Source organism: Nocardioides sp. NPDC101246, assembly GCF_044767415.1.
Classification (GTDB): Bacteria; Actinomycetota; Actinomycetes; order Propionibacteriales; family Nocardioidaceae; genus Nocardioides.
In genome coordinates this window covers 128,853-184,388 of the sequence record NZ_JBIWNX010000004.1, presented here as the reverse complement: position 1 = coordinate 184,388, position 55,536 = coordinate 128,853, and the positions used below count along the sequence as shown (strand labels likewise).

57 protein-coding genes and 1 tRNA gene (2 of these 58 running past the window's edge) are annotated in these 55,536 nt (G+C 69.3%); 14 read left to right on the top strand and 44 right to left on the bottom strand.

The window, feature by feature from the left end; genetic code table 11:
- Window positions 1-382, top strand: partial view of a pyridoxal phosphate-dependent decarboxylase family protein gene (locus ACIRON_RS08700; RefSeq protein ID WP_402991638.1) — the 3' end only. The gene continues 995 nt to the left of window position 1, outside the view; 382 of the gene's 1,377 nt are visible here — the last part of the coding sequence; its start codon lies beyond the left edge, outside the window; it ends in the stop codon at window positions 380-382.
- A gap of 18 nt (window positions 383-400) precedes the next feature.
- Here the strand turns inward: ACIRON_RS08700 and ACIRON_RS08695 are convergent, their stop codons facing one another.
- The 4 genes from ACIRON_RS08695 to ACIRON_RS08680 all read right to left on the bottom strand — a co-directional run bounded on the left by ACIRON_RS08695 (window position 401) and on the right by ACIRON_RS08680 (window position 5,642).
- Entirely contained in the window at window positions 401-2,092 is a 1,692-nt protein-coding gene (locus ACIRON_RS08695) for an FAD-dependent oxidoreductase (RefSeq protein WP_402991635.1), read from the bottom strand.
- A gap of 26 nt (window positions 2,093-2,118) precedes the next feature.
- A complete protein-coding gene (locus tag ACIRON_RS08690; protein WP_402991632.1) occupies window positions 2,119-2,907 on the bottom strand; it encodes an alpha/beta fold hydrolase in 789 nt (262 codons plus the stop codon).
- Between the two features lie 17 nt (window positions 2,908-2,924).
- On the bottom strand, window positions 2,925-3,713 hold the full coding sequence (locus ACIRON_RS08685) for a hypothetical protein (protein ID WP_402991629.1): 789 nt from the start codon (window positions 3,711-3,713) through the stop codon (window positions 2,925-2,927).
- Between the two features lie 150 nt (window positions 3,714-3,863).
- Window positions 3,864-5,642, bottom strand: a complete 1,779-nt coding sequence (locus tag ACIRON_RS08680; RefSeq protein ID WP_402991626.1) for a 3-hydroxyacyl-CoA dehydrogenase family protein — start codon at window positions 5,640-5,642, stop codon at window positions 3,864-3,866.
- Window positions 5,643-5,704: 62 nt separating this feature from the next.
- Between ACIRON_RS08680 and ACIRON_RS08675 the strand changes: the two genes are divergently transcribed.
- On the top strand, window positions 5,705-6,211 hold the full coding sequence (locus tag ACIRON_RS08675; protein ID WP_402991623.1) for a polyketide cyclase: 507 nt from the start codon (window positions 5,705-5,707) through the stop codon (window positions 6,209-6,211).
- Window positions 6,212-6,335: 124 nt separating this feature from the next.
- Here ACIRON_RS08675 and ACIRON_RS08670 read toward each other — a convergent pair whose 3' ends face one another.
- Window positions 6,336-7,502 carry a 3-hydroxyacyl-CoA dehydrogenase NAD-binding domain-containing protein gene (locus ACIRON_RS08670; protein WP_402991620.1) on the bottom strand — a complete coding sequence of 389 codons (1,167 nt, stop codon included), beginning with the start codon at window positions 7,500-7,502 and terminating at the stop codon, window positions 6,336-6,338.
- An 88-nt stretch (window positions 7,503-7,590) separates the two neighbouring features.
- Here ACIRON_RS08670 and nucS point away from each other — a divergent pair, with 88 nt between their 5' ends.
- Together nucS and ACIRON_RS08660 are read left to right on the top strand one after the other, a co-directional pair.
- A complete protein-coding gene (nucS, locus tag ACIRON_RS08665) occupies window positions 7,591-8,265 on the top strand; it encodes an endonuclease NucS (protein WP_176883977.1) in 675 nt (224 codons plus the stop codon).
- 134 nt (window positions 8,266-8,399) lie between these two features.
- Entirely contained in the window at window positions 8,400-8,603 is a 204-nt protein-coding gene (locus ACIRON_RS08660; protein WP_091047822.1) for a hypothetical protein, read from the top strand.
- 102 nt (window positions 8,604-8,705) lie between these two features.
- Here ACIRON_RS08660 and ACIRON_RS08655 read toward each other — a convergent pair whose 3' ends face one another.
- From ACIRON_RS08655 to ACIRON_RS08625, 7 genes are all read right to left on the bottom strand, one after another.
- A complete protein-coding gene (locus tag ACIRON_RS08655; protein ID WP_402991615.1) occupies window positions 8,706-10,547 on the bottom strand; it encodes a bifunctional metallophosphatase/5'-nucleotidase in 1,842 nt (613 codons plus the stop codon).
- A gap of 82 nt (window positions 10,548-10,629) precedes the next feature.
- The gene (locus tag ACIRON_RS08650) at window positions 10,630-10,806 is read right to left on the bottom strand and encodes a hypothetical protein (RefSeq protein ID WP_008362162.1); all 177 of its coding nucleotides are present in this window, start codon (window positions 10,804-10,806) and stop codon (window positions 10,630-10,632) included.
- A gap of 32 nt (window positions 10,807-10,838) precedes the next feature.
- Entirely contained in the window at window positions 10,839-12,428 is a 1,590-nt protein-coding gene (locus ACIRON_RS08645; RefSeq protein WP_402991612.1) for a phosphodiester glycosidase family protein, read from the bottom strand.
- Window positions 12,429-12,476: 48 nt separating this feature from the next.
- On the bottom strand, window positions 12,477-13,376 hold the full coding sequence (locus ACIRON_RS08640; protein WP_402991609.1) for an NAD(P)/FAD-dependent oxidoreductase: 900 nt from the start codon (window positions 13,374-13,376) through the stop codon (window positions 12,477-12,479).
- Window positions 13,377-13,386: 10 nt separating this feature from the next.
- A complete protein-coding gene (locus ACIRON_RS08635; protein ID WP_402991606.1) occupies window positions 13,387-13,818 on the bottom strand; it encodes a DUF6069 family protein in 432 nt (143 codons plus the stop codon).
- A gap of 123 nt (window positions 13,819-13,941) precedes the next feature.
- Window positions 13,942-15,969 (bottom strand): protein meaA, encoded by a 2,028-nt coding sequence (locus ACIRON_RS08630; protein ID WP_402991603.1) that lies wholly within the window; start codon window positions 15,967-15,969, stop codon window positions 13,942-13,944.
- Window positions 15,970-16,060: 91 nt separating this feature from the next.
- On the bottom strand, window positions 16,061-16,369 hold the full coding sequence (locus tag ACIRON_RS08625) for an STAS domain-containing protein (protein ID WP_091047808.1): 309 nt from the start codon (window positions 16,367-16,369) through the stop codon (window positions 16,061-16,063).
- A 197-nt stretch (window positions 16,370-16,566) separates the two neighbouring features.
- On the opposite strand from ACIRON_RS08625, the gene ACIRON_RS08620 reads away from it, so the two are divergent.
- Window positions 16,567-17,139, top strand: coding sequence for a cob(I)yrinic acid a,c-diamide adenosyltransferase (locus ACIRON_RS08620; RefSeq protein WP_402991600.1), 573 nt, complete (start codon window positions 16,567-16,569; stop codon window positions 17,137-17,139).
- Between the two features lie 12 nt (window positions 17,140-17,151).
- Here the strand turns inward: ACIRON_RS08620 and ACIRON_RS08615 are convergent, their stop codons facing one another.
- Complete coding sequence (locus ACIRON_RS08615) at window positions 17,152-18,132, bottom strand: helix-turn-helix domain-containing protein (RefSeq protein WP_378731300.1); 981 nt, start codon at window positions 18,130-18,132, stop codon at window positions 17,152-17,154.
- A gap of 376 nt (window positions 18,133-18,508) precedes the next feature.
- Between ACIRON_RS08615 and ACIRON_RS08610 the strand changes: the two genes are divergently transcribed.
- Window positions 18,509-21,679 carry an SNF2-related protein gene (locus tag ACIRON_RS08610; protein ID WP_402991595.1) on the top strand — a complete coding sequence of 1,057 codons (3,171 nt, stop codon included), beginning with the start codon at window positions 18,509-18,511 and terminating at the stop codon, window positions 21,677-21,679.
- Between the two features lie 248 nt (window positions 21,680-21,927).
- Here ACIRON_RS08610 and ACIRON_RS08605 read toward each other — a convergent pair whose 3' ends face one another.
- The 15 genes from ACIRON_RS08605 to prmC all read right to left on the bottom strand — a co-directional run bounded on the left by ACIRON_RS08605 (window position 21,928) and on the right by prmC (window position 34,881).
- Entirely contained in the window at window positions 21,928-23,088 is a 1,161-nt protein-coding gene (locus ACIRON_RS08605) for an MFS transporter (protein WP_402991592.1), read from the bottom strand.
- Between the two features lie 207 nt (window positions 23,089-23,295).
- The gene (locus tag ACIRON_RS08600) at window positions 23,296-23,910 is read right to left on the bottom strand and encodes a DUF1707 and DUF4870 domain-containing protein (RefSeq protein WP_402991589.1); all 615 of its coding nucleotides are present in this window, start codon (window positions 23,908-23,910) and stop codon (window positions 23,296-23,298) included.
- A gap of 117 nt (window positions 23,911-24,027) precedes the next feature.
- Window positions 24,028-24,444 carry a DUF2550 domain-containing protein gene (locus ACIRON_RS08595; protein ID WP_256328622.1) on the bottom strand — a complete coding sequence of 139 codons (417 nt, stop codon included), beginning with the start codon at window positions 24,442-24,444 and terminating at the stop codon, window positions 24,028-24,030.
- Between the two features lie 51 nt (window positions 24,445-24,495).
- Window positions 24,496-24,888, bottom strand: a complete 393-nt coding sequence (locus ACIRON_RS08590) for a F0F1 ATP synthase subunit epsilon (RefSeq protein WP_045547377.1) — start codon at window positions 24,886-24,888, stop codon at window positions 24,496-24,498.
- Window positions 24,888-26,324 carry a F0F1 ATP synthase subunit beta gene (gene atpD / locus ACIRON_RS08585; RefSeq protein ID WP_402991584.1) on the bottom strand — a complete coding sequence of 479 codons (1,437 nt, stop codon included), beginning with the start codon at window positions 26,322-26,324 and terminating at the stop codon, window positions 24,888-24,890. The genes ACIRON_RS08590 and atpD overlap by 1 nt, the downstream gene beginning before the upstream one ends.
- A gap of 26 nt (window positions 26,325-26,350) precedes the next feature.
- Window positions 26,351-27,277 (bottom strand): F0F1 ATP synthase subunit gamma, encoded by a 927-nt coding sequence (locus tag ACIRON_RS08580; protein WP_402991581.1) that lies wholly within the window; start codon window positions 27,275-27,277, stop codon window positions 26,351-26,353.
- A 3-nt stretch (window positions 27,278-27,280) separates the two neighbouring features.
- Window positions 27,281-28,921, bottom strand: a complete 1,641-nt coding sequence (gene atpA, locus ACIRON_RS08575) for a F0F1 ATP synthase subunit alpha (protein WP_402991578.1) — start codon at window positions 28,919-28,921, stop codon at window positions 27,281-27,283.
- Between the two features lie 79 nt (window positions 28,922-29,000).
- Window positions 29,001-29,813 (bottom strand): F0F1 ATP synthase subunit delta, encoded by an 813-nt coding sequence (locus tag ACIRON_RS08570; protein ID WP_091047789.1) that lies wholly within the window; start codon window positions 29,811-29,813, stop codon window positions 29,001-29,003.
- A complete protein-coding gene (locus tag ACIRON_RS08565) occupies window positions 29,813-30,349 on the bottom strand; it encodes a F0F1 ATP synthase subunit B (RefSeq protein WP_091047787.1) in 537 nt (178 codons plus the stop codon). The genes ACIRON_RS08570 and ACIRON_RS08565 overlap by 1 nt, the downstream gene beginning before the upstream one ends.
- 26 nt (window positions 30,350-30,375) lie before the next feature.
- The gene (locus tag ACIRON_RS08560; protein ID WP_141795487.1) at window positions 30,376-30,588 is read right to left on the bottom strand and encodes an ATP synthase F0 subunit C; all 213 of its coding nucleotides are present in this window, start codon (window positions 30,586-30,588) and stop codon (window positions 30,376-30,378) included.
- 71 nt (window positions 30,589-30,659) lie between these two features.
- Window positions 30,660-31,466, bottom strand: a complete 807-nt coding sequence (gene atpB, locus ACIRON_RS08555) for a F0F1 ATP synthase subunit A (RefSeq protein ID WP_402991573.1) — start codon at window positions 31,464-31,466, stop codon at window positions 30,660-30,662.
- A gap of 114 nt (window positions 31,467-31,580) precedes the next feature.
- Window positions 31,581-31,997, bottom strand: a complete 417-nt coding sequence (locus ACIRON_RS08550; RefSeq protein WP_402991570.1) for a hypothetical protein — start codon at window positions 31,995-31,997, stop codon at window positions 31,581-31,583.
- A gap of 114 nt (window positions 31,998-32,111) precedes the next feature.
- Window positions 32,112-33,287 (bottom strand): glycosyltransferase family 4 protein, encoded by a 1,176-nt coding sequence (locus tag ACIRON_RS08545; protein ID WP_091047778.1) that lies wholly within the window; start codon window positions 33,285-33,287, stop codon window positions 32,112-32,114.
- Window positions 33,287-34,027: an L-threonylcarbamoyladenylate synthase gene (locus ACIRON_RS08540; protein ID WP_402991566.1), complete on the bottom strand. Its 741-nt coding sequence runs from the start codon at window positions 34,025-34,027 to the stop codon at window positions 33,287-33,289. Before ACIRON_RS08540 ends, ACIRON_RS08545 begins: the two co-directional genes overlap by 1 nt.
- Window positions 34,024-34,881 carry a peptide chain release factor N(5)-glutamine methyltransferase gene (prmC, locus tag ACIRON_RS08535; RefSeq protein ID WP_402991564.1) on the bottom strand — a complete coding sequence of 286 codons (858 nt, stop codon included), beginning with the start codon at window positions 34,879-34,881 and terminating at the stop codon, window positions 34,024-34,026. Before prmC ends, ACIRON_RS08540 begins: the two co-directional genes overlap by 4 nt.
- A 177-nt stretch (window positions 34,882-35,058) precedes the next feature.
- On the opposite strand from prmC, the gene ACIRON_RS08530 reads away from it, so the two are divergent.
- Complete coding sequence (locus ACIRON_RS08530; protein WP_402991561.1) at window positions 35,059-35,742, top strand: hypothetical protein; 684 nt, start codon at window positions 35,059-35,061, stop codon at window positions 35,740-35,742.
- A 67-nt stretch (window positions 35,743-35,809) separates the two neighbouring features.
- Here ACIRON_RS08530 and prfA read toward each other — a convergent pair whose 3' ends face one another.
- The 8 genes from prfA to ACIRON_RS08490 form a co-directional block, all read right to left on the bottom strand.
- Complete coding sequence (prfA, locus tag ACIRON_RS08525; RefSeq protein ID WP_402991558.1) at window positions 35,810-36,889, bottom strand: peptide chain release factor 1; 1,080 nt, start codon at window positions 36,887-36,889, stop codon at window positions 35,810-35,812.
- Between the two features lie 86 nt (window positions 36,890-36,975).
- On the bottom strand, window positions 36,976-37,188 hold the full coding sequence (gene rpmE / locus ACIRON_RS08520) for a 50S ribosomal protein L31 (RefSeq protein ID WP_350832694.1): 213 nt from the start codon (window positions 37,186-37,188) through the stop codon (window positions 36,976-36,978).
- A 133-nt stretch (window positions 37,189-37,321) separates the two neighbouring features.
- The gene (rho, locus tag ACIRON_RS08515) at window positions 37,322-39,127 is read right to left on the bottom strand and encodes a transcription termination factor Rho (RefSeq protein ID WP_402991553.1); all 1,806 of its coding nucleotides are present in this window, start codon (window positions 39,125-39,127) and stop codon (window positions 37,322-37,324) included.
- 213 nt (window positions 39,128-39,340) lie between these two features.
- Window positions 39,341-40,243 carry a homoserine kinase gene (gene thrB / locus ACIRON_RS08510; protein ID WP_402991550.1) on the bottom strand — a complete coding sequence of 301 codons (903 nt, stop codon included), beginning with the start codon at window positions 40,241-40,243 and terminating at the stop codon, window positions 39,341-39,343.
- 3 nt (window positions 40,244-40,246) lie between these two features.
- Entirely contained in the window at window positions 40,247-41,314 is a 1,068-nt protein-coding gene (thrC, locus tag ACIRON_RS08505; protein WP_402991547.1) for a threonine synthase, read from the bottom strand.
- Window positions 41,314-42,627 carry a homoserine dehydrogenase gene (locus ACIRON_RS08500; RefSeq protein WP_402991544.1) on the bottom strand — a complete coding sequence of 438 codons (1,314 nt, stop codon included), beginning with the start codon at window positions 42,625-42,627 and terminating at the stop codon, window positions 41,314-41,316. The genes thrC and ACIRON_RS08500 overlap by 1 nt, the downstream gene beginning before the upstream one ends.
- Before the next feature lie 107 nt (window positions 42,628-42,734).
- The gene (locus ACIRON_RS08495) at window positions 42,735-43,694 is read right to left on the bottom strand and encodes an alcohol dehydrogenase catalytic domain-containing protein (protein ID WP_402991541.1); all 960 of its coding nucleotides are present in this window, start codon (window positions 43,692-43,694) and stop codon (window positions 42,735-42,737) included.
- Window positions 43,695-43,764: 70 nt separating this feature from the next.
- Window positions 43,765-44,427, bottom strand: coding sequence for a hypothetical protein (locus tag ACIRON_RS08490; RefSeq protein ID WP_402991538.1), 663 nt, complete (start codon window positions 44,425-44,427; stop codon window positions 43,765-43,767).
- Between the two features lie 81 nt (window positions 44,428-44,508).
- On the opposite strand from ACIRON_RS08490, the gene ACIRON_RS08485 reads away from it, so the two are divergent.
- Window positions 44,509-45,084, top strand: a complete 576-nt coding sequence (locus tag ACIRON_RS08485; protein WP_402991535.1) for a hypothetical protein — start codon at window positions 44,509-44,511, stop codon at window positions 45,082-45,084.
- A gap of 109 nt (window positions 45,085-45,193) precedes the next feature.
- On the opposite strand, the gene lysA is transcribed toward ACIRON_RS08485, so the two are convergent.
- Both lysA and argS read right to left on the bottom strand, forming a co-directional pair.
- Window positions 45,194-46,582, bottom strand: a complete 1,389-nt coding sequence (gene lysA, locus ACIRON_RS08480; RefSeq protein WP_402991532.1) for a diaminopimelate decarboxylase — start codon at window positions 46,580-46,582, stop codon at window positions 45,194-45,196.
- Window positions 46,579-48,243, bottom strand: a complete 1,665-nt coding sequence (gene argS, locus ACIRON_RS08475; protein ID WP_402991529.1) for an arginine--tRNA ligase — start codon at window positions 48,241-48,243, stop codon at window positions 46,579-46,581. Before argS ends, lysA begins: the two co-directional genes overlap by 4 nt.
- Window positions 48,244-48,329: 86 nt before the next feature.
- On the opposite strand from argS, the gene ACIRON_RS08470 reads away from it, so the two are divergent.
- Window positions 48,330-48,402 (top strand) — tRNA-Arg (locus tag ACIRON_RS08470).
- 91 nt (window positions 48,403-48,493) lie between these two features.
- Entirely contained in the window at window positions 48,494-49,162 is a 669-nt protein-coding gene (locus ACIRON_RS08465; protein WP_402991527.1) for an HAD family hydrolase, read from the top strand.
- Between the two features lie 37 nt (window positions 49,163-49,199).
- Here ACIRON_RS08465 and ACIRON_RS08460 read toward each other — a convergent pair whose 3' ends face one another.
- Genes ACIRON_RS08460 through ACIRON_RS08450 form a run of 3 tightly spaced genes read right to left on the bottom strand, consistent with a single transcriptional unit; the run spans window position 49,200 to window position 50,799 of the window.
- Window positions 49,200-49,697: a hypothetical protein gene (locus ACIRON_RS08460; RefSeq protein WP_402991524.1), complete on the bottom strand. Its 498-nt coding sequence runs from the start codon at window positions 49,695-49,697 to the stop codon at window positions 49,200-49,202.
- A complete protein-coding gene (locus ACIRON_RS08455; RefSeq protein ID WP_402991521.1) occupies window positions 49,694-50,536 on the bottom strand; it encodes a class I SAM-dependent methyltransferase in 843 nt (280 codons plus the stop codon). The genes ACIRON_RS08460 and ACIRON_RS08455 overlap by 4 nt, the downstream gene beginning before the upstream one ends.
- 56 nt (window positions 50,537-50,592) lie before the next feature.
- Window positions 50,593-50,799: a DUF4287 domain-containing protein gene (locus tag ACIRON_RS08450; protein ID WP_378726532.1), complete on the bottom strand. Its 207-nt coding sequence runs from the start codon at window positions 50,797-50,799 to the stop codon at window positions 50,593-50,595.
- Window positions 50,800-50,904: 105 nt separating this feature from the next.
- On the opposite strand from ACIRON_RS08450, the gene ACIRON_RS08445 reads away from it, so the two are divergent.
- The 3 genes from ACIRON_RS08445 (at window position 50,905) to ACIRON_RS08435 (ending at window position 52,347) form a co-directional block, all read left to right on the top strand.
- Complete coding sequence (locus tag ACIRON_RS08445) at window positions 50,905-51,510, top strand: acetoacetate decarboxylase family protein (protein WP_402991517.1); 606 nt, start codon at window positions 50,905-50,907, stop codon at window positions 51,508-51,510.
- Window positions 51,511-51,548: 38 nt separating this feature from the next.
- A complete protein-coding gene (locus ACIRON_RS08440) occupies window positions 51,549-51,893 on the top strand; it encodes a VOC family protein (RefSeq protein ID WP_402991514.1) in 345 nt (114 codons plus the stop codon).
- Window positions 51,894-52,059: 166 nt separating this feature from the next.
- Window positions 52,060-52,347, top strand: a complete 288-nt coding sequence (locus tag ACIRON_RS08435; RefSeq protein ID WP_402991511.1) for a MazG-like family protein — start codon at window positions 52,060-52,062, stop codon at window positions 52,345-52,347.
- Between the two features lie 7 nt (window positions 52,348-52,354).
- Here the strand turns inward: ACIRON_RS08435 and ACIRON_RS08430 are convergent, their stop codons facing one another.
- The gene (locus ACIRON_RS08430; RefSeq protein WP_091047727.1) at window positions 52,355-53,119 is read right to left on the bottom strand and encodes a 1-acyl-sn-glycerol-3-phosphate acyltransferase; all 765 of its coding nucleotides are present in this window, start codon (window positions 53,117-53,119) and stop codon (window positions 52,355-52,357) included.
- A gap of 52 nt (window positions 53,120-53,171) precedes the next feature.
- Here ACIRON_RS08430 and ACIRON_RS08425 point away from each other — a divergent pair, with 52 nt between their 5' ends.
- Window positions 53,172-54,020 (top strand): alpha/beta fold hydrolase, encoded by an 849-nt coding sequence (locus ACIRON_RS08425; protein WP_402991507.1) that lies wholly within the window; start codon window positions 53,172-53,174, stop codon window positions 54,018-54,020.
- A 2-nt stretch (window positions 54,021-54,022) separates the two neighbouring features.
- On the opposite strand, the gene ACIRON_RS08420 is transcribed toward ACIRON_RS08425, so the two are convergent.
- Window positions 54,023-54,970 (bottom strand): LCP family protein, encoded by a 948-nt coding sequence (locus ACIRON_RS08420; RefSeq protein ID WP_402991504.1) that lies wholly within the window; start codon window positions 54,968-54,970, stop codon window positions 54,023-54,025.
- Window positions 54,967-55,536 carry the 3' portion of a hypothetical protein gene (locus tag ACIRON_RS08415; RefSeq protein ID WP_402991501.1) on the bottom strand. It continues 108 nt past the right edge of the window, so the window shows 570 of its 678 coding nt (coding positions 109-678); the start codon falls outside the window, past its right edge — the gene reads right to left on this strand; the stop codon is at window positions 54,967-54,969. The genes ACIRON_RS08420 and ACIRON_RS08415 overlap by 4 nt, the downstream gene beginning before the upstream one ends.

Here is a 55,536-nt window from a genome sequence, read left to right as displayed (position 1 = left end):
CTTCGTCCATCTCACCCCGGAGAGCTCACGGCGGCTGCGCGCCCTGCCCGCCTGGTTCACCCTGTGCGCCTACGGCCGCGACGGTCACCGCGAGATCGTCGAGCGCACCATCGCCCTCGCCCGCCGGGTCGGGCAGCAGCTGGCGGAGATCGACGGCGTCGAGCTCCTCGCCCCGGTTCGCCTCAACATCGTCTGCCTGAAGGTCCCCGGCGACCCCGCGGACCTCGCCCGGCGCATCGCCGAGACCGGCGTGACCTTCCTGACCCCCACCGTCCACCACGGCACGCCCGCCCTGCGGCTGGCGTTCAGCAACTGGCGTACGTCCGAGGCGGATGCCGACCGGATCGTCGAGGTGTTCCGGCACCTCTTGTCGGGCGGATAGCCCAGCCCACCCCAGGGCTCAGGCGCCGAACTCCCGGGCACGCAGCCGCGCCAGGTGGGCGTGCACCAGCGGGAGCACCGACGCCCCCTCGCCGCTCGCGGAGGCGACCCGCTTCATGGACCCGGCGCGTACGTCGCCGACGGCGAAGACGCCCGGCACCGTCGTCTCCAGACTCGCCGGCGGGTTCCCGTCGACCCACGCGTCGCGAGGCACGTCGCGGCCGGTCAGGACGAACCCGTTCTCGTCGAGCGCCACGCCCTCCGCCAGCCACGAGCAGTCGGGTTCCGCTCCGAGCAGGCAGAAGAGGCCGTCGGCGGACGTCTTGGTGTCCTCGCCGGTCTCCAGGTTCTCCAGCCGCAGCCACTCCAGCCGGCCCTCGCCACCGCCGTCGGCGACGACGGTGCGGGGCCGCACCTCGATGTTCGACGTCGCGTCGATCTCACGCACCAGATAGGCCGACATGGTCTCCGCGAGGTCGTGTCGCCGGACCAGGATCGTCACCGTGCTCGCGAACTTGGCGAGGTGGATGGCCGCCTGCCCGGCCGAGTTGCCCCCGCCGATCACGTAGACGTCGCGGCCCTGCATCTCGCGCGCCATCGACGTCGCGGCGCCGTAGTAGACGCCCGCCCCCACCAGGTCGTCCACGGCGGGCACCCCGAGCCGCCGATAGGTCACGCCCATCGCGAGCACGACCGTACGGGCGCAGAACTGCGCGCCGCGCACGTGCACGTGCTGGTGCTCGGGCTCGTGGGCGGGACCGGGCTCGATCCCGGTCGCCGGCCGCCCGGTGAAGAAGCGCGCGCCGAACCGGCTGGCCTGGATGCGGGACCGCTGGGCCAGGCGCATGCCCGAGATGCCACGCGGGAATCCGAGGTAGTTGCGGATCATCGAGCTCGACCCTGCCTGGCCACCGATCGCGTCGCGCTCCACGACGACCGTCGCCAAGCCCTCCGACGCCGCGTAGACGGCGGCCGCGAGACCCGCCGGCCCGCCGCCCACGATGGCGACGTCGGCGATCACTCCCTCGGGGATCTCGTCGAACCCGCCGTAGATGGCCTCGGCGGCCGTCGCCGCCGTCGCTCCGGAGACCACGCGACCCGTGAAGGTACGGACCAGAGGCAGCCGTGCGCCCGGGCCTGCGGCCTCGACGAGCTCCTGGGCCTCGTCGTCACCCGGCTCGAGCGAGCGATGCGGGAAGCCCATGCGTTCCAGCAGGTCCCGGACCGCCGCCGCGTCGCGGTCGCCCGGCTCCGCCACGACGTCGGTCACGGTCACCAGGGGCCTGCCCACCGACCAGCCCCACTCCGAGAGGAGCTCGATCAGCGCGGTGTGGAACTCCTCGTCCCGCGGGCCGCGCGGAATGAGGACGTAGGTGTCCATCTCGCGCTCGAGCGCCGCGGCACGCAGGTCGTCGAGAGCGCCGGAGAAGTCCTCCCACGAGACCAGCGCGACACGGCGCGCCGTCGCCACGACGGCCGGCACCTCGCGCAGGAACTCGATCGAGGTGCCCTCGTCGAGCACGTGCTCGGCGGCGATCATCGCGATCTGCGCGCCCTCGGCCACCAGTGCGCGTGTCCGGTCGAGACCCGCGGCGAAACCCACCACCGGCTCGATCCGGTAGTCACGGTCGTACCGTGCCTTGAACTCCTGCTCGATGACGGCGGCATGCTCGTTGCCGACCAGCACGATGACGGGCTTGTCGCGCTCCATGCCGCACAGCGTAGACGCGGAGCGTCTCAGTCGCCGACGAACTGACGCAGGGCGGCCAGGAAGGTCTCCGGCTTCTCGGAGTGGACCCAGTGTCCGGCGCCCTTGATCGTCACCTTGCGGTAGCGCGGGAACCACTCCTTCATCGCCGGCGCGTACTCGTCGGTGACGTAGTTCGACAGCTCGCCGGCCACCCACAGCACGGGGCCGTCGTACGGCTCGTACGCCTTCAACTCCTCGGTCGGCCAGGCGCCGATACGGTCGAGGTCGCGGCCGAGGACGTCCAGGTTCATCGCCCAGCGCCAGCTGTCCCCGTCGCGGCGCAGGTTCTGCAGCAGGAAGCCGCGGACCGTCGGGTCCGGGACCGCCTCCTGCATCCCGGCATCGGCCTCCTCGCGGCGGGTGATGCGGTCCAGGTCGAGACCCTGCATGGCGTCGACGTACGTCTTGAAGCCGCCGACGCGCTCGTAGACGACCGGGGACATGTCGGCCACGACGAGCTTCGCCACCAGCTCCGGACGGGTGATAGCGAGCAGCATCGCGACCTTGCCGCCCATCGAGTGGCCGACCACGGTCGCGGGGTCGTCGGCTCCGTCATCAGCAGAGAGCAGCTCGGCGACGGCCGCGGTCACCTCGAGGTAGTCGAAGGTGTCAGGCTGCGGGGAGCGGCCGTGGTGAGGCAGGTCGACGAGCGTGACCCGATGCTTGTCGGCCAACTGCTTGCCGAGCGTGTTCCAGTTGCGTCCCTGCCCGAAGAGTCCGTGCAGGAAGACGACACGACTTCCGGCGTCGCCGAGCTCGAGCGTATGAAGAGTCACCGAGGGATCGTACAGACTCAGAAGTCGAAGCCGTCGAACATGTCGCCGATGCCCTCACCGAGGCCACCGAAGGCGTCGCCGATCCCCTCGCCGATGCCGCCGATCGCGTCGCCCATGCCCTCGCCGATCTCACCGAAGGCGTCGAAGCCGCCGAATGCGCTGAACATCAGCCCGGCGAACATCCAGTCCATCGGCCCGAAGCTGCCGAAGTAGCCGGCGGCGTAGGGGCGGTAGGCCGGGCCACCCTGCCAGTAGGGGACGCGCTCGTTGCCGACCATCACCTTGCGGGTGTCGGGCTCCGCACCGACCTTGACGCGCTCGGCATCGAGCGCACAGGCGGGTACGTCACGGGTGGTGCCGCCCGGCGGCGCCCAGGCCACGTCCTCGGTCGAGAGCCCGTGGCGGGGGTCGAAGAAGCAGGGCGGGCGACGCTTCGGCAGCGGCTCGCCGGCTACCCGCGCCTCGACGCACGCGATCGCATAGCGGCCGTCCTCGACGATCGTGGTGATCTGCTTGACGTCCTCGGGCGCGGTCATCTTGTCGACGGTGCGTTTGGCGGTCTCGTATTCGTCCAGCGCGCGCTGGTAGTCGGCGTTGGCGCCCTCGTCGAGCTCCTTGCCGGCCATGTCCAGGTCGAGCTTCTGCAGCTCTTCACCGAAGGCGGTCACGTCCTCGAAGGCGAGCTGCTTGACCGGTTCGAGATCAGCGCGCTGCTTTTCGAGCGCTCGCGCCTGCGAGCGCCTGCTGGTCACTACCACGGTCCCGATCACCGCGACGACGATGAGAAGTGCGATCAGAAGTCCCACGTCACCCAGCCTACTGCCGGGGTGGTCGGGGGTGTTCCTTCATCAAGGTATGCAGACGAAAGCGCACATCCCGCGGAACTCCGCACGGGATGTGCGCCTCGAGCTGCATACCCTTCAACAGGCTCAGGACCGCCTCGACGAAGGAGTGCGTCAGCTGTAGTCGCGGAACCCCTTGCCCGTCTTGCGGCCGAGGTAGCCCGCGGTGACCAGGTGCTCCAGCAGCGGCGCGGGCGCGAAGCCAGGCTCGCGGAACTCCAGGTAGAGCTCCCGCTCGATGGCCAGCGAGACGTCGTTGCCGACCACGTCGAGCAGCTCGAACGGGCCCATCGGCAGCGCACAGCCGAGCTTCATCGCGGTGTCGATGTCGTCGGCGGTCGCGTAGTGCCCCTCGAGCATCTTGACCGCGTCGTTGAGGTACGGGAACAGCAGCGCGTTGACGATGAACCCGGCGCGGTCGCCGCAGGAGACCGGCGACTTGCCGACCTGCGAGCAGAGGGCGCGGACGGTCTCGGCGACCTCCTCGTTCGTGGTCACGGTGGAGACGACCTCGACCAGCTTCATCACCGGCGCCGGGTTGAAGAAGTGCATCCCGACGACGTCGGAGGGCCGCTTGGTCACCTTCGCCAGCTCGATGACCGGCAGGCTCGAGGTCGTGGTCGCCAGGATCGCGCCCGGCTTGCAGATGTCGTCGAGGTTCTCGAAGAGCGTGGTCTTGATGGCCAGGTCCTCGGCGATGGCCTCCACGACGATGTCGACGTCGGCCAGGTCGTCCAGCGAGGTCGTGCCGGTCAGCCGGCCGAGGATCTCCGGCTTCGCCGACTCCTCCAGCTTGCCGCGCCCGATCGCCTTGTCGAGGCTCTTGGTGATCTTTTCGCCCACCTTGGCGACCTTGTCAGGGCTACGCCCCACGTACGTCACGTCGTAGCCGCCCTTGGCGAAGACCTCGACGATCCCCGAGGCCATCGTCCCGGTGCCGACGACGCCGACCTTCGAGATGGGGCGGAGCAGCTCGTGGGTGGCGTCGGCGCTCGGGGTCAGCGCGTCCGGGACGACGACGGGTGAGTCGGCGGCCTCGTAGGTGTAGAAGCCTCGGCCCGACTTCCGCCCGAGCATCCCGGCGGTGACCATCTGCTTGAGGATCGGCGCGGGGGCATGCAGCCGGTCGCGACCCTGGCGGTACATCGTGTCGAGGATCTCGTAGGAGGTGTCCAGCCCGATCAGGTCCAGCAGCGCCAGCGGACCCATCGGGTAGCCGCAGCCCAGCCTCATCGCGGTGTCGATATCCTCGCGGGTGGCGTAGTGGCCCTCGAACATCGAGACCGCGTGGTTCAGGTAGCCGAAGAGCAGCGCGTTGGCGATGAAGCCGGCCCGGTCGCCGCAGACCACCGGCGACTTGCCGAGCTTGCCGACGACCTCGCGAGCGTCCTCGAGCACCTCGGGCTCGGTCACCACGGTGCGTACGATCTCGACGAACTTCTGCACCGGAGCGGGGTTGAAGAAGTGGACGCCGACGACCCGGCCGGGACGCTTGGACGCGGTCGAGATCTCGGTCACTGACAGCGAGGAGGTGTTGGTCGCCAGGATCGTCTCGGGGGCCACGATCTCGTCGAGGGTGGCGAGGATCGACTTCTTCAGCTCCAGCGACTCCACGACCGCCTCGACGACCATGTCGACGTCCTTGAGCGCGGTCGCGTCGGTGGCGAAGGAGATCCGACCGAGCAGCTCTGCCTGCTCGTCCTCGCTGAGCTTGCCGCGCTTGACCGCGCGGCCCGTCGAGTGCGCCAGGTGAGCCTTGCCGCGCTCGAGGCCCTCCTCGTCCCGCTCGACCCCGACCACGGTGAACCCGTTGCGGGCGAACACCTCCGCGATCCCGGCACCCATGGTGCCCAGGCCGACGACTCCGACTGTCTCGATCGTGCGCTCACTCATGCCCCGCATCCTGCCATGGGGTGAGGTCCGCCACGCCGGTGATGCCGCTAGATTCGGGTGCTGTGACCGACCAGACCCAGGCCGCCGAACGCATCGAGGCCGAGCGCATCGACGCCGAGCGGATCATCCCGGCCTCCCCCACCGACATCTTCGCCGTCCTCATCGACCCCGACGGCCACGTCGCCATCGACGCCTCCGGCATGCTCCAGTCCGCGGAGGGCTCGCGGGTAGGCGCGGTCGACGACCGGTTCGTCGTCCACATGGACCGCGAGGCCCTCGGCGACTACCCGATGGGCCGGTACGACGTCACCGTGATCATCACCGGGTTCGAGCCCGACCGGGCGATCGAATGGACCATCGACGGCACCATCAAGCCCCCGATCGGCCACCGCTTCGGCTACCAGCTCGAGCAGCTCGACTCCGGCGACACCCGCGTCACCTCCTACTGCGACTGGTCCACCGCCCTCCCCGAGTGGAAGCCGATCTTCCCGGTCATCGACCAGAAGTCCATCCGGGCCACCCTGGGGATCCTGGAACGAGCCGTACGCCGCGGCTACCCCAAACCCTGACCCGAGGCGTCACTCCCGTCGGCCGAGGCGTCACGCGCGCGAATCGAGCCGGCACCGAAGTGCCGACTCGATTCGCCTAGGTGACGTCTCGGCCGACGTACGTGACTTCTCGGCCTGGACTGAATCAGTAGGTGTGGAAGCCCTCGCCGGTCTTGCGGCCGAGCTTGCCCTCCTGGACCTTCTGGACCAGCAGGGCGGCGGGGTCGAAGCCGGGCTCGCCGAACTCGTTGCGGAGCTCGGACTGGATCGCGAGCGAGACGTCGTTGCCGACGACGTCGAGGAGTTCGAAGGGGCCCATCGGGAAGCCCGCGGTCTCCTTGATCGCGGCGTCGATCTCGGCGATGGCGACGCCGGACTCGTGCAGCTTGACCGCGTCGTTGAGGTAGGGGAACAGCAGCGCGTTGACGATGAAGCCGGAGCGGTCGCCGCAGGAGACCGGGACCTTCTTGACCGCGGCAGAGAGCGCGCGCACGGTCTCGTCGACCTCGGGCGAGGTGAGGTCGGTGGTGACGACCTCGACGAGCTTCATGACCGGGGCGGGGTTGAAGAAGTGCATCCCGATGACGTCGCCGGGGCGCGCGGTGACCTTGGCGAGCTCGGTGATCGGCATCGAGCTGGTGGTCGTGGCCAGGATGGCGCCTGGCTTGGCGATCCGGTCGAGGTCCTTGAAGAGCTCGGTCTTGACGTCGAGGTCCTCGGCGATGCCCTCGACGATGAGGTCGGCCTCGGCGAGGTCCTCGCGCGAGGTGCTGCCGGTGAGGCGGCCGAGCACGGCGGCCTTGGTCTCCTCGTCCGAGCGGCCCTTCGCGATGGCCTTGTCGAGCGACTTGGTGATGCCGGCGACGACCCCGTCGAGCTTCTCCTGGGAGCGGCCGACGAAGACGACGTCGTACCCGGCCTGGGCGAAGACCTGGACGATGCCCGAGGCCATGGTGCCGGTCCCGACCACGCCGATCTTCTCGATCGTGTGGCGCAGCTCCGGGGTGCGTACGTCATCCCCGGCCGTGCCGGTGAACGACCCGGCCTCGTCGGAGGTCTTGGTGAGCAGGTCGGCGGGCTTGTGCAGGTTGTCGCCGGTCTCCTCGAAGCGGGCGAGCAGCGCGTCGCGTACGGAGGAGGCGCCGATCTCGTCGACCGTGGCCAGCGGTCCCTTCGGGTAGCCGCAGCCGAAGCGCATGGCGTTGTCGATGTCGGTGGCGGTGGCGTAGCCCGACTCGAGCATGCGAATGGCGTGGTTGAGGTAAGGCAGCACGAGCACGTCGTGGATGGACCCCTGGGTCGAAACCGTCATGCGACGGAAGACTGCCAAATTTATTACCCGTGAGTAACCCCTGGTGGCGTGACGCTGGTCACACGGGGTCATGCGATACGTTCTCCCGGTGAGACTCGTCGTTGCCACCTGCCAGGTCGACTACGCGGGGCGGCTCACCGCCCACCTTCCGATGGCCACCAGGGTGTTGATGCTCAAGGCCGACGGATCGGTGCTGGTCCACTCCGACGGGGGCTCCTACAAGCCCCTCAACTGGATGTCGCCGCCCTGCACCCTCTCGGAGGGCAAGTCCGACGACGGCCGCGTCGAATGGACGGTGACCTCCAAGACGGACGACACCCTGCGCATCCTGATCGAGGAGATCCACCACGAGTCCTCCCACGATCTCGGCATCGACCCCGGCCTGCAGAAGGACGGCGTCGAGAAGCACCTCCAGGAGCTCCTCGCCGACCACCCCGCGACGCTGGGCGAGGGCCTGACCCTCGTACGCCGCGAGTACCCGACCGCGATCGGACCCGTCGACCTGATGTGCCGCGACGCCGAGGGGAAGTCGGTCGCGGTCGAGATCAAGCGACGTGGCGAGATCGACGGCGTCGAGCAGCTGACCCGCTATCTCGAGCTGCTCAACCGCGACCCGCTGCTGGCCCCCGTACGCGGCATCTTCGCCGCTCAGGCGATCAAGCCGCAGGCCCGCGTGCTCGCCGAGGACCGCGGTATCACCTGCGCGATCGTCGACTACGACGCGCTGCGCGGCCTCGACGATCCGACCGAGAGACTCTTCTGACCAACAGTTGGTGCACGGTCAGGCAAGTTCACGTCGGGGAAACACTTTTTCTTACCTTTGAGTAGGAACTGCGTGACAAGATTCACGCCATGTCCATGAACTACTCGGGGCATGGCGTTGGGGGCCGCCTGTCCGTGAGCGACGTCGAGGCGATCATGATCGATCTCCTGACGATGCAGCAGATGCACACGGCGGAGTTCCATGCGATCAAGAGCCGGATGGAGCGCACCGACGCGGCGATCGACAGCGTCAACGCGCGTCTGGACAGCGTGGAGCGGCGGCTGGACGACCTGCTGATCTCGATGAGCCAGCTGCTCAACTGGATCAACCCCCGCTGACCCTGCCGAGTCGGCTCATCCTGACCTAGATTCGTGCCGAGTCGGCTCGTCATGACGAGCCGACTCGGCAGCGGAATCGGTCACAACGAGCCGACTCGGGACTCAGGAGTTGACGGTGATGGGCTCGCCGCCGGAGACGAGACGCCAGTCGACCGAGGCGAACGCGGCCGGGTCGATGACCTGGTGGGCGGTGACCCAGTCGATGAGCAGCTGCCGGATCTCGACCTGCTGGTTGTAGACCACGGTGGCGTCGGTGACGTGCGGGAAGCCGCCGCCACCGGACTGGCGGTAGTTGTTCACCGCGAGCACGAACTCCTGCGCGTCGGTCACCGCGACGCCGTCATAGGCGAGGCTGGTGATCCGCGAGCCCACCGCGGCTGCGATGTCGATGTCGTAGGTCAGGGCCGCGTCCAGGCCGGCGATCGTGTCGAAGTTGTAGTCGGGCGTGCCGTTGGGCGCGGTGTCGGTCGGCGCGTTGGTCACGGCGTCGATCGGGAACGGGCCGGTGCCGCTGACCTGCTTGAAGTAGCGAGCCGTGTACTCCAGGTAGTCGCGCAGCTGGGCGCCCGTGATGCGCACCGCCATCAGGGTGTTGTCGTAGATGTAGAGGCCGGCCACGTCGCGTACGGTCACCTCGCCCGCCGGGAAGGCCGCGGCGCGGCTGAACGGGGCTGCGATCGAGATGACCGGCAGCTCCGCGTCCGAGCCCGTCAGCGCGGCCTTGACCGCGTCAGCCTGGACGAAGTTGACGAAGTCGATGATGGGTACGTCCTCGACGACCGCCCGCGCGGCCAGCATCTCCACCGCCGAGGTGCCGACGACGGAGTTGACGTAGTCGATCACGACGTCGTGCTGCTCCTGCACGGCCGCCGAGACCTCCGGGTCGGGGTCGACGGTGTTGGAGTTCAGCGTCTGCGAGGTCGCCGACTCCAGGACCCAGCGGGGCCGCCCGTGACGCTTCTCGCGGCGTACGACCAGGTCCATCACGGAGACGCGCATGCCCCAGTAGAGCGGCTCGGTCAGCAGCACCTGCTTGCCGGTCTCGGTATTGATGACGAAGCGCTCGGTGATCTCCCGATGGGCGTGGCCGACGAGGATCGCGTCGACGTCCGGCACCTGCTCGGCGACGAGGGTGGCGGCGTTCTCCGGGGGCAGGTCGTCACCGTAGGAGCTGGAGGTGTCGGCGCCGGAATGGGCACTGATGATGACCAGGTCGCAGCCGGCCTTCTTGAGCTCGGGTACGAAGATCTTGGCCTGCTCGACCAGCCCCGGGAACTCCATCCTCCCCTCGACGTTGGCCTTGTCCCAGATCGCGATGCCGGGGTTGGTGAGCCCGAGCACACCGACCTTGAGGCGCCGACCGCGGCCGACGCGGTACTCCTTGATGACGTACGGCGGGAAGACCGGCAGCTTGGTCGACGGGTCGACCGCGTTCGCGCCGAGCATCGGGAAGTTCACCTGCTCCTCGAACTTCCGGATCGTGTCGATGCCGTAGTTGAACTCGTGGTTGCCGAGCGCGGCGGCGTCGTAGCCGACCAGGTTCATCGCCCGCGCCATCGGGTGGATCGCACCCTCGGTGATCGGGTCGATCCGGGCGTAGTAGTAGGCCAGCGGGGTGCCCTGGATGGTGTCACCGGCGTCGATGGTGAGGATCGGCTCGCCGCGGCGCTCCTCACGGACGGCGTCGATCAGCGTCTTGACCTTGGCGACACCGATCTCGTTGCCGGCGCTGTTCGAGAACTCGGCGTTCTTGTAGTAGTCCCAGTTGAAGACGTTGCCGTGCAGGTCGGTCGTGCCGAGCACGGTCAGCCGGACGGTGTCGGCGCCGGGCTTGCCCGCGCCGTTCACACCATGGGCGGGGGCGGCGTAGCCGGCAGCGCTCAGCGCCGCGGCGCCCGTGACAGCAGCACCGGACAGGACAGAGCGGCGGGTGGCGTGAGGCATCGGTAACGTCCTTGCACGAGTAGGTAATCGACTGCAAGGCAATTCCTACCACCTCGGGCGCGACTTGGCGGCGCCTTTACCCTCAAGCAGCCAGATGCTTCTTCTTGACCGGCTTGCCGTCGAGGGTCACCAGACGGCGCTTCTTGACCGTCATCCCCTCGGGCAGGGTGCCTTCCTTGAGCATGCGGATCGGGCACCGCTTGCAGCGCGACTTCGACACGCAGCACTCCGTCTTGGGAGGCTTCCTCTTCTTACCCACGCTCGAAGGGTAACAGCAGGGTTAGGGGAGCCTTACTTCGTCGGAACCGCCACGATGAAGTCCCCGTCGGCCCGCTCTCCGGCCGCGTCTGAGGTGCGGTTGAGGAGAGTGCCGCCGGTCGCGATGGCGGTGGAGCCACCGCCATCGAGGTTCATCGCGTCCTCGGCGCCCAGGCTCTTCATCAGTACCGCCTCCTCCGCGACCGTGAGGCCCTCGGAGACACCGGGCTGGCGACCGTCGACGGTCACGAGCAGGAGCCGGCCGCGGCGGTCGATGCCCGCCATCGTGCGAGGCTGCCGGATCTCGGCCCAGGCGTAGTTGAACGACAGGTCGGCGGGATCGATGACGCCTTCCGCGGCCGCATCGATGTCGGTGCGCCCGTCGGTGACCAGGTTGGGGGCGGCGCTCACGATCGAGGTGCGCGGGGTCAGCGGTACTCGGCGCCCCGTGGCGTCGCGGACCGACTCGGCCACCGGCAGCCGGCTCCCGACGGTGGCGTGGGCGGCGAGCCACTCCCCGGCCGCACCGATGCCCTGGACCACGCTGCCACCCTCGGGCACTGTGCCGCCCCGGGTGCCGACGGCGGCGACGACGTCGTGGTCGTCGAGCACGACCTGGGTGCCCTCGCCTGCGGGCAGCGACGCACCGAGCCGCGGCGTGAAGAGCACCAGCTCCGAGTCGGTCCGGCAGGTCACGTCCTGGCGAGGCTCTGTGGTGGGCGTGGTTCCGGGACGGCCGCAGTTGCGGATCACGCCGGGTTTGCGGTTGATCCCGTTGACCGACCGCACGGATCCGCCGCTGCGTACCTCGACCTTCGCCGTCAGGCGAGTGATCCGCGCGGGCCCGTTGCCGAGCACGATGCCGGTGCGCGAACCGGCGTCCATCGCCTCGAGCTGGCCGTCGTAGACCGCGATCCCCGCCGGAGCACCTTGGTAGCCGTCGGCGTCCGAGGTGATGAAGAACCCGCCGTTGACCGCCACGGTCGCACCCAGCGCGCCACTGACGTCCGACAGCTTCTGCCGCTGCGCGATCGTTCCGTGGTGGGTGCCGTAGACGTCTCCGTCGAACTTCCGCTGGTCGATGACCGCGACGTGGATCTTCTGGGCGTCGGCCGGAGTGTCGACGTCGTAGCCGGTCCATGCGGCCGCCGCGGTCGAGAAGCCGAGCGCCTTGAGTGCCGTGACCGCCGACCCCGCCTCGGCCTGGGTCGCGTACGCCCCCGTCCGCACGCGTACGCCCTGCAGTCCCCTGGGGGTGTCGGAGTAGTCGGGCCAGCGGACGTCGTCGAGCCGCGGCTCGTAGCCCGCCGAGCGCAGCCGGTCAGCGGTCTCCTGGGCCCAGGCGCGCGGGCCGACGCCCGCGTTGGCCGGGCCACCGGTGATCGAGCTGGTCACCGGGTGCTGGAGGGTGACGGTCCAGAACGGCGCGCTGGCGGCCTCCTCGAGAACGCCCGTACGCAGCGTCAGCCCGTCCGCGAGCGAGGTCGATGTCCACTCGATCCGGTCGGTCCAGGAGTGGGCGGGCGCGTGGGCGGGCGCGTCGGCGCGGGCGATACCCGGGACGACGGCGACGACGGCGGCCAGGGCGACGCCACTGGCGAGAAGGCGAGCGGTCTTCGGCATGCGCGGGAGGCTAGGAGCGCCCGCTGAACTCCTGTTGAACGCCGTACGTCAACGCTGCGTCGGTTGCCCGGAGACGAGCTCCACGACCTCGGTGGCGCAGCCCCAGCTCAGCGTCACCCCGGCACCGCCGTGGCCGTAGCAGTGCACGACCCTCCCCTCGCGCTCCAGCCGGACCGAGGGCCGGGCCGGGCGAAGGCCGACCAGATGGGCCCTGACCTCGGCGTTCGCGATCTCCGGCACGGCCGCGGTGGCGTCGGCCAGGATCCGCTCGGCCGTACGCGGGTCCGGGCTCTGGTCCCAGACGTGCGGCACCGACGTACCTCCGACGACGGTGTCGCCACCGCGCGGGAAGACATAGGAGGGCTCGGCGCCGTCGGCCTCCAGCCACTCCTCGGCGGCACCCGGACCGAGGACGACGATCTGGCCCTGGACCGGGTAGAGGCTGGCGTCGCCGACCAGCTCCCGCGAGCCGAGGCCGGTCGCGTTGACCACGACGTCTGCCTCCAGACTCGCCAGGTCGTCGACGGTCCCGGTCGTGATGGTGCCGCCGGCCTCGGTGACCCGCCGCTCGAGCCAGGGCAGGTAGACCGGCATCTCGGCGATCGGGACGGTGAACTCCGCGCGGTCCTCGGTCACGGTCAGGTCGGTGAGCGGCTCGGCCCACCACAGGTCGGCCTCGGGGTTGTGCTGGGTGCCGTGCACCATGCGTACGCCGGCCTCCGGCTCCTCCTCGGCCAGCCGGGCGAGCTCGCGAAAGGTCTCCGCCGCCCAAGCCGTCACCCGGTCGCGCGGCTCGGCGAGGTAGGGGAACCAGAACCCGCCGGCCACCGCCGAGGTGGTCCCGCTCGTCCGCTCCCGGCCGATCACGCCGACCTCGTGGCCGGCCTCCAGCAGCCGTACCGCGCACGTGAGCCCGATGACTCCGGCTCCGACCACCGTTACCCGCATGCGCCGCACGTTACCGCTCCGCGGCCAGCCGCCGGGCCAGGACCGGGATGACGATGACAGCAGCGACCACGTGCAACGCCATCAGGACGACCGCGCTGGCGGCATCGAAGCCGAAGGTGACGTCAGGGACGAGCGAGGCGATGGTCAGCACGACGGTGGTGACCACGAACGTACGTCGCGGACGCCGGGCCACGCGGGCCATCACCGCGGCCATCGCGACCCCGATGAGCGAGAAGAGGGCGGTCAGCTGGGCGTAGCCGGCGAGCGGGATCGTGCCGCTGGCGGTCTCGAAGCTCACCCCGGCCGCCGAGGCGGCAGCGGCGAGGACGGTGACGACCGCGCTGGCGACGACCGTGGCACCGAGGCCATGGAGCCAAACGGGCCTGCGGGCGGCGGCGCGGGTCGAGCGGGTGGTCTGCTGGGCGGTGGTGATCGTGGACATCTCTGGTCTCCCGTGAGTGGCGGAAGGCGCCGTCCGCCTCCCTCTGCCCATGTCACGAACGGCCACGCACCCGGATCGACACGACTCCCGAAGTTTTTTCAGGGAGCCGTGTCGAGCCTCGGCTCAGGAGAGGTCGTTGGCCTTGCGGATGACCTCGACGATGTCGGCCATGATCTCGGTGAGGCTGAAGTCCTTGGGCGTGTAGACCGCCGCGACCCCCGACTCGATCAGCGTCTTGGCGTCGGACTCGGGCACGATGCCGCCCACGATGACGGGTACGTCACCCAGACCCGCATCACGCAGCCCCTCGACCACCGACGGCACGAGCGACATGTGCGAGCCGGAGAGGATGGAGAGCCCGACGACGTGTACGTCCTCGGCGACCGCCGCGGCGACGATCTGCTCCGGGGTGAGCCGGATGCCCTGGTAGATGACCTCGAAGCCGGCGTCACGGGCCCGGACGGCGACCTGCTCGGCGCCGTTGGAGTGACCGTCCAGACCCGGCTTGCCGACGAGCATGCGCAGCTTGACGCCGAGCTCCTCGCCGGTGGCCTTGACCCGGTCGCGTACGGCCGACAGCTCGGCACCGGCCTCCGCGGCACCGACGGCGCCGGAGACGCCGGTGGGCGCCCGGAACTCGCCGAAGACCTCACGCAGGGTGCCGGCCCACTCTCCCGTGGTCGCGCCCGCACGGGCGGCTTCCAGCGTCGCCGCCATCAGGTTGGCGTCGGTCTTCGCGGCGGCGGCCAGCGCGGCCAGCGCCTCGGCGACGGCCGTCTCGTCACGCTCGGCCTTCCACGCCTCCAGGGAGGCCTTGGCGGCCTCCTCGGCGCGCGGGTCGGCGACCATGATCGCGGCGTCCAGGTCCGCGGTCAGCGGCGAGGGCTCGGTCGTCGTGAACTTGTTGACGCCGACGATGATCTCCTCGCCGGACTCGATGGCGGCGCGACGGCGCGCGTGCGAGGAGACCAGCTCGGACTTCATGTAGCCGGTGTCGACCGCGGCGATCGCTCCGCCCATGGCCTGGACCCGGTCGATCTCCTCCTTGGCGCCCGCGACGAGCTCGGCCACTTTGGCCTCGACGACCGGCGAGCCGTCGAAGAGGTCGCCGTACTCCAGCAGGTCGGACTCGTAGGCCAGCACCTGCTGCAGGCGCAGCGACCACTGCTGGTCCCACGGACGCGGCAGGCCGAGAGCCTCGTTCCAGGCGGGCAGCTGCACCGCTCGTGCCCGAGCGTTCTTGGACAGCGTCACGGCGAGCATCTCCAGCACGATCCGCTGGACGTTGTTCTCCGGCTGCGCCTCGGTGAGGCCGAGGGAGTTGACCTGCACGCCGTAACGGAACCGGCGCATCTTCGGGTCCTCGACCCCGTAGCGCTCACGGGTGATCTCGTCCCACAGCTCGACGAAGGCGCGCATCTTGCACATCTCCTCGACGAACCGGACGCCCGCGTTGACGAAGAACGAGATCCGGCCGACGACCTTGCCGAAGTCCTCCTCGGAGACCTGACCGGAGGCCTTGACCTGGTCGAGTACCGAGATGGCGGTGCACATCGCGTACGCGATCTCCTGCACCGGCGTCGCCCCGGCCTCCTGCAGGTGGTAGCTGCAGATGTTGATCGGGTTCCACTTCGGGATCTGGTGGACCGTGTAGGCGATCATGTCGCTGATCAGCCGCAGGGAGTGCTCCGGCGGGAAGACGTACGTCCCCCGGGAGAGATACTCCTTGATGATGTCGTTCTGGGTCGTGCCGGCCAGCTTGGCGGCCACCTGGACCGGGTCCACGCCGGGGTTCTGCTCCTCGGCGGCGACCTGATACATCGCGAGCAGCCACATGGCGGTCGCGTTGATCGTCATCGAGGTGTTCATCTCGGTGAGCGGGATCTGGTCGAAGAGCTTGCGCATCTCCCCCATGTGCATGATCGGGACGCCCACCTTGCCGACCTCGCCGCGAGCAAGGACGCTGTCGGGGTCGTAGCCGGTCTGCGTGGGCAGGTCGAAGGCGACCGAGAGACCGGTCTGGCCCTTGGCCAGGTTGGTGCGGTAGAGCTCGTTGGACGCCTCGGCGGTCGAGTGGCCGGCGTACGTCCGCATCAGCCAGGAGCGATCCTTCGCCGGGCGGCTCTGCTCGGAAGGCGTGGTGTCCGTCATAAGAGGCATGCTAGCCCCTCGGTTACCGATCAGTAACCGGTCCCGGTGTGGAAGATGTCACTCACCGGGCCACTCCTTTACCCACCACCCGCTACGCGATGAGCGGCGAGTTCTCCACCTCGAGAACACGATAGAGCCGGGAGAGGTGGAGCATCCGGCGCACCGCCGGAGTGCAGCCCTGCAGGGTGAGGCGGCGGCCCTCGGCATGGGCCTGCCGGGTCGCGACGGCGAGCAGCTTCAGCGCCGTCACATCGGCACTGTTCACGCCGGAGACGTCGAGCACGACGTCACCCTCCACCGAGTCGAGATGGTCGTAGATCACGCTGCGTGCCATCCAGGTGCTGCGTACGTCGAAATCTCCGCTCAGCACCAGCGTCGGCCCGTCGATCAAGATCTCCATGCCCTGCCTCCATCCCCCGGGAAGTGGATTGCCCTACACAGAAGCCCTACGCATCACAAGACGCTCCCTCTCGCCCACTATGACGCGTGGCGAATCCGATTGGTTGCACCTCACCAGCCTCATTAGTCACTTCCGTCACTATTTTCTGTCATTTGACCATCTTCGCCGAACGTGGGCCGTCCGCATAGGCTCAGCGCATGGTCAACCTGACGCGCATCTACACCCGAACCGGCGACGCCGGTGAGACCCGGCTCGGCGACATGAGCCTGACCGCCAAGACCGATCTGCGGCTGGAGGCGTACGCGACGACCGACGAGGCCGGGGCGGCGATCGGTGTCGCACTGGCTCACGGCGGTATCGACGAGGACGTCGTGAAGGTGCTCACGACCGTCCAGAACGACCTCTTCGACGTCGGTGCCGACCTCTCCACCCCCGTCGTCGCCGACCCCGAGTATCCGCCGCTCCGCGTCGAGCAGGCCTACATCGACCGGCTCGAGGCCTGGTGCGACGACTACAACGAGCCGCTGGAGAAGCTCCGCTCGTTCATTCTCTCCGGCGGCACCGTGGCCGCGGCCCACCTGCACGTGGCCCGCACCGTCGTGCGCCGCGCGGAGCGGGCGGCCTGGGCTGCGTACGAGGTCCACGGCGAGTCGATGAACAAGCTCGCCCTGACCTACCTCAACCGCCTCAGCGACCTGCTCTTCATCCTCGCCCGGCACGCCAACCGCGAGCAGGGCGACGTCCTGTGGGTGCCGGGCGGCGAACGCTAGGGGCCCCAAGATTCACAGCCAGCCGCGGCGACCCGCCTCGTAGCCGAGCTGGAGGCGGGTGTCGACCTGCGCGCGGTCCATCATCTGGCGCACCCGCCGCTGGACCGTACGCAGCGACAGCCCGAGCTGGGCCCCGATGGAGGCGTCGGTCAGGCCCGCGAGCAGCAGCGAGAGCACCTTGGTGTCCAGGGGCTCGAGGCGGTCGGCGGCCGTCTCGACCGTGCCCTCGGGGGTCGCGACGAGCTTCGGAGCCGAGGTCCAGATCAGGTCGAAGAGAGCGAGGATCGCGTCGAGAAGACCACTGGGGTGGAGCAGCAGCGCGTCCTGGACCGTGTTGTGCTCACTGTTCATGAGCGGGATCAGTGCGATCTCCCGGTCGACGATGAAGGCACGCAGCGGCACCGTCGGCACCACCCGCAGCTCGATCCCGATCTCGAGGCCGGAGTCGATGCTCTCGTAGATGCCGGGGGTGTCGAAGACGGAACGCTCGAGCACGATGTCGTGCCTGACCCCGCGTTCGAGCGCGGCCCGCTCGGCCTCGTCGGCGTCCTCCCGGGTGACGACCGCGGCCTGCGGCTTCTGCAGCGCCTGGATGCACTTCTTCGCCGAGTACTGCAGCTGGGCGAACCGCTGGGCGATCGCCTCGGTGCCGTGCACGACGTCGACGACGTCGGCGACGTCCCGGCGAGCGACCGAGCCGCGATAGAGCCCGGCGAGCTCGGTCATCTCCACCTGCGCGCGGCGCAGCTCGTCCTGGCGCTGGACGAGCAGGGCCCCGAGCGCCACGGCCGGCGGGGAGGCGACGTAGCGGTCCTGGCCGGCCGAGGCCCGAGCGACCAAGCCCTTCCCCTCCAGCGCGGACAGCACCGCCGAGACCGCATAGGCGTCCAGGTCGGCCGCCTCGGCCAGCTCTTCGAGGTTGGCCGACGGCGCGGCGACCAGCTGGCGGTAGACCGTCTCTTCGAGATTGTCGAGACCGAGCGCATCAAGCATCCGAGATGCCTTCCGTGGCGGGGGAACGAACGACAGCCATCATGGCAGATATACGACACGTCACATTCCCGCCATGGCGGTTCGACTTGCATTCATCGGCAACTTGGCCGAAAGTATTCATCGCCACCTCGGTCCGGATCCCCCCGCTCGGATCGAGGTGGCTTTACTTTTCCGCGACAAAGTTGTCGCGATCGGTTCGGATCCGGTTGTCCGGGACGGATGTCGGGCTTGCGCCTATGCACGCCGATGAATGCATGGCAACCCCGTGCTGGTGCGCCTCTGGTCTAGACCACTGCCACCACAACGAACGAGACGCTGCTCACCACGAGCGTCCACGAAGTCGCAGAACCCGCCTCATGCTGGAAGAATGGATCGGGTGCCCTTGCTCGAAGCTCTCACGAACGACCTGCTACGCGAGACCTTCGACCCCCAGACCATCGAGCGTGCCGAGGCCTACGCCGCCCAGGGTCGGGTCGGTGAGCCTCGGGTCACCGAGATCGGCAGCAGTGCTCTGCGCGCGGCAGCCGAGGTCAGAGGCACCAGCCCGGCGCCCTACCGGGTGACCCTCAACCTGGATTCCAGGAACGGCGTCGTCAGTGCGACCAGCTCGTGCAGCTGCCCCGTGCACAACAACTGCAAGCACGGCGCCGCGCTCGGTCTGGTCCTCGCCGGCTCGCGCGCCGCGGCGACGCCGATGGGCCCGTCGTGGGAGACGGAGCTGCGTACGCTCCTGGGCCAGCTCGCCGAGGACAACAAGCCCGAGGACGACCTGCCCGCGCTGGCGCTCGAGATCGACGTGCACAGCCCGCGGTCGGCCGTGGCGGGCTCGCCCAGCGTCGAGCTGCGCCCGATGCGCATGGGCAACCGCGAGCGCTGGGCGAAGACCGGTGCCGACTGGGCCAACATTCCCAACGCGGTGCCCGGCAAGGACTTCCCCCGCAGCCAGCTGCTCCCCCTGCAGGAGCTGGCCCGCCAGCTGCGGTCCGACCGGCTGCTCTACGCCCGCGGCTCCTCGCTCAGCCTCGCCGACTTCGGCGAGCACGCGGTCGGCCTGCTCCGCGACGCGATCCGTGGCGGTGTGACCGTCCTGCCCGGGGAGAACGTACGCGGCGTGGTGGTCTTCGACGAGCCGCTCTCGCTCGCCGGCGAGCTGCGCCGCGAGGACGGCGAGGCGGTCCTCCGCTTCGGCCTCGCCCACGCCGACCGGGTCTACGCCGGCCCGACGGTGCTCCCGATCGGTCGCCCGACCCGCTCGGTGGGCGTGCTCGATGCCGGAGTCCTCCATCTCGCTGATCTGTCCGGACCGCTCTCGACCCACGCGCAGCGGCTGGTGACCGCCCGGGACCCGCTGACCGTCCCCGAGGCCGAGATCGGCACCCTGAGCGCCCTGCTGGGCCCGCTGGCCCGTCTGGTGCCGCTGCGCTCGGCCGACGGCTCCCTCGACATCCCTGAGCCTCCCGCACCCCGCCTGACCCTGACGGTCACCTGGCGCAGCTCGACGCACGCCACGCTCGGCTGGACCTGGGCCTACGGCGTACGTCACTACCCGGTGGACTCCCGCGAGGACCTCGGCCTGGTCCGCGACCCGGCCGAGGAGGCCGTGCTGCGCGCCAAGGTCTCCACGGAGCTGCTCCGCAAGCAGGAGGTACGTGACGGCGATGCCCTCGCGCTCGCGATCCACGACCTGCCGGCGCTGCGTGAGGTCGAGGGCGTCGAGGTCACCGAGGTCGAGCGGCCGGACTTCCGCGAGACCGACGAGGACCCTGAGATCTCCTTCGAGATCACCTCGCCCGACGGCGCTGCCGTGGCCGGGCAGGACTGGCTCGACCTGCAGGTCGTGATCCGGATCGGTGCCGAGGCCGTCCCGCTTCCCGACGTGCTCGGAGCACTGACCCGCGGCGACGATCACCTGATCCTCCCCAGCGGCACCTACATCACCACCGACCGCCCCGAGCTCGACCGGCTACGCAACGTCGTCGAGGCCGCCGGACAGCTCCACGAGCGCACCGGCGACGGGATCGCGGTCGGCAAGCACGACCTCGGCGTCTGGGCCGAGCTCGCCGAGCTCGGCGTGGTCGACCAGCAGGCCGCCGAATGGGTCCAGCGCGCCCAGGCGCTGCGCGACCTGCGCGAGATCCCTCGGCCGGAGCCGACCGGGCTGGCGACCGAGCTGCGCCACTACCAGCTCGACGGCTTCCACTGGCTGGCGTTCCTGCACGAGCAGGGTCTCGGCGGGATCCTCGCCGACGACATGGGTCTGGGCAAGACGCTCCAGGTGCTGGCCACGATCTCCCACGCCGTGCACACGCAGCCGGAGACGCGCGTCCCCTACCTCGTGGTGGCGCCCACCAGCGTCGTACCCGCCTGGGTCCAGGAGGCCCGCCGCCACACCCCCGGCCTCCGGGTCAGCACGGTGAGCAAGCGCGTCGACTCCGTCGCCGAGGCCCGCGAGGACGCCGACGTCGTCGTGACGACCTACGCCATCCTCCGGCTCGAGCAGGACGCCTTCGCCGGGCGCCCCTGGGCCGGTCTCGTCCTCGACGAGGCCCAGCAGGTCAAGAACCACCAGTCCAAGACGTACGCAGCCGCCCGCCGCATCGACGCCCGCTGGCGCCTCGCGGTGACGGGCACGCCGTTCGAGAACCGGCTGATGGAGCTGTGGGCACTGCTCTCGATCACGGCGCCGGGGCTCTACCCCAGCCCGCGGCTGTTCCGCGACACGGTGGTCTCTCCCGTGGAGAAGTCGGGCGACGACGGCGCGCTGCGCCGGTTCCGGACCCGCCTGCGGCCGTTCCTGCTGCGGCGTACGAAGGAGCTCGTCGCCGACGACCTGCCGCCCAAGCAGGAGCAGGTGCTCGGCGTCGACCTCAACCCGGTCCACCGCAAGATCTACGACGCCCACCTGGCCAAGGAGCGGCAGCGGATCCTGCATCTGCTCGACGACTTCAACGACAACCGGGTCGCGATCCTGAGCGCGCTGACCAGGCTGCGGCAGCTCTCCCTCGACCCCGGACTCGTCGACCCCGAGGACGACGACGTCGGCTCCGCCAAGCTCGACACCCTCGTCGACCACATCGAGGAGCTCGCCGCCGAGGGCCACAAGGCGCTGGTCTTCAGCCAGTTCACCTCGTTCCTCGGCCGGGCGCGCACCCGGCTCGCCGAGGCCGGCATCGACGCCGCCTACCTCGACGGCGGCACGCGCGACCGTGGCGCGGTCATCGAGAGCTTCCGCGACGGCGACGCCCCGGTCTTCCTGATCTCCCTGAAGGCCGGCGGCGTCGGCCTGACACTCACCGAGGCCGACTACGTCTTCGTGCTCGACCCCTGGTGGAACCCGGCAGCCGAGGCCCAGGCCGTCGACCGAGCCCACCGCATCGGCCAGACCCAGCACGTCATGGTCTACCGGCTGGTGTCGACCGACACGATCGAGGAGAAGGTCATGGAGCTCAAGGAGCGCAAGGCCGAGCTCTTCGCGAAGGTCGTCGACGGCGAAGGCGCCATGGGCTCCACCATCGGCGCCGACGACATCCGCGCCCTCTTCGTGTAGCCGAGTCGGCGCATCTGCTCGCCTTGGAGCGAAGCGAAGCGAGCGAGGCGAGCGGATGCGCCGACTCGGCTCGTCCTGACGCCCCACCGAGTCGGCTCGTCCTAACGCCCACCCACACCGAGTCGGCTCGTCCTAACGCCCATCCCCGCCGAGTCGGCTCGTCCTAACGCCCATCCCCGCCGAGTCGGCTCGTTCTAACGCGCCGACTCGGCATGTATTCATGTCAGGATGCGCCGACTCGGCGCTTGTCAGGTCGCGCGACGCCGCGCCACCGTCGCAGCCAACGCCGCCGCAGGCAGCATGAGGACGGCGACGACCAGGAGGGCGCTCAGGGTGCCGATCTGGTCCCCCACAGCGCCCAGGATCGGCGGGAAGCCGAGGAAGGCTCCGTAGGCCAGCGTGGAGACGACCGAGACGCGCGCAGCGGCCCGGGTCTCGTCGTCGGCGGCGATGCTGATCCCCAGAGGGAAGCCGAGGGCCGCACCGAAGCCCCACAAGACGATCCCGGCCAGCGCGAGCCCGAACGTGCCGGCGAACACCGTCAGCACGATCCCGACCCCCGCCAGCGCCGCCGAGGCGATCAGAACCGGCTGCCGACCGATCCTGTCGATCACCTTCGCGCCCGCGAAGCGCGCAAGGCTCATGCAGAAGACGAACACCGCATAGCAGGCGACCCCGACCCGGTGGCTCACGTCGTACCCGTCGATCATCGCCAGCGACACCCAGTCGTTGGCGCTCCCCTCGGCGGCGGCGAAGGCGAGCACCATCAGCCCCAGCAGCAGCGTCTGGGGCGAGCGCCAGGCGGCGATCAGCTCACGCCGCGGCGAGTGCCCCTCCGGGGGCGCCTCCGCCGGGAGGAATCCCAGGGTCCCCCACCAGCAGACCGCCAGCGCGACGGCCGCGACCCCGGCGATGTGCCACACCGTCGGCAGCGTGCCCACCAGGGCGATGCCCAGCAGTCCACCGAGCACGGTGCCGACGCTCCACATCGCGTGCAGCTGCGGCATCAGCGTCTTGCCACCGCGCCGCTCGACCGCGGCCCCCTCGACGTTCATGGCGACGTCCCAGACCCCGTAGCCGACGCCGTACGCCACCAGGAACAGCGCCACCAGCCACGTCTGCTCCAGCCAGCTCCCGGAGATCGCCACCAGGGTCAGGGCGGCGACACAGAGCACCGCGCAGCGGCGTACGACACGGGCGGCGCCCCAGCGCATCACCAGCCCCCCGGCGAGCGGCAGCGCGGCGACGGAACCGATGCCCATCGCCAGCAGCATCAGGCCGACGGCCGAGTTGTTCAGGCCGAGGCTCTCGCGGAGCGCGGGGATGCGGGAGATGAAGGTCGCGGCCAGCAGACCGTTGGTGGCGAACGCCACCACCGATCCGGCCTGGGCACGGCGGAGAGGCGTCACGGGTAAAGGCTAGCGGCGCGTCCTGGCAGTTCCTGAATGCTTGGCGTCGTCAGGGTGCGTGCATGGCAAGGCGGCGTCGCGAAGTCATACCGGGCCGTATTTCGAGCGGCGCCAACGCCGCCAGGTGCGTGCCATGGCGGCGCGAAGCGCCCAGGAACTTCCAGGACGCGCCGCTGAGCGCGTCGGGCCGCGTCCGGCCGCGGGGGATCAGTCCCGCTTCTTCTCGTACGGGCCGCCGCGCCCGAAGATCGGCAGCACCCACGGCTGGCGCAGCGGGGCGCCGGCGAGCGCGACGACCGCGAAGGCGGTCGCGAGGACCCAGGCGATCCCGTAGAGCGCGCCACCGAGCCCGAAGGTCACGATCGTGACCGCCAGCAGGGTGAGCTGCAGGTTGAGGGCGCCGGCGGCGTGGTGCTTCACGAACTCGGAGCGCTTGCCGACGGTGTAGTAGAGGATCGCAGGACCGACGACAATCGGCACCCAGGTCGTGGCCTGGGCGAGGGCAGCCAGGAGCCGCTCCTCGGTGGTCGGCGGCGGCAGCAGGTCGCGGGCGGGCTTCGCCGGCGCCGGAGCCGGGGTCGGCCGTGCGATCAGGTCGCGGGTGATCGGCTCCAGGGTGGCGTACGTCTTCGCCTTCATCGTCAGGTCGAACCGGACGTCGAACTCGGCCTGGTCGAGCCGGCCGTCGGCGTAGGCAGACTTGAGAACGTCGACCACACGGTCGCGATCGGCATCGGTGCAGCGCAGCTCGTCGCCGACGACCGGAGCCGACGGGACTGGCTGGGTGGGCGGGGTGGGCGGGATCGGGGCAGTTGAGGACATACCTCTACGATCCGCCGCAGACGCCCTCCGGACAATCAGGGAAGCCCCCGAAAGCAAACCGACCGACCCCGGTGTTGTGCCGGAGACGGTCGGAGGGAGTCGTTCAGAGGGAGTCGCTCAGAAGACGATCCAGGTGGACCGCATCGGGCGGGACTCGAGCCACGCCTGGAAGCCGATGAGTGTCTGCTGGTCCATCGCGAGGTCGATGTGCTGGCCCTTGACGTCACAGGTCACGATCAGGCTCTCCGGGTAGAGGACCAGCTCCTCGATCCCCTCAGGAGACCGGCTGGAGATGTAGGTGATCTCGGTGCGCCGCCAGACCCGTTTGGGCTTGGGTGAGAGCGAGAAGATCCGGAACCACTCCAGCTGAGCGTCACCGGAGTAGCGGCCGAGGCCGATGACCCAACCGCGCCCGGGACTGGTGTCCCGGACGCGGTGGCTCAGTTCGAAGACGCCGCCGTTGCGAGCGAGCAGACGGCGGCGTACGGCGATCCCGATGCCATAGGCGAGGACAAGCAGAAGCAATGCAGCCACAACGGCCAACAGCAGCTCCCACCATGCCATCCGGGTATCGCCCCTCTTTCCCTAAGAGGCCTTCTCGACAGCGCGGATGCGTGCCTCGGCACGACGGATGCGCTTCTCGGCGTCGTTGTTGGTGCCGAGCAGACGACGGGCCTCCTCGAGCTCGACCTCAGCCTGGCTGAGGTCGATCTCGTGGGCCAGCAGCACGTGCTCGGACAGGATCGAGACGCGGTCGTTGGCCACCGAGAGGAAGCCACCGTCGACGGTCGCGATGACCTCGGTCCCCTCCTCCGGAGTGATCTCCACGACCGCCTCGGTGAGTGCCGACAGCACCGGCGCGTGACCGCGCAGGACGCCGACATCACCGTCGACCGTTCGGGCGATGACCATGGTGGCCCCGCCGCTCCAGACCACACGGTCTGCAGCGACGAGCTCCACCTGAAGTGCGTCCGTCATCAGAGGCTCTTCTGGATCTCGGCCCACTTCGCCTCGACGTCGTCGAGGCCACCGCACATGAAGAACGCCTGCTCGGCGACGTGGTCGTACTCACCGTCGGCGATCTTGTTGAACGCCTCGATGGTGTCCTTGACCGGAACCGTCGAGCCCTCGATGCCGGTGAACTGCTTGGCGACGTAGGTGTTCTGCGACAGGAACCGCTGGATCCGGCGAGCGCGGGAGACGATGATCTTGTCTTCCTCGGAGAGCTCGTCGACACCCAGGATCGCGATGATGTCCTGCAGCTCCTTGTTGCGCTGGAGGATCTGCTTGACGCGGACGGCGCAGTCGTAGTGGTCCTGACCGATGTACTGCGGGTCCAGGATTCGCGACGTCGAGGTCAGCGGGTCCACCGCCGGGTAGATACCCAGCGAAGCGATCTCACGGGAGAGCTCGGTGGTCGCGTCGAGGTGGGCGAAGGTGGTCGCCGGAGCCGGGTCGGTGTAGTCGTCGGCCGGCACGTAGATCGCCTGCATCGAGGTGATCGAGTGACCACGCGTCGAGGTGATCCGCTCCTGGAGCAGACCCATCTCGTCGGCGAGGTTGGGCTGGTAGCCCACGGCCGAAGGCATCCGGCCCAGCAGGGTCGAGACCTCGGAGCCCGCCTGGGTGAAGCGGAAGATGTTGTCGATGAACAGCAGCACGTCCTGGCCCTGGACGTCGCGGAAGTACTCCGCCATCGTCAGCGCCGAGAGGGCCACGCGAAGACGCGTGCCCGGCGGCTCGTCCATCTGGCCGAAGGTCAGGGCGACCTTGTCGTAGACGCCGGCCTCCTGCATCTCGTGGATGAGGTCGTTGCCCTCACGGGTGCGCTCGCCGACACCGGCGAACACGGAGACACCACCGTGGTTCTTGGCGACTCGGGCGATCATCTCCTGGATGAGGACGGTCTTGCCGACGCCCGCACCACCGAAGAGGCCGATCTTTCCACCGGTCACGTAGGGGGTGAGGAGGTCGATGACCTTGATGCCCGTCTCGAACATCTGGGTCTTGGACTCGAGCTGGTCGAAGGCCGGAGCCTTGCGGTGGATGCCCCAGCGCTCCTTGACCTCGACCGTTGCCGGGTCGACGTCGAGGATGTCACCGGTCGCGTTGAACACGTGACCCAGGGTGACGTCACCCACGGGCACGGTGATCGGGTTGCCGGTGTCGGCCACGGTGGCACCGCGGACGACGCCGTCGGTCGGCTTCAGCGAGATCGCGCGGACCATGCCGTCACCGATGTGCTGGGCAACCTCGAGCGGCAGGGTGGAGGTCTCACCGTTGACGGTGACCTCGACCTCGAGCTTGTTGTAGATGTCCGGCATGGCGTCGACGGGGAACTCCACGTCGACGACCGGGCCGATCACGCGGGCGATGCGGCCCGTCGTGGTCTTCTCGTCAACCTGTGCGGTCATTTTCTAGTCAGTCTTTCTGTGGGTTCTCAGTCGTTCGCAGCCTGGGCATCGGCGAGCGCGTTCACGCCACCGACGATCTCGCTGATCTCCTGGGTGATGCCGGCCTGGCGAGCCTGGTTGGCAACCCGGGTGAACTTCTTGATGAGCTCGTCGGCGTTGTCGGTAGCCGACTTCATCGCCTTCTGACGCTGGGCCAGCTCGGAGGCGGCCGCCTGCAGCAGCGCGAACCAGATCCGGCTCACAACGTACTGCGGGAGCAGCGAGTCGAGCACGGCCTCGGCCGACGGCTCGAACTCGTAGAGCGGCAGGACATCGCCCTCGGCCGGAGCCTCGGTGCCCTCCACGACCTCCAGAGGAAGAAGACGTACGGCGGTGGGCTTCTGCGTCATCATGGTGATGAACCGCGTGTAGACCACGTGGACCTCGTCGACGCCGGGAGCGGCGGCCTTCTCGGCCTCGGTGCCCTCGACGAAGACCTCGATCAGCTTCTCGCCGATCTCCTTGGCCGCCTCGTATTCCGGTCGGTCCGAGAAGCCGGTCCAGGCCTGCGCCACGGAACGACCGCGGAACTTGTAGAAGGCCTCCGCCTTGCGTCCGGTGACGTAGAGGTCGACCTCCTTGCCCTCGGCCTTGAGCTTCTCGACCAGGCCCTCGGCCTCCTTGAGCACGCTCGAGGAGTAGGAGCCGGCCAGACCACGGTCGCTGGTGACCACCAGCACGGCGGCGCGGGTGGGCGCCTCCGGCTCGGTGGTCAGCGGGTGGTCCACGTTGGAGTAGGTCGCCACCGCAGAGACGGCGCGGGTGAGCTCACGGGCGTACGGCGCGGCCGCATTGGCCCGCTGCTGCGCCTTGATGATCCGGGACGCAGCGATGAGCTCCATGGCGCGCGTGATCTTCTTCATCGACTCCGTCGACTTGATCCGCGCGCGGAGTTCACGCACTGACACGGCCATGGGTCAGCCCCGCTTCTGCTTGACGATCTGCTCCTGCTCGACGTCCTCGTCAGAGAGGGCCTCTTCCTTGGCGGAACCCGGCTTGACCGAGGCACCGTCCGAGGTCTCGAACTGGTCGAGGAAGGCGTTGTAGGCGTCGTTGAGCGCGGTCTCGGTGGAGTCCTCGAACTTCAGGGACTCACGGATCGCGGCCAGGACGCCCTCGTGGGAGCGGCGCAGGAAGTCCAGGAACTCCTGCTCGAACTTGAGCACGTCCGCGGTCGGGACGATGTCCAGGCGGCCGGTGGTGCCCAGCCACAGCGAGACGGTCATCTCGTCGATCGGGTACGGCGAGTAGGCCGGCTGCTTGAGCAGCGCCATCAGCCGCTGACCGCGGGCCAGCTGCTGCTTCGAGGCCGCGTCCAGGTCGGAGGCGAACATCGCGAAGGCCTCCATCGCGCGGTACTGCGCGAGGTCGACCTTGAGCGAGCCGGTGACGCCCTTGAGCGCCTTGGTCATCGCCGCGCCACCGACGCGGGAGACCGAGACACCGACGTCGATCGCCGGACGCTGGTTGGCCGCGAACAGGTCGGACTGCAGGAAGATCTGACCGTCGGTGATGGAGATGACGTTGGTCGGGATGAACGCCGAGACGTCGTTGGCCTTCGTCTCGATGATCGGCAGACCGGTCATCGAGCCCGCGCCCATCTCGTCGGAGAGCTTCGCGCAGCGCTCCAGCAGCCGGGAGTGCAGGTAGAAGACGTCACCCGGGTAGGCCTCGCGGCCCGGCGGGCGGCGCAGCAGCAGCGACACGGCGCGGTAGGCCTCGGCCTGCTTGGTCAGGTCGTCGAAGACGATCAGGACGTGCTTGCCCTCGTACATCCAGTGCTGGCCGATGGCCGAGCCGGTGTAGGGGGCGAGGTACTTGAAGCCGGCGGAGTCGGACGCGGGAGCGGCCACGATGGTCGTGTACTCCAGCGCGCCGGCCTCCTCGAGGGCGCCACGCACGGAGGCAATGGTCGAGCCCTTCTGGCCGATGGCGACGTAGATGCAGCGAACCTGCTTGTCGGGGTCGCCCGAGTCCCAGTTCTGCTTCTGGTTGATGATCGTGTCGATGGCGACCGTGGTCTTACCGGTCGCACGGTCACCGATGATCAGCTGGCGCTGACCGCGGCCGATCGGGGTCATCGCGTCGATCGCCTTGATGCCGGTGGCGAGCGGCTCGTGAACCGACTTGCGCTGCATCACGCCCGGAGCCTGGAGCTCCAGGGCGCGGCGGCCGACCGTCTCGATGTCGCCGAGGCCGTCGATCGCGTTGCCGAGCGGGTCCACGACGCGGCCGAGGTAGCCGTCACCGACGGGGACCGAGAGAACCTCGCCCGTACGTCGGACCGACTGGCCCTCCTCGATCTTGTCGAAGTCGCCCAGGACGACGACACCGATCTCGCGGGTCTCGAGGTTCAGGGCGAGACCGAGGGTCCCGTCCTCGAACTCGAGGAGCTCGTTCGCCATGGCCGAGGGCAGGCCCGAGACCTGGGCGATGCCGTCAGCGGTCCGCGCGACAGTGCCGACCTCCTCGGTCTTCGCCGCCTCGGGCTTGTAGTCCGCGACGTACTTTGCCAGCGCGTCCCTGATCTCGTCGGGACGGATGGTGAGCTCCGTCATCTCTGCCTTCTCTCTCGTTCTTACGTCGAAGTCTGTGTCACACAGGGGTCATACGGCCAGTTGGGGCCGCGATGCCGGATCAGCCGGCGAGTGCTCGCTGCGCCCCGTCGAGGCGGCTGGAGATGGTGCCGTCGATGACGTCGTCACCGATCGAGACCTTGATGCCGCCGACGATGGCCGGGTCGACCACGATGTTCAGGTGGACCTTGCGGCCGTACTTCTGCGCGAGGGCCGCGGCCAGGCGGGTGGTGTCACCCTCCGAGAGCGGGGCGGCCACGCGGACGACCGCGGTGCCTTCGCCCGCGACCGCGGCAGCGACCTTCTGGTATTCACCCAGCGCGACCGTGGCCGTGCGGTAGGTGCCGGCCAGCGCCTGCTTGGTCAGGGTGACCGTCGCCGCCAGCGCCTTGCCACCGAGAAGGTCGTCGACCAGCGTGACCTTGTCAGCGGTCGTGCGAGCCGGGTCGGAGAGCGCGTCGCGCAGCTCCGGCGTCTCCTGCACGGCCTGCTGGACCGCGAACAGCTCGTCGGCGAGGCGCTTGGCCTCGTCGCCGGCGCTGCGAACCGCGGCGATCTCGCTCAGTCGCTCGACCGCGTCGCTCAGGTCACCGGCGTGCGTCCAGCGGTGCTTGACCGCCGACTCGACCACACCGAGGCCCGTCGCGTCGACCTTCCCGCCGAACAGCTCGCCGACGAGGCCGGTCTTGGCCTCTGCCGGTACCGAGGCGTCGGTGACGAAGCGGCGCAGAGCTGCTTCGGCGCGGAAGGTCTGGGAGACCTCGAAGAGGGTGTCGGCCGCCTTCGCCGCCGCCTCAGGAGAGGCGGAGACAGCGGTCTTCAGCTCCTCGGTCAGGGCGGCAACGGCGTCGGCCGACGCTCCACGGAAGTCCATCAGTGAACCCCTGCCTCGAGGTCAGCGAGGAACCGCTCGACCACACGGCTGGAACGCTCGTCGTCGTCGAGGGACTCGCCGACGATGCGACCGGCGAGACCGGTGGCCAGCGAGCCGACCTCGGTCTTCAGCGAAGCAGCAGCCGCCTGGCGCTCGGCCTCGACCTGCGCCTTGCCTGCGGTGACGATGCGCTCGGCCTCGGCCTGCGCCTCGGCGCGGAACTCGGCCTTGATCGCGGCGCCCTCTTCACGGGCCTGCTCGCGGATGCGGGCAGCCTCGTGACGAGCGTCGGCCAGCTGGGCCTCCAGCTGGGCGAGCTTGGCGTCAGCCTCGGCCTGCTTGGCGTTGGCGTTCTCGATGCCACCTTCGATCGCCGCGGTTCGATCGGCATACGCCTTCTCGAAGTTCGGAACGATGAACTTCGCGACTCCCACGAAGAGGATGGCGATGACGATGACACCGAGGATGATCTCCGGGACGTGCGGGACCAACGGGTTGATCTCGGTCTCCGCAGCGGTTACCTGGGTAAGGATCATGTCGGAACCTTCAGTAGTTCCCTACGTCAGCGAAGGACGAAGGCGAGAGCCAAGGAGATGATGAAGAACTGCTCACACAGCGCGAAGCCGAGAATCGCGATCGCCTGCAGGCGGCTCTGGGCCTCCGGCTGGCGGGCGACACCCGCGACGTACGCGGCGAAGATCAGACCGACACCGACACCCGGGCCGATGGCGGAGAGGCCGAGGCCGATGATTCCGAGCTGTCCCGACAGTTCCATGGGATTTCCTTCCGGTTGTGACGCGCTCTGCGTCAGTTGTTATGCGTCGACTTTGGTTGGTGAGTTAAACGTCAGTGCTCGTCCGCGACTGCACCGGCGATGTACATCGCCGAGAGCAGCGTGAAGACGTAGGCCTGCAGGAACATGATCAGCATGTCCAGGAAGGACACGAAGATGCCCAGCAGGAAGGCGAAGACGCCGGCGGCGACGCCCTGCCACGTCGGGGCGTAGTGCAGGATCAGCCAGGCGCCACCGATGGAGAACAGCGCCACCAGCAGGTGGCCGGCGAACATGGTCGCGAAGAGACGGATCGCCAGCGTGAACGGCCGGACGACGATGTTGGAGAGGAACTCCAGCGGGACCATCATCAGAAGGATCGGCCCGGAGACGCCGCTGGGCACCGTCTGGAGCTTGAGGTAGCCGATGAACCCGTGCTTCGCGATGCCGACGATGTTGTAGACCAGCCAGGTGATCGCGGCCAGCGCCACGGTGAAGCCGATGTGCGACATCGTGGGGAACTGGACGAACGGGATGATCCCGTAGAAGTTGTTGATGATGATGAAGATGAAGACCGTGAAGAGGTACGGCACGAACCTCATGTAGTCCTTCGACCCGATGATGTCGCGGGCGATGGAGTTGCGGACCATCCCGTAGACGTACTCACCGGCGAACTGCAGGCGGCTCGGAACCACGGCGGCCTTGCGGGAGGCGGCGTAGAAGAAGCCGAATGCGATCACGACGGACAGCAGGACCAGGAGGGTCACCTTGGTCACGGCCCAGTCGCCGGACCCGACGATCGGCGGAAGGAAGAAGTCCGCGGGCCCCGGGATATGAGGCCCCGACTCCGACGCCATAACGGTGGCGGCAAGCGACTTCACGCTGTCTCCTGTTTGTTCGAACTTACGATTCTGGGTGGCGAGCCTTCAAAGGCTCGGGCATCATCCCGGCGGCCGCCCCCGACGGCCCGGACGATATCAGGCGCTACTGGCGGGTCACGAGTCTGCCCCGGGCAGGTCGAAGAGCGGGATCCGCTCGCGTCGCACCAGGAACGCAAACGTGGTCGTCCATGCGACGGTGAGCGCCATGACCGAGAAGGCTGCCGAACGTACGACAGCGTCTCCCCCGGTCTGCGAAACGACCAGCAGGACAACGAAGAGAACCATGCCTGACACAGTGAAGACACCGACAGCGGCGGGCAACGACAGGGCGGGCGACTTCGCCGCGACCCAGAACATCGCCCAGGACCCGACCGCCAGCACGACAACGGTGGCGATCGAACCTATCGCGGCACCGGTCAGACCATCAGTCCCGGCAAGAACAAAGGCCACCGCGAGGGCCGCGAGCACAGCAACTGCGGACACTGCGGCAGAACCTCGCAGCACCTTGGATTTGCTGGTTGCGGTCGTCATCGTCGGCGGCCGTTCTCTCTGGGGGCATTTCAAGCGTTCAGGAGCGTATCCCGAACGCTCGTGAAAACTATCACAAGCGTGTTTGGCTGCCCTAATTGATCGATCAAGGCACCGCTAGCGGGGCTGATTCTCCAGCGGGGTGAGGTCCTCGGGGACCTCGAGGAGCTTGTCGGTGCGCTCGCCGCGGATCTTGGGGAGGACGAAGGTGAGCAGCACGATGAGGGCGGTGGCGACGATGACGCCGACGATGACGACGGGGCCGCGGTAGAGGGTCACGAAGACGGAGCCGAAGGACATCAGGCCGGCCCAGAGCCACATGATCAGGACGGCGCGGCGCTGGGAGTGGCCGATCTCCAGGAGGCGGTGGTGCAGGTGCTTCTTGTCCGCGGCGAACGGGGACCGGCCGGCGCGGGTGCGGCGTACGACGGCCAGCACGAGGTCGACGAGAGGCACCACCAGGATCGTCAGCGGTAGCAGCAACGGCAGGAAGGTCACCAGGAGCGCGGTGGAGGCGTCGAAGGCGTTCACGTTCAGGCCGCCGGCGTTGTAGGAGCCCGAGAGGGTGACCGCGCTGGCGGCGAGGATCAGGCCGATCAGCATCGAGCCGCTGTCGCCCATGAACAGCCTGGCGGGATGCCAGTTGTGGATCAGGAAGCCGACGCAGGCTCCGGCGAGCGCGACGGTCAGAAGGGCCGCTGTCGAGGCGCGGCCGATGTCGTTGATCCGGGTGAACTGGTAGCAGAACAGGAACAGCGCCAGCGCGCCGATGCCGACCACACCAGCGGCCAGCCCGTCGAGGCCGTCGATGAAGTTGACCGCGTTGACCACGGTGATCACGACGAGCCCGGTGAGCAGCGCACCCTGGGCCGGGTCGATGGAGAACTGGGTGCCGTCGGGGAACGTGATCAGGCTGTACTGCAGGTTGAAGCCCACCAGGATCGCGGTCGCCAGCACCTGACCGCCCAGCTTGGTGAGCGCATCGAGCTCGAAGATGTCGTCGACGACACCGACGATGCAGATCAGCGCGCCGGCGAGGATCACGACGCCGGTGTCCTGCAGCACGAAGTCCGGTGCGTCGGCCAGGAACGGCAGCTCGCGGGCGACCAGGTAGGCAGCGACCAGGCCGCCCAGCATCGCCACGCCGCCCATGTAGGGGACCGGAACCGCGTGTACGTCACGGTCGCGGACCTTCGCGACGGCCCCCGTGCGCGTCGCGAACTCGCGGGCGACGACGGTGAGCAGGTAGGTCACCACGGCGGCGACCAGGAAGAGGAGGACGTAGGCGCGCATCAGGCTTCTGTGTCGGCGTCCGTGGCGGGCAGGTCGGTCTCGGTCACGTCGGTCTCGTCGGCGGGGTCCGGATCACCGGGCCGGCGGATGGCGACGTCGTGCTCGGCGAGGATCTCGTTGATCCGGTCGATGCTGATCGCACCCTCCCGCAGGACCTTCGGTTCGTCACCTGTGGCGGAGACGATCGTGGACGCCTCCCCGACGGGCGACTCGCCGCCGTCGATGATGGCCTTGACCATCTTGCCGAGCATCTCGTCGGCCTGGTCGGCGTTGGTGGCAGCAGGCTTCGTGGTGCGGTTGGCCGAGCTGGTCGCGAGCGGACCGACCCGGTCGATGATGCGGCGCAGGATGTCGGAGTCGGGGATGCGTACGGCCACGGTCTGGCGGGCCTCGCCCAGGTCCCACTGCAGCGACGGCTGCTGGTGGAAGACGACCGTCAGGGCTCCGGGCCACAGCTCCTCGACGAGGCTGCGCGCCCAGTCGGGGATCCGCGTCGCGAGGGCGTCCAGGGTGGCGACGTTGGAGATCAGCACTGGTGGCGGCATCGAGCGGCCTCGGCCCTTGGCGGCGAGCAGACCGGCCACGGCGCCCTTGTCGAACGCGTCGGCGGCGATGCCGTAGACCGTGTCGGTCGGTACGACCACGAGCTCGCCGGCCTGAAGGGCGGCCACTGCAGCATCGACCGCCTCGGTCTGCTCGTCCTCGGTCGCGATCGGGTAGCGCTCAGTCACAGTGCTCATGTTGCCAGTTGTGCGGTCGTGAAGCGCGGACGGCCTGCCAGATCGACATGATCGCGTACGTCCTGCCATCGTCCGGTGGCCGCGAAGACCGCCGGGGCGCCGCCGTTGTCGGCGTTCGGACCCTGCTCGTCGGCATGCTCGAAGCCGACCACTCCCCCGGGTCTGAGCAGCTCGGCGGCCCGCCGCTCCAGGACGCGGATCGCGTCCAGCCCGTCCTGCCCCGAGAAGAGCGCGAGGTCGGGGTCGTGGTCGCGTGCCTCGGCCGCGACGGACTCCCAGGCTTCGAGCGGGATGTACGGCGGATTGCAGACCAGCACGTCGACCCTGCCGTCGAGGTCGGTGAACTCGTCGGCCATGTCGCCCTGCCGCAGGTCCACGCCGGTGCCGGTCAGGTTGCGTACGGCCCAGGGATAGGCGTCCTCGGAGAGCTCGACCGCGTGCACCTCGGCGCCCGGGATCTCGTCGGCGATGCTCTTCGCGATCGCGCCCGACCCGGTGCAGAGGTCGACGACGACGGGCCGGTCGACGGCCGTGGCCCGGTCGATCGCCCAGCCGGCGAGCAGCTCGGTCTCGGGCCGCGGGACGAAGACGCCGGGACCGACGGCGAGCTCGACGTGCCGGAAGTACGCCACCCCGGTCAGGTGCTGCAACGGCTCGCGTTCCGCGCGGCGGGCGAGCAGGTCCGCGTAGGCCTTCTGGTGATGCTTCGCCACGTCGTCGACGAGGAAGAGGCGGTTGCGGTCGGTGTCGAGGACATGGGCCAACAAGATGGCCGCATCGGCGTCCGGGCTCTCGACGCCGGCCTCTTCGAGCTGCTTTCGGGCACTTGCCAGAAGTGCGCGCGGGGCGGTCATGGGCAACTGCTCCTGAATGTGTTAGTCATGCTTTACCCCGCTGAGGGTAACGTTCGGGCACCTCAACGGTTCTTCCGGTCATATATCGGGGGACGCGGGACTGGCCGCACACCTCAGCGGGCGCTGTGCTGCCCCACCACCACACCCGAGATCTCCCCCGGAAGGAAACATCACCCCATGAAGTGGCTCTTGCTGCTTGCACTCATCCTCGTCCTCGCTCTCCTGGTCTGGTTCTTCTTCGGACGTCCGATCCGCAAGGACGCCAAGGCCACACACCGAGCGGACAAGGAGCACCCGGCCGCCGAGGCCACCGAGGCCGAGCCGGCCGCCGAGGCTCCCGTAGCCGAGGCTCCGGCAGCTGAGGCTCCCGCGACCGAAGAGGCCACCGAGGCTCCTGTCGAGGCCGAGGCCGCCGAGAAGGCCACGGACGAGGTGACCGAAGAGGACACCGCTGCTGTCGTCGCGGAGGCCGAGAGCGTCACCGCCGCTGCCGCCGCTGAAGCGACCGCCGAGCCCGTCGTGACCGAGACCGAGACCGAGACCAAGGCCGTCGCCGCTGAGCCCGAGACGACCGAGGCCCCGGCTGACGAGACTCCCGCGGCTGCCGAGCCGGAGGCGGCCCTGGCCGCCGAGGCGCCCGCCGTGACCAATGGTGCTCCCTACCCCGGCGCCGTGCTTCCGGCTGCTGACGGAAACAGCTCGGATGCTGCGTACGAGATCAAGGGCAGCAGCGGGAAGAAGTACCACACGACGGCGAGCCCCTACTACAGCCGTACGAAGGCAGCCGTCTACTTCGACTCCGAGGAGTCGGCCGAGGCGGCCGGGTTCGTCCTGGGCTTCAAGAAGAAGGCCAACGCCTGAGCACGCTCCGATGAGACATCCGAAGGGCGCAGTCACCTGGTGACTGCGCCCTTCGGCGTTGAGCGGGTCAGGAGTCGAGCGAGGCCAGGCGAGCGGCCAGGTCGGCGTCGACCGCGCTTCCGATCACGGGCTCCAGATCGCCATCGAGGACCTGGTCGAGGTTGTAGGACTTGTAGCCGGTGCGGTGGTCGGAGATGCGGTTCTCCGGGAAGTTGTAGGTGCGGATGCGCTCGGAGCGGTCGACGGTGCGCACCTGGGAGCGGCGGGCGTCGGAGGCCTCCGCGTCGGCGGCGTCCTGGGCTGCCTGGAGCAGGCGTGAGCGGAGCACGCGCATGGCCTGCTCCTTGTTCTGCAGCTGCGACTTCTCGTTCTGCATGGAGACCACGATGCCGGTGGGGACGTGGGTGATCCGGACCGCCGAGTCGGTGGTGTTGACCGACTGGCCGCCGGGGCCCGAGGAGCGGTAGACGTCGATGCGGAGGTCGTTGTCGTTGATCTCGACATCGATGGGCTCGGCCTCGGGAACCACCAGGACGCCGGCCGCGGAGGTGTGCACGCGGCCCTGCGACTCGGTGACCGGCACCCGCTGGACACGGTGCACGCCGCCCTCGAACTTGAGCAGCGCATAGGGTGCCCGGCCGGGCTCTGAGGTCCCCTTCGCCTTCACCGCCACGGTGACCGACTTGTAGCCGCCGAGGTCGGACTCGTTGGCGTCGAGGAACTCGAGCTTCCAGCCCTGACGCTCGGCATAGCGGGTGTACATCCGCAGCAGGTCGCCGGCGAACAGCGCCGATTCCTCGCCGCCTTCCCCCGACTTCACCTCGAGGATGGCGTCCTTGTCGTCGGTCGGGTCGCGGGGCACGAGCAGACGGCGCAGCCGCTCCTCGGCCTCCTCGCGCTGCGGCACCAGCGCCTCGGCCTCCTCGGCGAAGGCAGGGTCCTCCCCCGCCAGCTCGCGGGCGGCCTCGATGTCGTCACCGAGCTGCTGCCAGGAGCGGTAGGCGTCGATGATCGAGCTCAGCTCGGCGTACCTCTGGTTGAGCTTCTTCGCCAGGCGCGCGTCGGCATGGGTCTCGGGCTCGGCGAGCCGTTTCTCGAGCCCGACGTGCTCCTCGATGAGTCCTTCGACCGCTTCAAACTGTGACATCTCCGCCTCGCTTCGTACGCCGGTGAACCCTCCAAACACACCAGCGCCGGCCACCCGCAGATGCGGGGGCCGGCGCTGGGAAGCAGCTACTTGTTGCGCTTGCCGAAGCGAGCCTCGAAGCGAGCCACGCGACCGCCGGTGTCGAGGATCTTCTGCTTGCCCGTGTAGAACGGGTGGCAGTTGGAGCACACGTCGGCGCGGATGGCGCCCTCGGCCACGGTGCTGCGCGTGGTGAAGGAGTTGCCGCAGGTGCAGGTGACCTGGGTCTCGACGTACGTCGGGTGGATGTCGGTCTTCATGAGGTTCCTCTCAAGACATGGGGCTCCGGGTCGCCGCCGCAGGTTGCGGGACGTGAACCGGCACCGAGGATTCAGTGTATGTGAACGCCTGGGGCCGCCAATAATTCCCGGCCGCCCCAGGCGCACATCACCTTCAGCTCTTGGCGACCTCGTTGAGGAGCACCATGTTGGTGGCAGACCCTGCCACCTTGTCCGCCAGTACCGAGGCGGCCTTGGCACCGTCGAGCGTGGCCAGCGAGGCACGCAGCTTGCGCACCGCGTCGCCCTCGCCACCGGAGAAGAGCAGGTCGTCGCGGCGTGTGCCGGAGGCGCTGACGTCGACGGCGGGGAAGATCCCGGCCTCCGCGTACTCCTCGCTCAGGCGCAGCTCGGAGTTGGCGGTGTCCTTGAACGCGTCGAAGATGATCTCGTCGGTCTTCGAACCGGTCTCGACCGCGGCCGTGGCGAGGATGGTCAGCGAGCCGCCGTCCTCGACGTTGCGAGCCGCGCCGAAGAACCGCTTGGTCGGGTAGAGCGCCGCGGAGTCGACGCCGCCACCGAGGATGCGGCCCGAGGCCGGGACGGAGAGGTTGTACGCCTTGCCCAGGCGGGTCAGCCCGTCGAGCAGGACGACCACGTCGTGGCCGAGCTCGACCAGGCGCTTGGCCCGCTCGATCGCCAGCTCGGCCACCACGGTGTGGTCGGCAGGCTGACGGTCGAAGGTGGAGGCGATGACCTCGCCCTTGACGCTGCGCTCGAAGTCGGTGACCTCCTCCGGGCGCTCGTCGACGAGCACGACCATCAGGTGGCACTCGGGGTTGTTGGCCGTGATCGCGCCGGCGATCGCCTGCAGGATGGTCGTCTTGCCCGCCTTCGACGGCGAGGCGATCAGACCGCGCTGGCCCTTGCCGATCGGCGAGATCAGGTCGATGACGCGGCCGGTGACCGGGTCGGAGCCGCCCTCGAGGCGCAGTCGCTGGTCGGGGTGGACCGGCGCCAGCTTGTCGAACTCGACGCGGTGCTTGGCGACCTCGGGGTCGGCACCGTTGACCGAGTCGATGCGCACCATCGGGTTGTACTTCTCCTTGCGCTCGCCCTCACGGGGCTGGCGCACCTGACCGACGATCGCGTCGCCACGGCGCAGGCCGAGACGCTTGACCAGCGACAGGGAGAGGTAGACGTCGTCGGGTCCGGGCAGGTAGCCGGAGGTGCGGACGAAGGCGTAGTTGTCGAGTACGTCCAGGATGCCTGCCGCGGGCACGAGCACGTCGTCCTCGAGGACGGTCGTGTCGGGCTCGCCGCGGCCCGGGCGGTTGCGGTCGCGATCGCGGCCACGGCGGCGGCGGTTGCGGCGGCTGCCACCCTCGCCGTCGTCATCGCCCGCGTCGTCGGCCGACTCGGCCGCCCGCTCCTTCTGGGCGTCCTCGTTCTTCTTCTCGGCGGCGGGCTGACCGGCCTTGGCCGGACCCTTGCCCTGGCCACCGCCGGCGGGCTGACCGGACTGGCCACCCTGACCGGACTGGCCACCCTGACCGGACTGGCCGCCCTGGCCACTCTGACCGGACTGGCCGCCCTGACCGCCGCTCTTGTTCTGGTTGCGCTGGCGACGCGGGCGCTGGGCGCCCTCGTTGCCGGCGTCAGCAGCCTCGGCGGACTTCTCCGCGGGCTTCTCGGCCGTCTCGGCCGGCTTGTCTGCGGTCTTCTCCGCAGGCTTCTCGGCGGCAGGCTTCTCGGCAGCGGGCTTCTCGGCGGCAGGCTTCTCGGCCCGCTCCGCCGGCGCCGACTGCGCACGGCTGCTCTGCGCGGCCTTGATCGCTTCGATCAGCTGGGCCTTCTTCATCGAGTTCGCCCCGGTGATACCCATTCCGTTCGCCATCGCCTTGAGGTCGGCGAGGAGCATTCCGCCAAGGCCACCGCGCTTCTTCGGGGCTGCGTTCGGCTCCGGCGCAGTGGATTCCATGGTTTCAGTCACGTGAGTCCTTTCCCACGTATCGCCGATCGGCGTACGACGCCGACGGCTCGTTTGTCAGAACCCCTGACGCACCGGTGCGCGCCAAACGAAGTGGCACGGCACGAAAGGGGGATAGCACACCCGCAGGCCTGAACGGCCCAACGGATGTATTCCCAGGCTAACACGCATGGCACCCCTCACAGCAGGGGCCCGGAACGCGGGTCAGAGGATGCGTACGCCGTCCATGTCGACGCTCAGCGCATGGCAGGCCCAGCCCTCGGGACAGCGGGTGGTGAGCTTGGCCGTCTCGGCGGACTCGACCCCGCTGCTGAACGCCAGGACCGTGGGCCCGGCGCCGGAGACGATCGCGGCGACGCCGTCGGCGCGCAGCTCGTCGACCAGGGCGAGCGACTCCGGCATCGCGGGTCGTCGGTACTCCTGGTGCAGGAAGTCGCGGGTGGCACGGTGCAGGTGTTCGGGCGCATCGCTCAGCGCCGCCACCAGGAGGGCCGTACGTCCCGCGTCGGCCGCCGCGTCGGAGTGCGGGACGGTCTCGGGCAGCAGCCCGCGGGCAGCCTTGGTCTCGACGCCGGTCGCGGGCACGAACACGACGACGCTGACCCTCGGGTCGACGGCGGTGCGGACGGCGAAGAAGCCGTCGTCGTCACCCGCGATCGTGAAGCCGCCATGGAAGGCAGGCGCGACGTTGTCGGGGTGACCCTCGATCTCGGCGGCCTTCTGGAAGAGAGTGTCGTCGTCGAGGATCAGCTCTCCCCCGGCGACCAGGGCACGAGCGAGCACGAGGCCGCCGATGATCGCGGCCGAGGACGAGCCCAGGCCGCGCGCGTGCGGGATCCGGTTGTGACAGTGCAGCCGCAGACCCGCCGGCTGCTTGCCGATGATCTCGAAGGCCGCCCGCATCGAGCGTACGACGAGGTGCGACTCGTCGAGCGGGACCGTGCCCTCACCCGCACCCTCGACGGTGACCTCCAGGCCTTCGGCGATCACCTCGCCGGTGAGCTCGTCACGCAGGTCGAGCGCCAGCCCGAGCGAGTCGTAGCCGGGACCGAGGTTGGCGGAGGTGGCCGGGACGGTGACGGTGACGGGGCCTACTACGAACGTCATGAGCTAGGCGAGCCCGGCTGCGGCCGCCGCGGCCTCGAGGTCGGCGTCGATGATGGTCTCGGGCAGCTCGCCGAAGAACTCCAGCGCGGTCGCGGTGTCCTTGAGCCCGTGACCGGTCACGGTGATGACCGTGGTGGCTCCGGCGTAGGTCTCCCCCGCCTCGAGGTCGGCGAGGAGCCCGGCGACGCCGGCCGCCGAGGCGGGCTCGACGAAGACGCCGTCGTTGCGGGCCAGCTGGGCCTGGGCGGAGAGGATCTGGTCGTCGGAGAGCGCGCGGAAACGGCCACCGGACTTGGCGGCCGCGGCCTCGGCGAGCTGCCACGAGGCCGGGTTGCCGATGCGGATGGCGGTCGCCTTGGTCTCCGGGTGCTCGACCGGGTGGCCGAGCACGAGCGGGGCCGCACCCTCGGCCTGGAAGGCACGCATGACCGGCGTCTTGGTGGCGTGGCCGGCCGCGGCGTACTGCTCGTAGCCGAGCCAGTAGGCCGACAGGTTGCCGGCGTTGCCGATCGGCATCAGGTGGTAGTCGGGGGCGTCGCCCAGACGGTCGACGACCTCGAAGGCCGCCGTCTTCTGGCCCTCGAGGCGGACCGGGTTGACGGAGTTGACCAGCGCGACCGGGTAGCTGTCGGCGAGGGCGCGGGAGAGCTTGAGGCAGTCGTCGAAGTTGCCGCGTACCTTGACCACCTCGGCGCCGTGGACCAGCGCCTGGGCCATCTTGGCGGCGCTGATCTTGCCGTTGGGGACGAGCACCACCGGGGTGATCCCGGCCTTGGCGGCGTAGGCCGCCATCGAGGCGCTCGTGTTGCCGGTGGAAGCGCAGACCACGGCCTTGGCGCCCTCGTGGACGGCGACGGAGATGGCCGCGGTCATGCCACGGTCCTTGAACGAGCCGGTCGGGTTCTGGCCCTCGACCTTCAGCCACACCTCACCCTTGGTGGCCCCGGAGAGCCACTCGGAGTGGACCAGCGGGGTGCCGCCCTCGCCGAGCGTCACCGCCGGGGTGTCCTGGGGGATGTCGAGGAGGGTGCGGTACTCCTCGATCACGCCGCGCCACTGGCCGTTGGTCATCAGACTGCTCCTTCTACGCGCATCACCGAAGCGACGTCGCGGACGAACTCCATCTCGCGCAGGTGCTGCACGGTTGCCGCGAGCGCGGCATCGGGGGCCTCGTGGGAGACGACGACGAGCTGGGCGTCTTCTCCCCTGCCTTCTTGGCGTACGGCCTTGATCGAGACGCCGTGCTCGGAGAAGGCGGTCGCGACGGCGGCGAGCACGCCGGCCTTGTCGGCCACGTCGAGGCTGACGTGGTAGCGGGTGACGGTCTCGCCCATCGGGCGCACCGCGCGGGCGGCGTAGGCGGACTCGCCGAAGCCACGGGTGCCGAGGACCTTGTTGCGGGCGATCGTGACCAGGTCACCCAGGACGGCGCTCGCGGTGGGGTCGCCGCCGGCGCCCTGGCCGTAGAACATCAGGTCGCCGGCCGAGGCGGACTCGACGAAGACGGCGTTGTAGGCGCCGCGCACGGTCGCCAGCGCGTGGGTGCGCGGGATCATCACCGGGTGGACCCGGACCGAGACGTCGTCGTCATCGAGCTCGGCGATCGCGAGCAGCTTGACGACGCTGCCCATGGCCTTGGCCGAGGCGACGTCGCCGGCGGTCACCTCGGTGATGCCCTCGCGGTAGACGTCGCTGGCGGTCACCCGGGTATGGAAGGCGAGGCTCGCCAGGATGGCGGCCTTGGCCGCGGCGTCGAAGCCCTCGACGTCGGCGGTCGGGTCGGCCTCGGCGTAGCCCAGCTCCTGGGCCTCGGCGAGAGCCTCCTCGAAGCCGGCACCGTAGGTGTCCATCTTGTCGAGGATGTAGTTGGTGGTGCCGTTGACGATGCCCATCACCTTGGTGACGTGGTCGCCGACGAGCGAGTCGCGCAGGGGGCGCAGGATCGGGATCGCGCCGGCGACCGCGGCCTCGTAGTAGAGGTCGGTGCCGGCCTTCTCGGCGGTCTCGTAGAGCGTCGGGCCGTCCTCGGCGAGCAGCGCCTTGTTGGCGGTGACGACGCTGGCGCCGCTCTCCAGCGCCTTGAGGATGAGGCCGCGGGCCGGTTCGATGCCGCCGATCACCTCGATCACGAGGTCGACGTCGTCGCGGGCGACCAGGCCATGGGCATCCGTGGTGAGCAGCTCGGCGGGCACCTCGACGTCGCGAGGAGCGTCGAGGCGGCGTACGGCCACGCCCCTGATCTCCAGCGGCGCACCCACTCTGGCGGCGAGATCCGCGTCGCCCTCGAGCAGGAGCCGGACCACCTGGGACCCCACCACACCGCAGCCGAGGACGGCGACGCCCAAGGCATCGACGGCGTGCGCGGTCGTCTTGTTGCTGCTCACGCGCCCAAGGGTATCCGGGACAGGCTCCAGGGTCCGACTTCCGCTCTAGGCGCGGACACCTGGGCGGAGTTGTGAAGCCGAGAGTGGCCTATAGGTCACTCTCAGCTTCACAACCCGCTCGACCGCGTCACCAGGACGACCTTCCCCGTCGTCTCACGGCTCTCGAGGGCCGCATGGGCCGCCGAGGCCTCGGCGAGAGGGAACCTCGATCCGACGTACGGCCTGCGGGTGCCATCCGCGGCGGCCTCGAGCGAGGCCTGCTCGAACTCCTTGATCCGGCCCTGGACCCAGGGTCCGAGGATGTCGACGATCTTCGCGGCGCCCTCGTAGCCGTCCTGGTCGCCGGAGAACCGGACCATCCGCCCGTCCGGCTCGAGGTGGGCGTAGACCTGCCTGGGTACCTCACCCCCGAGTCCGTCGAGAAGGACCGTGATCCGGGACTCCTCGGCGCGAAGCCTCTCCAGCCAGCCGTCGGTGCGGTAGTCGATCGCCGTCTGCGCACCGAAGCCACGGGCGATCTCGAGCTTGGCGTCGGAGCCCGCGAGGCCGACCGCGCGAGCGCCCGCGTTGCGGATGCCCTGGAGCAGGATCGCGCCCATGCCACCGGCAGCCGAGGTGACCACGACGACGTCGTCGGGAGTGATCTGGGCGGCTTCGAGCACCGCGGCCGAGGTGCGCCCGGTGCCGATCGCGGCCACGGCCTCGGCCGACTCGAGCCCGTCGGGGCGTCGGTAGAGCTGCGTCTCTTCGGCGACCGCGAGCTCGGCGTAGCCGCCGCTGCTTCCCGGACCGAGATGCGCGACGACCTTCGCGCCCAGCCAGGTCTCGTCGACGCCCCCACCGATCTCGTCGACCACGCCGGCGACCTCGCGGCCGGGAGTCATCGGGAGCTCCGGTCGCGGCATCGTGGGTGGCAGGTCGGCCGCTCGGATCGAGGTGTCGAGGCGGTGGATGCCCGCGGCCTCGACCCTGATGCGTACCTGGCCCGGGCCTGGTGTCGGGTCGGGCATCTCCTCGAGGCGCAGGACCCCCGGGCCGCCGAACTCGTGCTGTCTGATCGCTCGCATGTCTTGAGTCAACATGCTCAAGCTCACTTGAGGTCAAGGGCTTTCCCCGAGCCTTGGATGAGCTCAGGCCTCAGGCGAGCTCCACGATCGGCCGGAGCACCACGGCGACATCGCGCGCCAGACGTACGCGACGGAGCAGCTCCTCCGCATCCGGCTCCACGTCGGTGGTGACCGTGATCGCGTCGTCGCGGGCCACCACCCACAGCCGCTCGTCGACGACGTGGCTGGCGAACCGGGACAGCGAGCGTGCGTGCTCCTCCTCGGCGGCGATGACGGCACCGTCGGGCGTGGTCACGTTGGTCTTGGCACGGAACTCCGGCGGGAAGAAGACCGGCGTGGGCACCCGGCCGGTGCCGGCGTTGCCCGAGCCCGGCGAGAGGCCGATCATCGCGGCCGTCTTCGGCAGGTGGGCGGGGACCCGCACCACCACCCAGCGCGCCGGCCGCCAGGGACCTTTCCCGGGGGACGCCTTGCCGTGCCAGTACTCGACGAGGATCCCGTCGCAGGTGCCGTCGATGACGAGGTCACAGCGTTCGGCGCGTACGTCCGGCCCGAGCACCTCCCACCGCACCGGCCGCTGCGCGGCGGCCTTGCCGGTCACCACCGACCAGCCGAACGTCTGCGCCGCTCGGGTCACGCTGTCGCGGCGCTCCTTCGTCAGCCGGGCGACAGACGCTCGCGGCGCCTGGGACGGCGTCGCGAGCGGTCTCTCTGAGTAGACCCCCCTCGGCATGCGCCCCATCGTAGGCTCACCGACCACGGGATTTCGGGAAGGCGAAACCGAATTTCCTACGCCACGCGGTTTGATGGGTGCGTGCTGTTCCCCAACGCCGACCTCGAACGCATCCGCACCGGCGAGGTCGACCTCGCCTTCCGCCGTTGGAAACGTCCGATGCATGTCGCCGGCGGCCGCCAGCGCACCCGGATGGGCGTGGTCGAGTTCGTCTCCGTCTCGCCGGTGTCCTGCGACACGCTGACCGAGGAGGACGCCCGGCGGGCGGGCACGACCCTGGAGGACCTGCTGGCCTTCCTGTCCCGCAAGGACGGCGAGGTCTACCGCATCGAGATGCGCTACGGGGGCGACGACGAGCGCGTCGCCCTGCGCGCGAAGCGCCCGGGGAAGAGGGAGACCGACGCGCTGGTCGCGAAGCTGGCCGACATGGACCGGCGCAGCCGCCGCGGCCCGTGGACGCGCGAGCACCTGGAGCTCATCGAGGCCCGCCCCGGCGAGCTCGCCGAGACGATCGCGGCCTCGATCGGAAGGGAGAAGAAGCCGTTCAAGGCCGACATCCGCCGGCTCAAGGAGCTCGGTCTCACCGAGTCCCTCCCCGTCGGCTACCGCCTCTCGCCGCGCGGTCGCGCGGTCCTCCGCGCACTTCGGTCCAGCTGAGACGTCACCCCCGTCGGCCGAAACGTCGCTGCGGTCGGTCGAAGCGTCACTCCGGTCGGCCGAATGGGCATCGACGTGCCAACTCGGCCGACGCGCGTGACGTCTCGACCTAGCCCAGGTCGGTTGCGAAGAGGTCGTCCTCGGTCTCGCGGCGGACGATGACACGTGACTCCCCGTCGCGGACAGCGACGACCGGCGGCCGCAGGGCGTGGTTGTAGTTGGAGGCCATCGAGCGGCCGTAGGCACCGGTGCCGGGGACCGCGATCAGGTCGCCGGGGGCGATGTCAGCGGGCAGGAACTCGTGCTTGACCACGATGTCCCCGGCCTCGCAGTGCTTGCCGACGACCCGGCCGAGCACGGGCCCGGCGGACGAAGACCGGCCGGCGAGGGTCGCGGAGTAGTCGGCGTCGTAGAGAGCGGTGCGGATGTTGTCGCTCATCCCTCCGTCGACGCTCACGTAGGTGCGGGTGACGCCGCCGTCGAGGGCGACCTCCTTGACCGTGCCGACCGTGTAGACGGTGCACATCGAGGGCCCGACGATCGCGCGGCCCGGCTCGATCGAGAGGTGCGGCACGGCGAGACCGAAGCCACGGCACTCGTGCTCGACGATCGCGGTGAGCTCCTCGGCCAGGGCCTTGGGCGTCGAGGGGTCGTCCTGGGTGGTGTAGGCGATGCCGAAGCCGCCGCCGAGGTCCATCTCGGGCAGCTCGGTGCCGAGCTCGTCGCGGATCCGGGCCTGCAGCGCCAGCACCCGTCGTGCGGCGACCTCGAACCCGGAGGAGTCGAAGATCTGGGACCCGATGTGGGAGTGCAGCCCGCGCATCTCGACGTTCGGCGCGTCCAGCAGCCGGCGTACGGCCTCGAAGGCGTCGCCCGAGGAGATCGAGAAGCCGAACTTCTGGTCCTCGTGGGCAGTGGCGATGTACTCGTGGGTGTGGGCCTCGACGCCGGCGGTCACCCGCACCATCACCCGGGCAGTGATACCGGTCTCGGCGGCGATCTCGGCGACCCGCTCGACCTCTTGGAAGGAGTCCACGATGATCCGTCCGACGCCCGCGACGATCGCCCGGCGCAGCTCCATCGGGGTCTTGTTGTTGCCGTGGTAGCCGATCCTGGCCGGGTCCACCTCGGCGCGCAACGCGACCGAGAGCTCGCCGTTGGAGCAGACGTCGAGGCAGAGCCCCTCCTGCGCCACCCAGCGTGCGACCTCGGTGCACAGGAACGCCTTGCCGGCGTAGTAGACGTCGTAGCCGGTGAAGGCGTCACGGAACGCGCGGGCGCGCTCGCGGAAGTCGGCCTCGTCCAGGACGTACGCAGGTGTGTTGATGTTCGCGACCAGGTCGGGCACCGCGACGCCACCGACGGTGAGGACGCCGCTCGCGTCCTTCTCGGCAGTCGCCGACCACAGCGCGGGAACGAGGGCGTTGACGTCGTCGGGGGTCTTCAGCCAGACCGGGGACGTGCCGGTGAACGAGCCCGGCGAGGCGTGGCCGCTCACATCCGCTCCGGGGCGGAGACGCCGAGCAGGCCGAGGCCGTTGGCGAAGACGGTGCGGGCGGCGGAGACGAGCGCCAGGCGGGCTAGGTTGACCGGCGCCACCGGCTCGTCGCCCTTGGGCAGCATCCGGCAGTCGTCATCGTCGTACCAGCGGTGGAAGATCCCGGCGGTGTCCTCCAGGTAGCGGGCGACGCGGTGCGGCTCGCGCAGCTCGGCGGCGGTCGCGACCACCCGCGGCAGCTCGGCCAGCGCCCGCAGCAGCTCGCCCTCGCGCTCGTGGACGAGCAGCGACGGGTCGAAGGTGTCGAGGTCGATCGCCATGCCGAGGTCGGCGGCGTTGGCCATCATCCGGCAGGTGCGCGCGTGGACGTACTGCACGTAGTAGACCGGGTTGGCGCTGTCGGCCTTGGCCCACAGGTCGAGGTCGATGTCGATGTTGGAGTCGCTGGAGTAGCGGGCCAGCGCGTAGCGGGCCGCGTCCACCCCGATCGCCTCGACGATGTCGTCGATGGTGACCACCGTGCCGGCACGCTTCGACATCCGCATCGGCTGGCCGTCCCGCAGGAGGTTGACCATCTGACCGATCAGGATCTCGAGGTTCTCGTGGGGCGTGTCGCCGAAGGCGGCGCACATCGCCATCATCCGGCCGACGTAGCCGTGGTGGTCGGCGCCCAGCATGATGAAGCACCGGTCGAAGCCGCGCTCGCGCTTGTCGAGGTAGTAGGCCAGGTCGCCGGAGAAGTAGGCCCCGTTGCCGTCGGCCTTGATGACGACACGGTCCTTGTCGTCACCGAACTTCTCGGTCGCCAGCCAGATCGCGCCGTCCTTCTCGTAGACGTTGCCGAGCTCGCGGAGCTTCTCGATGGCGCGCTCCACGGCCCCGGACTTGTGGAGGTTGTCCTCGTGGAAGTAGACGTCGAAGTCGACGTTGAAGTCGTGCAGGCTCTGCTTGATCTCGGCGAACATCAGCTCCACGCCGATCGAGCGGAAGACCTCCTGCGGGTCGTCGCTCTCGAGCGCGTTCGGCTCCTTGGCGAGGACCTGCTTGGCGATCTCCTCGATGTACGCACCGCCGTAGCCGTCCTCCGGGACCGGCTGGCCCTGGGCCCAGGCGAGCAGGCTCCGCGCGAAGCGGTCGATCTGGCCGCCGTGGTCGTTGAAGTAGTACTCCCGGGTGACCTCGGCGCCGGACGCCTCCAGGACACGGCCGAGCGCGTCCCCGACCGCGGCCCAGCGGACACCACCGAGGTGCAGCGGGCCGGTCGGGTTCGCCGAGACGAACTCCAGGTTGATGTTGTGGCCGGCGAAGGCCTCGTTGCTGCCGTACGCAGCCCCGGCGGCGACGATCTCGCCCGCCAGCTTGCCCTGGGCACCGGCCTCGACGGAGATGTTCAGGAAGCCCGGGCCGGCGATCTCGACGTCCGCGATCCCGTCGGTCGCCTTCAGCTTCTCGGCGACCTGCTCCCCCAGCGCGCGCGGGTTCATCCCCGCCTTCTTGGCCAGCTGCAGAGCGACGTTGGTGGCGTAGTCGCCGTGGCCCTTCTGCCGGGGTCGCTCCACCGTGACAGTGCTCGGAACGCCGTCGGGAAGGGTGATCGCACCCTCCTCGACGAGCGCGGTGAGGACATCGACGACCGCGGTGGAAAGCTGCTCAGGAGTCACAGGGTCCAGCGTATAAGCGCCAGTCGGTTTCACCGTTATCCGTCCCAGCCTGTAGGGTTCCCACTGCACTGCTCAGGCGGTGCACCGCCTCCGTAGCTCAGGGGATAGAGCGCCGGTTTCCGGTACCGTAGGCCGCAGGTTCGATTCCTGCCGGGGGCACACATGAAACCGCTGGGTGACCAGCGGTTTCTTTCATCTCCACCGGAACCTGCGGTGCGCATTCGTGCGGATATGTCACGCTGCCCGCAGCATGGAAACAACAGCAGTACGCCACGTCCTCTTCGACGCCGACGGTGTCCTCCAACACCTCCCCGGAGGTTGGTACGCAGCCGCCGAGCCGTTCCTCGGGGACCGCGCCGAGGAGTTCCTCCGTGCCGCGTGGGCGAAGGAGGCTCCGATGCAGGCCGGCGCGGACGGCGACTATCTCGCCATCCTCGCTGACCTGTTGGAGGAGTACGACGCGACCGCACCGGTCGAGGACGTCTACTCCGCCGTGTGGAACCGGGTCGAGGTCAACCCCGAGTCGGCCGATGTCGTACGCCTGGTGCGAGCAGCGGGCTACGGAGTGCACCTCGGCACCAACCAGGCCCCGCACCGCAGCACGTTCATGCGCACCACGCTCGGCTACGACGACCTGTTCGACGTGAGTTGCTACTCCTTCGACCTCGGCGCGGCCAAGCCCGAGCCGGAGTTCTTCCGACGCGCTGCCGCGCGCATCGGCGCCGATCCGCGCGAGATCGTCTTCGTCGACGACAAGGCGACCAACGTCGCCTCCGCCCGATCCATCGGCATGGCCGCCGTCCACTGGACGTTCGAGTCCCACGCCGAGGCCTCTGTGGCGGGCACCGACGCGCCGGCCGACCACACCAGTCATGCCGCACTCTGCGAGCAGCTGGCAGCCCACGGCGTTCGCCTCTGATCCTCGGCCGGCGGCGGGGCCAGCACGAGCAGGAGCCTCAGGTCCTGCGGTGTTGGAGGGCGTCGAGGAGCGGCTCCACCGCGAGCACCGCGATGACAGCGAGCGCCGCGGTGACCGCCACGCCCGGCTCCCCCGCGAGGACGGCAGCGACGACGGCAGCTGCGCTCACGACGTACGGGCGCAGGAACGTGCAGGGGCCGAGAATGATCGCGGAGGCGAGGTATCTCAGCTCCCAGCGAAGCAGTCCGTACGTCGCCAGGGCGAGCAGCACGATCGCTGCGAACGGGGCGATGAACAGGAGGAAGATGTCGGCAGCCGAGTCGTACGCATCGATGCCGCGGCCCCTACGCAGAACGTCGATCGCGAGAGCGGCGAGCGCGGGCAGCGACAACAGCACGAACAGGCCGGCGCCGCGCAACATGCCCTCACGATCCTCGCGGGTGTGGTCGACCATTCCGCTACGACCCTGCGCGGAGCGGAACCCGCTGAACACGGCGTCGAGAGCACCGAGCAGGACGAGAACGGCCAGGCTCATCGGCGGACCCCGACGAGCGGGCGGAGCACGTCGAGCGCTCTCGGGTGCCAGCGCGATCCCTCACGCACCTCGACCGCATAGTCGGGCGCGCCTCGCTCCGCTGCCCTCAGCAACGTCTCGGCCGGATGGGCGCGACGTGCGGACATCACGCCGTCGTGGCGGGAGATCGGCTCACGCATCCGCGCCTGATGGAAGATCCAGGCACCCGTGGTCGACCACAGGCACGGCGCGATGTCCCAGTGGGCGAACGCAATGACCTCCAGCTGCGCCTGGGCGGCGAAGAACCCGGACAGCTCATCCGGGGCGAGATGGTGCATGAGCCCGCTGGACACGACCACGGTGCGGGAACCGTCCGCGACCGCTACCCCCGGTTCGAACGCGTCGCCGGAGACGAACCGGCAGCCTACGCCCTCGATCGTGGCGAGCCGCGAGGCCTCGGAGACGAGCACGGGGTTGAGGTCGACTCCGACCAGTTCGACGTGCTCTGGCAGATCCCCGTGAGCCGCGATCGACCGCAGGACATGCCCGAGCCCGCAGCCCACATCGACCACTCGCACCGGTGCGTCACCGGCGGGAAGCAACGTACTCACCATCGACGCCACCCGCCGCCCCAGCTGCAGCTCCTCCCCCAACCGCTGCAGCTCGCGGTGGATCCTCAGCCCGAGGGCATCCACCGTCGCCACGTCCAGCACCCCGTCTCTCTCGGGCAACCGTGCCACGATCCGCGCCGCTCTCCTCTGCCCGCGAGACCGCAGCAGGTCGACCGCCTCGTCTCGAAGCACCGGATCCCCTGAGTCCGACCAGAGCAGGTCGGTGATCTCCAAAGGGCCTGGGCGCATGGGCGTAGTCAACCTCATGCCAGAACGCCTCACCCGGCGTTCACAGTCCGCTTCGGTCAGAGACCCTCGGCGAGCGTGTGAGCGACGAGGGCGTTGGCGTGACCGTGCCCGAGGGCGTACTCGCTCTTCAGGTGGGCCACGATCTGCATGTGCTTGGTGATCCCGCACTCGCGGATGATCTGCTGCCACTCCGCGATCGGGCGGCCGTACTTCTTCTCGATGGACGGGAAGTAGGCGGCGGGGCCCTTCACCTGGTCGGTCATCTCTGGTCTCCTTGGGTAAATCGTGGCGACGATCGCCACACGCCTACGCGTCGAACCGAGCATGACCGCTTCGACACGACCACAACAGAAATTCGGGAGACCCACGTGACCAGCTATCCCCCAGCCCCCTGGAACATGCACGGATCGATGTGGCTCTCGGTCTACCGGCTCGCTCACGACGTCGACGAGCAGCACCCGAAGGGCATCTACGCCGTCGCCCTGGTCGACTACACCGAGCCGAGCCCGCTGACCTACCACGAGCTCCTCTCCGCCCGGGTGATCACCGCGTCCAACGGGAAGAAGGCGGTGAGCGTCGTCGACATCTGGGTGGACTCCCCCGACTCCGTGGCGGGCGGCCGTACGTTGTGGGCGATCCCGAAGGGGCTGGCCAAGTTCAGCGGTGGGTCGTCGACCAAGGGGCCGCTGGCGACCCACACCTGGGAGGCGACCTACGACGACGGCCCGATCGCCACGGCCAAGTTCAACGATGTCACCCAGATCGCTCCGCGCCTCCCGATGCAGGGCAGCGTGGAGCAGCCGGGCATCGAGGAGCACCCCGACACCGCCTGGCTCACCATGAAGGGCCGTGCCAAGCTCCTGCCCGCGCGCGGAAGCTGGAACTTCGACCCCGACGGCCCGCTCGCCTACCTCCGCGACGCCACCAAGCTCGGCTCCTTCCGGGGCAAGGGCTTCGAGATCGCCTTCGGCTGAGTCCTGAGTGTCGGTGGTCGCGAGTAGCGTCGATGGGCATGAATGCACTTCACATCGACTACCTCGAGCTCGCGGTCACCGACCTCCCCACCTCGCGCACCTTCTACGAGTCCGCCTTCGGCTGGTCCTTCAACGACTACGGCGGGATGTACGCCGGAATCGCGGGGCCCGACGGCAAGGACGAGAACGGCGGGATGTACGCCTCAGAGACCCCCGTCGCCCCGCTCCCGTTGATCCGCACGAACGACCTCGAAGCAGCGGTCGTGGCCGTCGAGAAGGCCGGCGGCACGATCACAGAAGCGCCCTACGACTACCCCGGCGGGCGTCGGTTCATCTTCACCGACCCATCCGGAAACCGGCTCGGCGTCTATCAGCCCGCATAACTGCGTCTCGGAGAGTAGGTCTCGACCCGCTTCGCGGGTTCGCAGGCTCACCCGCTGCGCTCGCTCGACCTCCTCGCGTTGCGTCGTCGCTCGTTCCTCGCGACAACGCAGGCTCGGAAACCTAAGGCTCGACCGAATTACCGGGACCGCCCTAGACTCCGACCGCATGACCGACGCTACGCCGGCTCTGCTCGCGTATCTGTCCCGGTGGCTCGATGAGCCACAGGGCGATCGCGACGCGGAAGCCGTTCTCTGGGGGAGAGTTGCGAAGGTGAGCGAAGAGGCCGGCGAGGCCATTTCCGCACTCATCGGAGCCACCGGACAGAACCCCCGACTGAGGCCTTTCTCGGGCGACACCCACAGCTACGACGACGTCGTCGACGAGCTCCTCGATGTTGCGATCACCGCGATGACCGGCGCCGAGCACATGACCGGCGCCGGCGCACCGACCTAGAGCGAGCTCAGGACTTCTTCCGCTTCGCGGCCTTCCGCTGAGCGCGAAGCCTGCGCTCCTCGGCGTACATCGCCTCGGCCTCCTCGAGCGTGGGCGCCGAGCCGCCGTACGCCTTCGGCAGCCACCACGAGCCCGGGGGCTGCTCGTCGGCGGGGTGTGCCTTGATCAGCCGGTCGAGCATGGCCTCCATCTGCGACTGGAGCGCGGCGGTCTCGGCGGCCGGGTCCTCCCCGGTCACCGGCAGCGGCGGGCCGATCTCGATGCCGATCGTCTTGTGACGCGACAGGTCGACCTTCTGACCCTTGGTCATGATCCGCTGGGTGCCCCACAGCACGACGGGGATCAGCGGGACCCCGGCGTCGGCGGCGATGCGTACGGTGCCGGTCTTGAGGTCCTTGATCATGAACGAGCGGGAGATCGTGGCCTCGGGGAAGATCCCGACGATCTCACCGTTCTGGAGGTACTCGACGGCCTTCTTCATCCCGGCCGCGCCGTAGCTGCGGTCGATCGGGATGTGGTGGAACGAGCGCATCACCGGGCCGCCGACGGGGTGGTCGAAGACCTCCTTCTTGGCGATGAACCGGGTCAGCCGGCCGCGCTCCGCCCCGGGGAACCCGGCCATGATGTAGTCGACGAAGGAGAGGTGGTTGACCGCCAGCAGGGCACCGCCCGACTCGGGGATGTGCTCCGCACCGGTCATGTTGATCTTGATGTCGCCGAGCTTGAACCAGGTGCGAGCAGCGGCGATCGTGACCGGATAGCTGATGTCCATGGGGCGAATCGTGTCACGTCGGTCTCAACTCCGCCGGACTAGCCTCGCCCATGTGAGCAGCCTTTACGTGACGACGACCGACGGGCTCGCGCTGGCCGTCACCGACTTCGGGTCTCCCGGCGACACCCGCCCGACTCTGGTCTGCGTCCACGGCTACCCCGACAACGCCAGCGTCTGGCTCCCGTTGGTGAGGATCCTCGGCAGCGAGCTGCGGATGGTGTCCTACGACATACGCGGCCACGGCAGCTCGCAGGCGCCGGCGACGCGCGAGGGCTATCTGATCGAGCGGCTCAACGCCGATCTGCAGTCCGTCATCGACGCGGTCAGCCCGTCCTCACCGGTGCACCTGCTGGGCCACGACTGGGGCTCGACCCAGACGTGGGAGGCGGTCGCCGGCAACGTACCGTCCGAGCGGATCGCGTCGTTCACCTCGATCTCGGGGCCGAGCCTCGACCAGACCGGTGCGTGGCTGCGTACGCCCGCACGGAGCACCCGCGGCGTCCTCCAGCGCCTCAAGCAGGGCGCCGAGTCGACCTACATCGGACTCTTCCAGGCGCCGCTGCTCCCCGAGCTCGCCTGGCGCTCAGGGGTCCTCGACCGGATCGTCGGCGGCTCGGCCGTGGACCGTACCCAGGCCGACCGGATCAACGGCCTCGAGCTCTACCGCGCCAACGCCATCGCTCGGATGAGACGCCCGCAGCCACGGCCGGTCACCGTCCCGGTCCAGGTCATCGCCCCGGTCGGTGACGTCTACGTCAGCCGGGCGCTGGCGACCGAGGCCCCGCAGCCGTACGTCGCGGACCTGACGGTCCGCGAGGTCGCCGGCTCACACTGGGTGGTCGCCGATCATCCCGAGCGGATCGCTCCGCTGGTGCGCGACTTCGTCGCCGCGCACTCTTGAGCTCAGCCCCGGCAGCCGCGGTTGAGCCGGCCGTCGTTGCGTGCGTCCTTGCCCATCGCCCGGGCCGCCCCGACGTTGGGGAAGACGACGCTGGCCGCGCCGGCGCTGCCGATCCCACCGGGAACGACGCAGGTGCGGACCTTGCTCGGGTTGATCGCGGCGACCGCATTGGCGAGCTGGTAGAGGTCGCGACCGGAGATGCCGGTGGTGTGCATCTTCTTCATCACCAGCGAGACGCCCTTGGCCTTGAAGCCGATGTCGTACTGCCGGGCGACGATCTTGCGGTGGATGCCGCGGATGACCCGGGACTGGTTGGCCGAACGGTCGAAGTCGCCGTTGGCCAGGCCATGCCGGGCACGGGCGAAGTCGACCGAATGAGGACCGCTGATGTGGATCCGGCCCTTCTTGAAGCCGTAGGGAGCGACGTACGAATCGGTGAAGGCACGCGGATTGTCGACGTCGACACCACCGATCCCGATCACCATGTCGCTCATGCCGGAGAAGGAGGTCACGAAGACGTACTGCGGCTGCACGCCGACCAGGTTGCCGACGGCGCGCCCCATCAGCTTCGGGCCGCCCACGAGGAGAGCCTCGTTGATCTTGGATCGTCCGTGACCGGGGATGTTGACGTAGGAGTCGCGCGGAATGCTGATGTCTGTCGCGTAGCCCGAGGATGGGTTGAAGCCGATCAGGTGCAGCGCGTCGCCGCGCATGCGGGTGGTCTTCTGGCCGGGGCGGGCGTCGGAGCCGACAGCGAGGACCCAGATGGTGCCGCCCTTGCGGGTGAACTTGGCGACGTCGAGACCTTTGGCCCACTTGGTCGCGATCAGCTCCGCGCGCGGCTCGGCGACCTCGGCGTCGGGCACGAGGACCGCGGTCAGCGCGAGCACCACACCGAGCGCCAGCGTGGTCAGCAAGCGGCGGCGTACGAACGTGGTCATCCGGCTCATGACTTCTCTCCCGAGGGGCTCGGCGAGGCGGACGGCGACGAGGACGGGTCCGGTGCCAGCTTCTCCTCGCGGGTGATGTTGAAGCCGAAGACGGCCCAGGAGGTCTTGGTCGGCACCATGTCGAGGGTGCCGCGGACGGTCTGGCGCGACTCACGTTCACCGGTGGTGTCGTAGACCAGCCGCACGCGGGCGACCGCGCCGACCGGGTAGTTGTTGTTGGCCAGCAGATCGACGTGGACGTCGCTGGCGACCACCTCGACCCCGTCGATGTGAGGAGCGATCGTGGCGTTGCTCATCTGGGTCATCTGCTTGCCGGCCCGGGCGATCGTGCCCTTCGAGAAGCCGGGGAAGGACTTCGCGGTGAAGGTCGAGGTCTCGCGCGGGTAGTCGCCCCCGACGTACGCGGCCAGCAGCCACCGGTCGACGACCTTGGACACGTTGGTGGCGACGGCCTGGTGCCGGCTCTTGGGGAACCTGCCCTGCACGTGGACGAGCTTCGTGGCCGACTTCACCGTGGCTGCCGGGGTCGGTGACGGGGACGGCGAGGCGGCCGGCTTGTCGGGCTC

Coding starts and splice junctions, on each gene's coding strand:
- ACIRON_RS08695 (WP_402991635.1), bottom strand. CDS start 2,092: ATGGAGCGCGACAAGCCCGTCATCGTGCTGGTCGGCAACGAGCATGCC.
- ACIRON_RS08680 (WP_402991626.1), bottom strand. CDS start 5,642: ATGAGTGAGCGCACGATCGAGACAGTCGGAGTCGTCGGCCTGGGCACC.
- ACIRON_RS08670 (WP_402991620.1), bottom strand. CDS start 7,502: ATGACGGTTTCGACCCAGGGGTCCATCCACGACGTGCTCGTGCTGCCT.
- ACIRON_RS08655 (WP_402991615.1), bottom strand. CDS start 10,547: ATGCCTCACGCCACCCGCCGCTCTGTCCTGTCCGGTGCTGCTGTCACG.
- ACIRON_RS08645 (WP_402991612.1), bottom strand. CDS start 12,428: ATGCCGAAGACCGCTCGCCTTCTCGCCAGTGGCGTCGCCCTGGCCGCC.
- ACIRON_RS08640 (WP_402991609.1), bottom strand. CDS start 13,376: ATGCGGGTAACGGTGGTCGGAGCCGGAGTCATCGGGCTCACGTGCGCG.
- ACIRON_RS08635 (WP_402991606.1), bottom strand. CDS start 13,818: ATGTCCACGATCACCACCGCCCAGCAGACCACCCGCTCGACCCGCGCC.
- ACIRON_RS08630 (WP_402991603.1), bottom strand. CDS start 15,969: ATGACGGACACCACGCCTTCCGAGCAGAGCCGCCCGGCGAAGGATCGC.
- ACIRON_RS08625 (WP_091047808.1), bottom strand. CDS start 16,369: ATGGAGATCTTGATCGACGGGCCGACGCTGGTGCTGAGCGGAGATTTC.
- ACIRON_RS08620 (WP_402991600.1), top strand. CDS start 16,567: ATGGTCAACCTGACGCGCATCTACACCCGAACCGGCGACGCCGGTGAG.
- ACIRON_RS08615 (WP_378731300.1), bottom strand. CDS start 18,132: ATGCTTGATGCGCTCGGTCTCGACAATCTCGAAGAGACGGTCTACCGC.
- ACIRON_RS08600 (WP_402991589.1), bottom strand. CDS start 23,910: ATGTCCTCAACTGCCCCGATCCCGCCCACCCCGCCCACCCAGCCAGTC.
- ACIRON_RS08590 (WP_045547377.1), bottom strand. CDS start 24,888: ATGACGGACGCACTTCAGGTGGAGCTCGTCGCTGCAGACCGTGTGGTC.
- atpD (WP_402991584.1), bottom strand. CDS start 26,324: ATGACCGCACAGGTTGACGAGAAGACCACGACGGGCCGCATCGCCCGC.
- ACIRON_RS08580 (WP_402991581.1), bottom strand. CDS start 27,277: ATGGCCGTGTCAGTGCGTGAACTCCGCGCGCGGATCAAGTCGACGGAG.
- atpA (WP_402991578.1), bottom strand. CDS start 28,921: ATGACGGAGCTCACCATCCGTCCCGACGAGATCAGGGACGCGCTGGCA.
- ACIRON_RS08570 (WP_091047789.1), bottom strand. CDS start 29,813: ATGGACTTCCGTGGAGCGTCGGCCGACGCCGTTGCCGCCCTGACCGAG.
- ACIRON_RS08565 (WP_091047787.1), bottom strand. CDS start 30,349: ATGATCCTTACCCAGGTAACCGCTGCGGAGACCGAGATCAACCCGTTG.
- ACIRON_RS08560 (WP_141795487.1), bottom strand. CDS start 30,588: ATGGAACTGTCGGGACAGCTCGGAATCATCGGCCTCGGCCTCTCCGCC.
- ACIRON_RS08550 (WP_402991570.1), bottom strand. CDS start 31,997: ATGACGACCGCAACCAGCAAATCCAAGGTGCTGCGAGGTTCTGCCGCA.
- ACIRON_RS08545 (WP_091047778.1), bottom strand. CDS start 33,287: ATGCGCGCCTACGTCCTCCTCTTCCTGGTCGCCGCCGTGGTGACCTAC.
- ACIRON_RS08540 (WP_402991566.1), bottom strand. CDS start 34,027: ATGAGCACTGTGACTGAGCGCTACCCGATCGCGACCGAGGACGAGCAG.
- prmC (WP_402991564.1), bottom strand. CDS start 34,881: ATGACCGCCCCGCGCGCACTTCTGGCAAGTGCCCGAAAGCAGCTCGAA.
- ACIRON_RS08530 (WP_402991561.1), top strand. CDS start 35,059: ATGAAGTGGCTCTTGCTGCTTGCACTCATCCTCGTCCTCGCTCTCCTG.
- prfA (WP_402991558.1), bottom strand. CDS start 36,889: ATGTCACAGTTTGAAGCGGTCGAAGGACTCATCGAGGAGCACGTCGGG.
- rpmE (WP_350832694.1), bottom strand. CDS start 37,188: ATGAAGACCGACATCCACCCGACGTACGTCGAGACCCAGGTCACCTGC.
- rho (WP_402991553.1), bottom strand. CDS start 39,127: ATGGAATCCACTGCGCCGGAGCCGAACGCAGCCCCGAAGAAGCGCGGT.
- thrB (WP_402991550.1), bottom strand. CDS start 40,243: ATGACGTTCGTAGTAGGCCCCGTCACCGTCACCGTCCCGGCCACCTCC.
- thrC (WP_402991547.1), bottom strand. CDS start 41,314: ATGACCAACGGCCAGTGGCGCGGCGTGATCGAGGAGTACCGCACCCTC.
- ACIRON_RS08495 (WP_402991541.1), bottom strand. CDS start 43,694: ATGCGAGCGATCAGACAGCACGAGTTCGGCGGCCCGGGGGTCCTGCGC.
- ACIRON_RS08490 (WP_402991538.1), bottom strand. CDS start 44,427: ATGCCGAGGGGGGTCTACTCAGAGAGACCGCTCGCGACGCCGTCCCAG.
- ACIRON_RS08465 (WP_402991527.1), top strand. CDS start 48,494: ATGGAAACAACAGCAGTACGCCACGTCCTCTTCGACGCCGACGGTGTC.
- ACIRON_RS08460 (WP_402991524.1), bottom strand. CDS start 49,697: ATGAGCCTGGCCGTTCTCGTCCTGCTCGGTGCTCTCGACGCCGTGTTC.
- ACIRON_RS08455 (WP_402991521.1), bottom strand. CDS start 50,536: ATGCGCCCAGGCCCTTTGGAGATCACCGACCTGCTCTGGTCGGACTCA.
- ACIRON_RS08450 (WP_378726532.1), bottom strand. CDS start 50,799: ATGACCGACCAGGTGAAGGGCCCCGCCGCCTACTTCCCGTCCATCGAG.
- ACIRON_RS08440 (WP_402991514.1), top strand. CDS start 51,549: ATGAATGCACTTCACATCGACTACCTCGAGCTCGCGGTCACCGACCTC.
- ACIRON_RS08435 (WP_402991511.1), top strand. CDS start 52,060: ATGACCGACGCTACGCCGGCTCTGCTCGCGTATCTGTCCCGGTGGCTC.
- ACIRON_RS08430 (WP_091047727.1), bottom strand. CDS start 53,119: ATGGACATCAGCTATCCGGTCACGATCGCCGCTGCTCGCACCTGGTTC.
- ACIRON_RS08420 (WP_402991504.1), bottom strand. CDS start 54,970: ATGAGCCGGATGACCACGTTCGTACGCCGCCGCTTGCTGACCACGCTG.